Genomic DNA, 57671 nt, shown 5'->3' on the forward strand with positions numbered 1-57671 from the left:
TCTTTTCTAGGATTGGTTGTGGTGACTTAATTCTACCAAGAGAAGGTCTTCCTTTTTACATGGAAATTTTCATTTACACAAAATATTTTATACTCTCGTAACGTTGTAATCATAACTAAAGTTATCAAACTTTTTAGGATAAACATGTGCATAATCACTAGTCCAATAATGTGTAGAACCTTCATGTCTATAAGTACGCTGAGTTACCTTCCATTTATCATAACGTTTTCGATACATAATCGTCCATTCTTGGTTGCTTGGTGGTTCAACTGAGTAAGTAGCGGTTTTAGTATATGATGTACTAATGGAAAAACCTACTGAAGCATCGACTGCAGACTTGCTAACTTTTAATGTACCTGTATAAGAGTTAGAAACTCCTATTCTATCTGACCATGAAAGTCTTGATGGTCCCCACCCAGATGGACCTGCTATCCAACTTCCATATACATCACTTAATTGAGATTTTGAATAAATTCTCCATTCTGTAAACATATATGCATTTGGTGTTATGCCTCCAGTTCCTGTACCAATTGAAGGAATCAATATATTAGATTGTTGACTATCTTCAATAATTATTTCAGTTAGAACATAATCTGGGTCAACGATCTCCTCGAAAGTATCATCTTCAGCAGATACAATACTTTATTTTCAAAAGAAAAGCCTAAACATAATGTTAAAAGTGTTAAGAAAAGATAACTATTTAACTTATTCAAAAAATTTCCCCCTCAATATATAGCTAGACACCATATATTTACAGTTAAACATCAAGTATCTAAATTCCTTTTTTTACAAAAAATTCGTAAAAATTTACAATAGTATATATTAGTGATTATTCTATACTTTTGTTTAGACAAATAAAATATTCATATTTCCTTATTTTTCTATTATTCTGGTGATTTAGTGAAAAAAACAGATTTAAACAAAGAGAGTTTGAAAACTTTATCAGCTTTTTAGAAAATGAAGGGTATTTAGAACGTGTTTTAAGAGTAGGAGATTATTTTTCTATTAAACCAGCAGGGATAACTACAAAGGGAACGGAATAAATAAATTCTAATATAGATTACGAAAAGGACTATCCTAAATGACAGGGTCTTATCAAGTGGGTTCAAGTTGAAAAGGATTTATATTCTAATTCTTCAGATGAGGAATAAATGAACTGTGAAATACTAATTGTTTCAAAGCCTTAATAGATCACGTTTACACACCATCATAAAGATGGATGTACTTATGTGTTTTTAGTATGCAATAGGTATATATTCCCAATGTTATGCAGAAGCTGGGCGTGAAGGGGCGTTCACAGGCTGTTGTAGAGCTTCTAAGAATGGGAGAATTAGAGCTATAATAAAGAAGATGATCTCGTATAAGCGGGGAGGAAATTCCACTCCTTTGCCGCTTATATGGGTCATCTTCTTTTTAGTTTGTTTAATTGTTGACTTTAAAATAGGAAAGCTAAGTGAGAAAAAACTATAGAATGAGAAGAATGATAATAGAAGTTAGAAAATAAATACAAATAGATCATTAGACTTATTCTTAATGAGGACTGTTTTTATTTACCTTTGTCTTTTATTTGGCTGTCATTTTACCAATAAAAACCACGAGGAATTAGTCATCCCGTGGCTTTTTATTGTTTCCTTTTATAATTAATGCTTAAACGAGTTTCTAATTTGAAACTCCATTATCTTTTAAGAAAATTGTTTACATATTTTTGGGTGTTCCATGAATATACCCTGGAGCTTGTTCTAACTCGGGAGCTTGCCCTGTTCCAACAGGATTTTCTACATATTCAAATTGTCCCATGCCATCCATAGATGGACCTTTTGCCCATCTGCCAGCTTGACTTTCAGTACCTTCAGAACAGCTTATGAATTTATAAGCAACGTCAGATTTTTCGTACTGGCGATTAAAGGTACTTGGTACTACTTTGCCTTCTTTCTCTTCTAATTCTGCGATTGCGGCTAACCATTGGTTCTGATGCATGGTGTCACGTGCAATCAAGAAGGAAAGCATATCTCTTACACCTTTATCATCTGTCATTTCATATAGACGAACAACTTGGAGTCTTCCTTGTGATTCGGCATTTAGATTTGCTCTGAAGTCTGCAAGAAGATTTCCACTTGCAATGGTATAGCGAGCATTCCATGGATAGCCTGCGCTATCGTTTGGGCTAGCTCCTAAACCATTAACTATTGCATGCTGTGGATTCATTCCGCCCATAACGCTAGCAATTATTGGATCTTTGGCCGCCTGCTCTTGTTCCTCTACAGGAGCTTTGTCAAGTAATTGTGCAATCATGGTAGCTAGCATTTCAACATGAGCTATTTCTTCAGTACCTATATCTAAAAGCATATCTCGATATTTTTTTTCAGCTCTGCAATTCCAACCCTGAAATAAATATTGCATCATAACCGAAATTTCTCCAAATTGGCCACCTAACACTTCCTGAAGCTTTTTTGCATAAATAGGATCTGGTTTATCTGGTTTAGCTATGTATTGCAATTCTTTCACATGAAAAAACATCCTAACACCTCCAATTTTATCTTTAATATTATGAGGGAAATCATTCTTTTTATTCTGTTAGTTTTTTCCTGACAGGAATGGGAAAAGGGTAACACATTTACGATTTAATAATTGTAGATTATAATTGTAAATAAAGAAGATATGAAATTTGTCGGAAATTAATTATATTTGTATATTTATAAGTAGGAGTTGGAATCATGATGACTGAAGAGAAAAACGCAAAGGAATACTTAGAGAATATAGCTACAATCGAAAAGGATATGCGATACATATCTGGTATCATCAAACAAAAGGGGAGAGAAATATTAAGTAATTATACAATGACTCCTCCTCAATTTGTCGCCCTGCAATGGCTATTTGAAGAGGGAGATATGACAATAGGTGAATTGTCGAATAAAATGTTCCTTGCCTTTAGCACAACTACTGATTTAGTTGATCGCATGGAAAAAAATCAGTTAGTACAAAGGGTTAAGGATCCGAATGATCGCCGTGTGGTTCGTATTCATATGTTAGAAGAAGGGAAACGACTGATTGACGAAGTAATCAAAAAACGTCAAGGCTATCTTCAAGAGGTATTGAATGAGTATACAACAGAAGATATTGAAGAATTAAAGAAAAATTTCATGCGTTTACATCAAGTAATGCGAGAAAAATGAGGCGGTTTTTTTGGAAAGAGCAATAGGGGTTATAGATTCTGGAGTTGGTGGATTAACGGTCGCGAAGGAGATTATGCGTCAGCTTCCTTTTGAAAATATCGTATACTTAGGGGATACGGCAAGATGTCCATATGGGCCAAGAACGGGAGAAGAAGTGAAAAAATTCACTTGGGAAATGACTAGGTTCCTGTTGGGGAAAAATATTAAAATGCTTGTCATTGCATGTAATACGGCAACTGCTGTAGCATTGGAAGAAATTCGTGCAGAACTATCTATTCCTGTAATTGGCGTAATCATTCCAGGGGCACGAACAGCATTAAAGGTAACCAATAATAATTATATAGGTATGATTGGCACAATTGGAACTGTTCGAAGTCGAGCATATGAAAAAGCACTAAAGAAGATTAATAATCGAGTAAGAACAGTTAGTTTAGCATGCCCAAAATTTGTTCCTTTAGTGGAGAGCGGCGAATATGATGGTCCGGTAGCAAGGAAAATCGTGAAAGAAACACTTTGGCCTTTAAAAAGTAAAGAGATAGATACACTAATACTGGGCTGTACCCATTATCCGTTGTTGGCAAAAGTAATACGAGAAGAGATGGGGAATAAGGTAAAGGTGATTAGTTCAGGAGCAGAAACGGCACGTGAAGTTAGTACGATTTTAAACCATAATGACCAACTTGCTTCAGGAGAAAATATAGTAGAACATCATTTTTATACTACTGGTTCGAAAGATATTTTTGCGAGGATAGCTTCAAACTGGCTAAGTCAAAAAATAGATTCTGTTGAAACAATTAAATTGACATAATAAATCAAGACTGTCTTATAGGTACATCCACTGTCATTGTTTAGATATTTAAAGTGGATGAAAACCGGAAGATGGTCTTTTTTTTAAAAAAATCTCCTAAAGGCGGTCTAAAAATAATATAGGCTCGTATATATATTAGTACAAACTGTCTTAGGAGTGATGAAGATGTCTAAGAATAACAAATTGACCATAGTTTCAGCGGTTATCATATCATCTGTGTTGATCTCTGGTTGTAGCTTATTGGGAGATAAAGAAAACGTAGACCCACCTCAATCTACAACTTATGAGGATGATGCAGTTAAGGAAAATGCTGACCAAGAAACAACAGGTGAAGTTGCAGCAGAGGATACAATGCCTATTGAATTATATTTAATGGATAAATACGGTTATGTTGTCCCTCAAACATTAAACTTGCCAAAAACAAACTCGATTGCACAAGAAAGCCTTGAATATTTAGTTAAGGGTGGAAAGGTAACGGAAATGCTGCCAAATGATTTTCAGGCAGTTATTCCCCAAGATACAAAAATCAGTATAAATGTCGATGATGATAAAGTGGCTACTGTTGATTTTTCAAATGAGTTTAAAGAGTATGAGGCAAAGGATGAAGAGAAAATCTTACAATCTATCACATGGACATTGACACAGTTTGATTCCATTGATTCTGTAAAGCTATCTCTAAACGGTCATGCATTGACAGAAATGCCAGTAAATAAAACACCGATTCAAGGTGCTTTGACAAGAGCAGATGGCATAAATGTTAATACAGATGACGTGACAGATATAACAAATACAAAGCCATTGACTGTTTATTATATTGGCGGAGACTTAGATTCGTATTATTATGTTCCAGTAACAAAGCGTGTCAGCAATGGGGAAGAAAATAATGTAGCAGCAGCAGTAGGGGAGCTAATAGAAGGACCAGGTATGAGTGCGTCACCATCCTTAACGAGCTTATTACCTGAGGATGTTAAGTTATTAGACGATCCTGTAGTTGAGGATGGAAAGGTTACATTAAATTTCAATGAAAATATTTATTCAAGCGGACTAGATGGAGAAGAAAAGGTAGTCGCTGATGAGATATTAAATTCCTTAGTACTTTCTTTAACAGAACAAGAAGGCATTGAAAGTGTTGCTGTTACGGTTAATGGAGAGTCTGATTTAGTAAATGCAGAGGGTGAAAGCTTAACTAAACCAGTAACTCGTCCAGAAAATGTGAATACAGGTAGTTTTTAAGGTTAGTTTATGATGCGAAAGAAGCTTGGGTTCCTCCTAGGCTTCTTTTTATTTAGTGCAGAAAAATAATAAATTTATTACCTCATCATTACCATTTATATCTAATTATTGGAAAAAGCTTCACAAAACTGCCTTTTGAATTAAGGAAGAAAGGGTATATACTGTGTATATAGACACATTTTTTTTAGCGTAGTAAACTTAAGAATATAGTTTGTTTTATGTTAAAGTAAAGGAAATGACATTTTTGGTTAATTAAGGAGAATTATGATGAAAGAGATAATAATTGCAACAAAGAATACAGGTAAGGCGAAGGAATTTGTTCAAATGTTTTCGCCACTTGGCTATGAAGTAAAAACACTTTTAGACTTTCCAGATGTGCCGGATGTAGAGGAAACAGGAAGTACATTTGAAGAAAACGCTCTTCTCAAAGCAGAAACGATTTCTAAACTACTAAATCGTGTCGTTATTTCTGATGATTCTGGTCTTGTGGTAGATGCTTTAAATGGTAGACCAGGAGTATACTCTGCTCGATATGCTGGAGAACAAAAAAACGATCAAGACAATATGGATAAGGTTTTACGTGAATTAGAGGGAATTCCAACAGAAGAAAGAACAGCTCGCTTCTGCTGTACATTAGCGGTTGCTATTCCAAATGAAGCCTCTCTAACATTTACTGGCACCTGTGAAGGGGTTATATTGGAGGAAAGAAGAGGAGAATATGGATTTGGTTATGATCCGATCTTTTATGTAGTAGAGGAGAAAAAGGCGATGGCTGAATTGCCTCCAGAAGTAAAAAATAATATTAGTCACCGTGCAAATGCATTGAAAAAACTAAAAGAACAGTTACCTGCTGTTTTTAAGGAAGGGAACTAGGATGAAGGTTTTGATTGTTAGTGACAGTCATGGTTTGGTATCCGAATTAGGTGTTTTAAAGAAAAGACATGGAAAAGAAGTAGACTTATTTCTACATTGTGGCGATTCAGAATTAGCTGCAAGCGAAGATGTGATGGAGGGCTATATTACCGTTCAAGGTAACTGTGATTATGAGGACAAATATCCAACCGAAACAATTCAAGAAATCGCTGGAAAAAAGATTTTTTTAACGCATGGGCACCTATATGGTGTAAAGTCTTCTCTTAATAGCCTATTGTATAAAGCAAAGGAAGTACAGGCAGACATCGCTTGCTTTGGTCATTCTCATTATTTAGGGATGGAAGTAGTTGATGATGTTTTATTCATCAATCCTGGTAGTTTGCGTCTGCCTAGGGGAAGAATGGAACAAACATATGTGATTTTAACGATTGAGCGTGATCGGTTAGAGACTGAGGTCTATGATTTTCATAAAGGTTTACTTCCAGAATTAAAGAATGATTTTTCTCTTTAGTATGATTTTTCCTAATGAGGAGAAAAAAATTCCTCATTAGGAAAAAAACTTTAATTAACTATTGACTTTGTTTTTCTATAGTCATATAATAATTATTGTCCTCATTAGGACTAAAGCAAATACATAACATGTCCCAGTAGCTCAGCTGGATAGAGCAACGGCCTTCTAAGCCGTCGGTCGGGAGTTCGAATCTCTCCTGGGACGTATTTTTATAAACTTAAATTATTTTAAGTATATTTTAATAGATTATTTTCAACTTAGTAACACTTAAATTATAGGTATTATAAAGAAAGACTATGATTTTTTAAAAGGTTATGATACAATACTTTAGGTAGCTGTTTCGAAAATAATCAAATAAACCATGTCCCAGTAGCTCAGCTGGATAGAGCAACGGCCTTCTAAGCCGTCGGTCGGGAGTTCGAATCTCTCCTGGGACGCCATACTACATACCAAATGAAACGCAATTTTTCAACCTCTTATATCGTTTAGTGAAACGGTCAGTATAACGGTCATGTAAGAAATTACACCCATTATTGACTTGAATCATTTACGATATAGGGGGTTTTTTTGTATGACTAAAAGAAAAGGATTATTAGATGTTGAAGTGGATGTAAAAGGATTATTAGATGGATTAACTGTTACCAGTTCAACCGCCTCTAAAGCAAAAATAAAACAGACTGAGGTATTAAATGACTCGATGTGATTTCTAGTGCTTTAGAAACCATTACAAGGCAAATGAAGGTAAGCGGTAATAGAAGCCGAACTATAAGTGATTATGTCCTTCATATAGAGCATTTTCAAAGCGTAACAAATGTAGTCCATGTTTCAGATATTACTGCCGATACCATTTACAAATGGTTAGATACCATGGAAGTAAGTAATCAAACCAAACTCACTCGTTTGAAATGTCTAAAGGCTTTTCTCTCACGCTGTTTTGATAACGGTTGGATTGATATCAAGTTTTGGAAAACCATTAACATTAAAGTGGACCAAAAGGTTAAAGAAGGTGCTACAGAGCGTGATGTTAAAGTATTGCTCTCTTTACTAGACTTAAGCAATTTCATCCAGCTAAGGGATGCTGTAGCCGTTCTAGTGATGTTTAAAACAGGTATTAGAATTAATACATTGACTCAACTTGAAGAACGTCATATAGACTTCAATAACAATGTGCTAAATTTGGAAGGAAGCATTATGAAAAATCATCAACAAATTAAATTACCTTTTGATGACTTACTTAAAAAACTGTTAGAGGTTCTTATAAAGCAAAATGCGGTGATTAGAAGGGAATATGGCAAGAAGAATAGCTTGTTGTTTATTACCAAGTACGGTGATGTTATATCAACCTCACCAACACATAATAACATCCAGAAACGACTAAATAAGTATTCCAAGATGTGTGGTTTGAAGAACATCAATCCTCATGCCTTAAGAAGAGGTTTTGCAAAATCATTGCTTGATAAAGGGGCAAATGTTGCTGTGATATCTAAGGCATTGGGACATAGCGATATATCGGTCACAACTAAATACTTGTACTTAGATGTCGATGAAGTAGCAAATGACCTTCGTGCTTATTTGTAAGCAGTCCTCATTAAAAGGAAAGACAGAAGAGGGAGAGAACCATTTTAAAGCTTGAGCGATTCTTCCCTCTACTTGATTTTTTGTCATAAACCTGCTCCGCAAATGTATTGGAATAAACAATTTATATCTCATTTACATATCAAATGATACTTGCTCCATCTTAGAAACTGCCTTAGATTTCCTTTTCAGTACCTTGCGTTCCTGATTCAATAATGGGGTAAACAGGTTTTCATAATCCTTATCTCTAATAATCTCGATAAAAGGATGCTCTAGGGACATTTGATTTTCCAAACTAAAAATGTAGTTGAATACCTTCTCTACCTTCTCTCTAGCTTGAATATAAGATGAATCAACTGCATCATGTATTATTCTGTGAATGGTTTCTGTCTTTTTACTGTTAGGAACATCACCTAAGCCAATAGCACGTTCAAGGTTAGGGACTGAGCCAAAGATTCTAGTAGAATCCTCTTTTAATGCGTATATGTTATAACAGTTTGTTTGTTGAGCTTTCAGCGTTGAATGTGTAAATCTCTCGTGATTGTCTATATCATGCAAGATGTAATATCTGGTGTTAAATTGGTTAAGAATTTTCATGAGGGAGCAGATTGTTGCCTTGCCTCTTGCCCTAATGACGTGTATGTTTAAACCACGCTCTTTAATAAAGTGCTTAAATGCAACATATTCAGTGTCGCCTTCTACAACAATTATCTTATCAGCAAAGAAGAATTCGTTGACATACGAATCCGCATAATTCAAGAGCTTCATGTTTTTTATATCATCTTCGTCAAACTGGGAGCTGGATGATTGATAAAGCTCAATGGCTTCGGTTTTTCCAATTCTAAATACCTGAATAGTAGTATGGTTCTCAGAAAGGTCAATTAGCACAGGAGAGTGGGTAGAGATAATTAATGGCATCCTACTTCCAATAGCATAAAGCGACCTACTTAAAGCTCTAACAGCTTCTGGGTGTAAAAATGCTTCTGGCTCATCGATAAGTAGCATTTTTTGCGTGCTGTTTGTTCCCATCAATCCTTGTTCAATCATGTTTTGGATGATGTAAATTAAACTCATTCTTTGTATTCCTGTACCTTGTGTAGAGAGGGGCATATCACTGCTGTGCATGTTTCCTATTAGTACGCTAGAGCTAGTAGACTTGACTATATCAGATACTGAAAAGCCGTTGCTTTCTCCACCTTGAACTGAAAGCTGAAGAGAGCTATTTGAAAATACACTTTGTAAACTTTTTGATACGCTATCACTAACATTTGAGAGTGAAAAATCAGTCTTGCTTTTTAATTTCTTTAATAATCTAGGGATTGAGCTTTTTAACTCTAAGTATTCGCTCTTAATTGCTTGAAGTTCTTCTTCATCAAATTCTTCCATTTCCAACTTGCTTAATTCTGCTGTAATTATCTGCGAGTAAATTTCTTGAACCTGCTTGTCAATTTCTTCAGTAGTCATATAAGGTGTGATGTAATAAGGGCTATTTGCCAAAATTTCATCTAATGTTTCTTTCAGCTCATGAGTTCGTTTAATTTCAGTACCTTGCGTATCAAAGTATTTTCCATTATCATTCGAATACTTTTTCACAATGGTTACTGTTTCTCCAGTCTCGCTGTCGACAACAAACTCAGCTTCTAATTCAATGGTTTTGTTCTCGTCTTGGTTGGAGTAGCACTCAACTGGTATCTTCGCTTTAGCGGTAGTAGGAAGGTAAAACTGGTTAATTGCTTCTAGAAATGTTGACTTACCTGTATTGTTTCTACCTGTCAAAATAACAATGTTCTCACTGGAAAAATCAATGCTGAACTTTGTATTAAAGACTTTGTAGTTTAAAACACTGAACTTTTTCAGTCGCATGGAAACACCCCTAATATGTAAATGTATCTAAAACAATTGTCCTAATTATAACAATAAATTACATAAAAACCCATAATATTCTATAATTTTTGATTTATCAATGAATAATCTGGAGGATACTGGTTCGTAGAGCATTCGGTCACATAGCTGCTCTCTTTTTACATATATTGTTTAAGGATAATGTAATAATTACCATGAGGTAATTTGTGGAAGCATTTTGGAGACAAGTAGATAATATCCCTTGATATTCAAGCTTTCAATAGCTAATTGGTGGTTTTAGTGAGTTGTTTCAACACTAAACATCTAATCTGATACAATGCCAATGTAATCTTTTCACCATGAATGGGTGGGAAATCGCTCATCTAATTTCAATTGAATCTGTTTATTGCTCTTAGTGCCGAATTGATTGGGATTCCACAAATTACCTATAAAAAGTTCTTGGTTAGCACTTTTGCCAGATTCCTTAGCATTTTCCTAAAGGATTTGATGCAAATAGGCAAATTTGGGTTTGATATAATAGAAGTATCAACTGCAATAAAGATTGATATCCCAAGGTGAATGGGTGGTTAAGTAATTAGACAATAGTTACAGGATTTAGCTCAGAAGGTAAACTAAAATCTTGCTCAAACCATTGATATCGTAGGATTGAAATTGGATTAAGGTGTTATATTCATCGGTAGAGTTGAGTAGAAAGAACAATGGGCAATCGCTTCGCTCACTGCTACGCCTCCCTACGGTCGTTGTTTGGGACGCTCCCTGTGGTCACTTCGCCACCTAAAGGTGACGACCCTATCAATCTCAATCTGTAAAAAATTACCTGAAATGCTTGTAATATCAAGGGCAATTAAGGGTTTAAAAAATCGTGCAACTTTTAACATAATATTAATTCATATACCCTTATTTATATTACGACAAAAGATGCACGATTTTTACCAATCTAAATCAAAAGCAAAAACACTAACTAAACTATGAAAGGGGAGAATTAAATGTGGTGTATCATCTGATGCACCGCCTCTATTGAAAAGGAAGATGAAAAGTGGAAAAAATATTTACATTAGCGGAATTGGTTGAGGAATACGGGACAGAGGTTCAAAAGGAATCATTCGAGAATAATGGGAATCTTAATAGACGTTCATTTGATTCAATAATCAAACGTGTTGAGCAAGATTGGGAATCCGTCAAAGAAGAAGGCAGAGGCTCGAAACGGAAAATCAAATGCAGTGGAAAACTTGAAGATAAAGCTATGAAGAAAGACGGTCGTGTAAGAAGCGGTCGTCAACAAGTTGAACATAGAATTCCAATGGATGTAATTGTAGCCACTCACTTAGAATATGATATGACGCAACAAGCAAGTATGAGTCTAGGAAAATGGGCAGTTGAATTTGGATTAATTACTGAACTTGAATATGACCTATTACGTTCTAGACACAGTAGTAAGCTTCGTCAGAAACACATTGATAAGGCAATTCAAAGTGGAACCCTTGAAGAAGACCAAACGAAGCTATTAGATGAGTTTACACAGCACTGCCTTGAAATATATGGGCAATTGGTTAAGACCTTAGAGCATATGGAAAAATGCGGTATCATTTTATTCTATGAGAACTGGATGGCATATGGCAAAGATGGGAAGGTCAGTATCAATCCCGAAATTATGAAGAAGATTCTAAAGGCTAGACGAGAATTGATGAAGAAACATGAGGTTGTTGAATTCAACCTAACTGCACATCGAAATGCTAAAAAGGTTAAAAACTTCAATCGTGAATGGAAAGAGACATTAGCAGAAGTTAAGGACGAAAATGGTAATAAATTAGGAATCAAGTATTACTGGAAAGAATACGCAGTGATATTAAAGGCTTCAAGTAAAGCGGTACAGCGATATCTTGAAACATACTGTGTCGATTCCCTAGAAGTCTATGTCAATGATAAAGACCTATTCATAAACGAAAATGTAGCGGACTATGAACTAAAGCGTAAGGTTAATATCATGAAGAAGGCTGAGAAACGTCACAAGCAGAAGCTTCAGGAATACAAGGAGCAGAAAATTAGCTTTGCCACTGCAGAAGACGAAGAATGGATTAGATTCTTCTACACACAACAGGAACTTGAGGATATTGTAGCAGGATATGACTTAGGCGTTAAGAGGTTGCACCTTCAGAATCTGTATATGGAGCGGATGGGACAGCTATTCGAATTGTATAACATAAAAGGCTATAACAATAAAAAACACTTAGAAGGAGTCTCTTAATTGAGGCTCTTCTTTTTCGTATTGGTGCGGATGATTGAACAAGGTGTTGGGTTTAACAGATAGCTACACAACGATTAATAAAACTGTGATTTCATTAACTAAAAGAGGGTTAATATGGAAGAAGACATTTGTTCACTATCCAGCTGGTTCAACAGGATTGTAATGTTATTGTAACTTTTGTAATAATTAATGAAAAGATTATAATTTCCATTCCTTCTCTAACATAAATACAGACTTATTTAGCCGTTTTAATACGAGATGGTAGGTTAGTATTAAATGATATTAAAAATGAAATCTCAGTGAGTTTATGATGCTTAGAAGAGATGTGAACAATAATAATAGGGATTTATTTTATATACAAAATAACATTTTTTTAATATTACCTTAACAAAGTTTTGTGTGAAATTTTGTAAAATTATATAGAACACAATAAATTGTAAAGTAGGGGTAACTTTTGAAAGAAACTATTTATGACTTTGATGATTTATTAGAAATGTTAGATTCCTTACTGAGAGAGCCAACTCAGTTTTGGAATAACTTTTATTCTGACCGTGAAAAGGATGTTCCTTTTTTTACAAATTCCCCCGATGAGAATTTAGTTAGTTACTTTGAAAATGGACTATTTAAGCATGGGAAAGTCCTTGAATTAGGTTGTGGGGCAGGTCGAAACGCAATATATTTTGCTGAAAAAGGATTCTGTGTTAATGCTGTAGATTTATCTCAAGAGTCGCTTAAATGGGCAAAGGAAAGGGCAATTGAAAAGAATGTAAACGTAAACTTCATCAATAAAAATATCTTTGAATTAGACATTGAAGAAGCAACCTACGACATCGTTTATGATTCGGGGTGCTTTCACCATATTGCTCCTCACCGAAGAATGAGTTACATAAACTTAGTGAAGAAAGCATTAAAACCAAATGGCTACTTTGCAATCACTTGTTTTTTTCAAGGTGGGGAGTTAGGCGGTGCAGAAATATCGGATTGGGAAGTATATAGACTACGAAGTCTAAAAGGCGGATTAGGATATACTGAGGAAAAATTAAGGTCTATCTTTAGGGATATGAAAGAAATTGAAATAAGAAAAATGGTGGAAGTCCAACAGCCGAATGATATTTTTGGTGTACCCGACTTTTTGACTGCTCTATTTCAAAAATATTAACTTGCCTTTTTCTTATCAACAAGCAAGCTGCGTTTCTGTGATAAGCAGGAACGCTTTTTGTATTGGTGGTAGAGGATGTCAGAGGTTCATATACACGTCCTCAGACGCTCAGAATGGCTCAGTGTGGCAGTTTAAGAGTCTCGCATCCCTTCTCTTTCCCCTTTGGATTAAATTATGCTCGCAGATTGAATCTGAGGGCATTCTGTAAGCCTGCCGTGAGGATGGTGTGTGCAGGTGGATACAGAAACCACGCACATCCACAAGCAAGTATTCGATAAATTTCCGACACGACTCGAATAATGGATATATTTTAGTACAGTAAATTGATAAATCAGATAGTAATAAGTTAATGTTGTTCGAGACGAACAACGAAATGGATTATGAAACGCAAATCAATAAAACTCGCTGCACTCCTTGGTATAACGTGTTCAATTAATAAGACCTTTGTTTAGAGTTCTACGTATTGTTAATAATCCATTTCGGTGCAAATACTTGAAAGTTATTGCACCGTTTTATCGACATTGCTATAATAGGCTTCATAAGGTGCATTAACTTAGTGCAATAAATGAATGATGAATAGTGAGGATATAACATGAAATATGGATATGCAAGGGTATCAACACTAGCACAAGATTTAGAGGTTCAAATTCAAGCATTACAAGCAGAAGTTTGCGAGGTTATATATAAGGAGAAGTTCACAGGTACTAAAACAGATAGACCAGAGTTCAACAAGGTGCTTGAGGTATTACAAGAAGGTGATACTTTGGTGGTAACGAAATTAGACCGTCTTGCCCGAAACACAAAAGAAGGCATTGAAGTAATCGAGAATCTATTCAACAGAGGCATTAAAGTTCATGTCTTAAATGTTGGACTACTGGAGAATACAACAATGGGAAGATTCTTCTTGACCACTCTTCTAGCTGTGGCTGAAATGGAACGTAACTTAATTGTGGAACGAACTCAAGAGGGTAAAGTATTGGCAAAGCAACGTGATGATTTCAAAGAAGGTAGACCAAGAAAACACTCCAAGCAACAAGTTCTACATGCTTTAGAATTGCTTAAGACTCATACATACAAAGAAGTTGAAGCAATGACTGGCATAAAGAAGCGAACACTGATTAACAGAAAGAATGAACTAGAAGCAAAGCATTTATAGGAGACTCCCGAACCAAGGAGTCTCTTTTCTTTTGCATAAGTTATGGGGGCGGTATTTTCCACATTCTCATGGGATTCATGAGTGGGAGATGGGGGAGGCTACTGCATTCACACGTCACGTATTGTTTTACTTCCGATAAAGTATTAAAGTTCAAATTTTTGTAAATATTTGTGATATAATAGTAGATTGCTAAGGCAGATTCACTATGAATTATAGGGTGGCGATAACTTGAATCTTAATCATAAAATCAAAAAAAGAAAAAAGGCTATTGATACAATTAATGAACTTGTTGCCAACGCTTCACATCTGTTATTAATACATTATTCTTGTGAAAGCTTTTATAATGTTCCAAGCGGTTATACACCGAGGGTCACTTCAATAGCAGTAAGGTATTATAATACAGCACAAACAAAATCGTTTGCTATTCATAAGATAGCTGAAATGAAAAAAATAGCATTCGAGGACATTGAACAAAACTATGATGAAATTGAAAGAGAAATGTTAAAAGAGTTTTTTCAGTTTGTTAAGAAGCATAAATCCTATACTTGGATTCACTGGAATATGAGGGATTTTAATTTTGGATTTGAAGCTATTGAAAATAGATATAGGGTTTTAGGCGGAAGACCCGAAACAATAGACGATGATAAAAAGTATGATTTGGCTAGATTACTTATTGATATTTATGGTGTAGGTTATATCGGTCATCCAAGGTTAGAAAAACTAATTGAAAAAAATAAAATCTCAAATAGGGATTTTTTGGATGGGCAATCCGAAGCTGCAGCATTTGCTAATAAAGAATATGTAAAACTGCACATGTCAACTCTAAAGAAAGTTGATGTTTTTCATTCCATTTTAGATAAGGTAGCATCAGGAAATTTAAAAACAAATGCTAAATGGCATGAACCTTATGGATTATCTCCTCAAGGTGTTTATGAAGCCATTAAGGACCACTGGCTTTACGCTGTTGTTATGCTGATTGTAGGGGCAATTGTAGGGGCAGTTGTATCTAACATAATGAGTTGAGTAATATTGGGGGAATAATATGTTTGAAGAATTGTTTTATGACGTTGAGTCTTTAAAGAGATTATTAGTATCCAAAGCTACAGGGGGACAGGAAAATAACAGCGAGTATACGGAACTAAGACAAAAATTATTAAATAATGGATATACAAAAGCGTATTTGCCACATTTTTTAAGAACATGTCGTTCTTTAAACGATTTCTGGAACTATATTAAGGAAAAGTCAACTACTTACCAAGGAAGAAGGGACTATTTGCGTATTGAATTTGAAAAGGTGTTAATGATATTAGAGGACATGACGGAATCTGAGTTCCCTATTGATGAAGTTGTTTCGTTCTCTAAGGAAGATAAGTTAGATTTAGAGTATGTTCAACAAGCATGGCAAAAAGCGTTAGATAGACGTACAAATGACCCAGAGGGTGCTATCACTATAGCTAGAACTCTACTTGAAGCCACCTGTAAGCATATAATGGATGACGCTAATATCGAATATGATGATAAATCGGAATTACCTCAACTATATAAAGGAGTACAAAAAGTGTTAAATTTAGCACCTAGTGAACATACCGAGCAAATTTTCAAAGAAATACTTAGTGGGTGCGTATCTGTAGTCAAAGGGTTGGGTTCTATAAGAAACAAATTAAGTGATGCACACGGAAAAGGTCAAAGAGTTCCTACACCATCGGCTAGACACGCACATTTGGCAGTTAATTTAGCAGGAGCGATGGCTTCTTTCTTAGTATCTTCATGGGAAGAAAAAAGGAAAATAGTGGGATGAAGGAATGTCGGATTAATGAACTGAACATCGATTAATAGAAATAATGAAGTCAAACAGCAAGTTAAAGAGACTCCAAGAGGGGTCTTTTTCTATACGTTGATGATATGGGGGGAGTATTTTCCACAAATTACGGGGTTCGTTGTAAGGGGGATGAGGTAGGTAGCCTCACATCCACATCCCAGAATTCTAAAGATACCGATACCTTAATTATTATTACATTAGATGCTTGAATGATAGACCATGAGTAATTATAATGGAAGAAAGTCAATCGGTCTAAGTTCGAAAAGTGACCGTTATACTATAGGGAAGAAAATAGCGATAGTGTCCCAGTAGCTCAGCCGGATAGAGCATACGCCTTCTAAGCGTACGGTCGGGAGTTCGAATCTCTCCTGGGACGTCAAGGGTTCGGAAAGAGAAAGTTTGAACCATATGAAGATGCTTCAAATCCTTATTTTTAAGGGTTTGAAGCATCTTTTTTTTTTGGAAGAAAAGGAAACAAATAAAAAGATAAAGGTGCTTCTTATTCACAAATTTTACAAAAGGATATATGTGTTTGAAGTAAGTAAATCCAAAGTTAACGGGAAATTTACTATCTTCCATTGATAAACCAACTAATTCTCTGTTACCTCCTCTATTCAAGCCCATTAGTGTATCTTAAATGTAGATACTATTTTGCGGAGGGTTTTTAACGTATTGGGAGTTTTTCTTTGCTTTAGGTAATTGATTAAGCCTATTTTACAAGTGAAATTTAGCAAATGGAGTACGATTTAGGCGAACGACTACTTAAATTTAATTGACTAACTTTCGTAATGTAAGTAAAATATAAAAAAACTTATAAAAAGAAGGTGTATATTGATGAATTCTTATGATTTGAAAATAATTGAATGTTTAATGGCTAATTCAAGAATTAAATGGGCGGATTTGGCAAAGGAAGTTGGGTTGTCGGCGCTAGCAACTGCTGAACGTGTTAACCGATTAATTCAGCAAGGTGTAATTAAGAATTTTAGTGTCTTATTAGACTCTGAAAAAGTAGGGAGCGAATTAACTGCATTTGTTGCAGTATCATTGGAGCATCCGAAAAATAGAGGTCCTTTTTTAGAATTAGTAAATAAATTAGAAGAAGTTCAAGAATGTCATCATATTGCAGGAGAAGATGACTATTTACTTAAAATTAGAAGTAGAAATACAAAGGATTTAGATCGTGTGATTAGTCATGAGATAAAAGGTTTAAAAGGTATCATCAGAACAAAGACAACGATTGTCATGGATACAACAAAAGAAACTTTTCGAATGCCGTTACAAAAACATAAATTTTTAATAGAGGAAGGAGAGTAAGATGCTTATTGAATTTTATATAAAGGGATTACTAATTGGTTTATCAATTGCAGCACCAGTTGGACCAATTGGCGTTTTATGTATCCGAAGAACTTTAGCACATGGAAGAATAGTGGGGTTAGTTTCGGGATTAGGAGCAGCTGCTGCGGATGGAATTTATGGATTAATTGCGGGATTTGGTTTAACTGTCATTACTAATTTATTAATTGGTCATCAATTTTGGATTCAATTAATAGGTGGATTTTTTCTTTGTTATTTGGGAATAAAAACGTTGACTTCTAAGGCTAGTTTTACACAGACAGATACTCAAAAGAAAAATAGGATAAATGCGTTCGTATCAGTTTTATTTTTGACTTTAACAAATCCAATGACCATCCTGTCATTTATTGCCATTTTTGCAGGTTTAGGTATTTCAAACTCAGAAAATACTATCATTTCTTCTGTTATTTTAGTGATGGGGGTGTTCTGTGGTTCTACATTATGGTGGGTAATATTAAGTAGTAGTGTAGGATTATTTAGAAATCGAATTAGTGGCCAATCTTTAACGATTATTAATCGATTATCAGGATTAATCATTATTATTTTTGGTGGTATCACTTTATATGGATTAATGTAATGTATTATATATCTGCATTTCTAGAAGTAGTTAAAAAGTATTCCTCTGTCGTTACAAAAAGGGGGTGACAGAGAAGTAATACGACCAAAGAAAACTCCAAACAATCATAGTTTGATCGTTTGGAGTTATTATTAGTTATGGAAAAAAGGTGTTTTCGTAATATTACTCACATCCTGAAAATACGTCGTATTATGGGGCTTGCTCTTGAGTCGTCTGGCAAGATTTTGAACTTTTTTAACAGCCTCCGACGCTCACCTCTCCAAACCAATCGTTTATTTACTTTCAAATATGCTTTCCCATGAATCGAACTGGAGTCTACATGGATTCAGACTGCTTAGTTTTTTCAAAGTGGAAATAGGTTTATCTCACCATCTTTTTCTTATTCCACTTTCTTTCGTTCAACTGTGGTATGCATTGTTTGAGATGGCATGACTTCTACTTCATTATTATCGAAGTTTAGTTTATTTAGATTCTCTTGTTCTAATTCTCCCTCATTATCTAAGAGAACAATATATTTTCCTGCTTGTAATTCCTTTTCATATGGCTCAAGATCGGTGTCAGAAAAGAATGTCTTTAATCGATCTAAAAAGGATGTTGGCTCTACTTCTTCTATTCCAGTAGCAGTATCTACTTCTGTTTCTTGTTCAATTAATGCCGTTTGTTCGTTTCTTGTAATAACGGAAATATGATTGGGTGAATATCCTTTAGAGAGAAGTTCGTCTATAGCATTTACTGTTTCTTCAGGAGAATCATATATACCTACAACACTTTTTGTCATATACCTATTCCTCCTTTAAACAAATAGTTCTTGCATATTTTTTATATTCCCACTAGTCAGAGGGAATAAACAGTGGATTTTCTGTCTCAACAAAAATTCCTATTTTTGTGAATTAGCAAACTTTTTTCCCATAAAAAATAAAGAAATAGTTGTACCTTATATTAGAATAATGATAGAGAAATATCTCCTGTTAAATCCTCTATTTAATATTTTATTGGTTATCTTTTATCACAAGCAATGTAAGTATAGAGAGATTTCTATTTTAATATTCTGCTCTTTAATTTTCATTAAGACTCATCCTCATTCAAGGACAATCGCACGGGTTACGAAGGTTTGGATGATTTAACTAATACCTAACTAATGGAAGTTACACATTATTTCACCTACAAAGGTATAATTAGGAATAAAATAGCGAATAATGGAAGTAAGAAAAATAATGTTCAGAAAATCACTAGTAACACTTGAAAACGCTTACTGTTATCGTGTATAATAGGCTTAAGTAAAATAATCAAGAGATGAAACAATGTGAATAGATGAACATGACTAACATTATATAGAAGGAGACGTGCACCATGATTCTCAAAGAATTAGGAAGAAGTAGGCTAATTGTTATTAATTATTATAAGAATGGTTTTTTAGAAACATGTAAGGGACAAGTTCAGAAGCTAAATCTAATAGATCAAACCATTGATTTAAAAGATGATAAAGAAAATACGTATCAAATTCGTTTATCATGGATTCATGATATATGTGCGGTATCTTAGTTTGATTACCTAATTAATGCAATCGCTTTCTTTTTTTTGCGGTTGCATTTTTTTGTCTGAAATTAAATTATATGAAACAAAATGAAAAAACAATGTAAGATTTTATTACATATTAGTTTTAAGTAAAGAATTATTTTATTATAATGAACCATATTAAGGATTTTTTTAGAATATTTTCAGCGAAAAAAGAATTTTTTAAATTTTTTAATTCATTAAAAAAGTACATGCATTCTTTATACAACAATATTGTAAACGCTTTCTAAATGCGGTTTCGTTGTTTAAATAATCAAATAATTCTCAAAAATACTGTTGACTCTTGTTTAAATTCAGCGTAAGATAACCTCAACAAATGAAAAACACAAAATGTTACATGCTAATTTAGCATAGCAAATAGACACCATGACTAACTGAATTTGTTTGACATGATTAATAGATTAATTCGATGATGAGGATAAGTAGTTTTCTATTTTGGATTCCAAAGAGAGCCGGTGGTTGGTGTGAACCGGTGAACCAATAGGAAATGAACTCACCTCAGAGTGTTAGCTTGAAAGGTAATCCTAGTAGAGCTAACCGAGTGTTTCCACTCGTTACCAAAAGAGAACGAACCGTTCAATTAAGTGCATACGCTTTTCGAAAGTGTATGAATAAGGGTGGTACCGTGGAAAGGAATGCCTTTTCACCCCTTTGATTACTAAAAAACATTAGTAATCATTGGAGGTGGGAAGGCTTTTTTCATGGAAAGAGCCCTTCTATTGATACTAATTAATTAAGTAATAGGAAAGTAATTTAGGGAGGTTATACAAATGTTACAGGAGACTGCCTTTGAAAAGACAAAGGCCCAAGTGAAACCGTTAACTGGTGCTGATCTCTTATTACAGGCTTTGGAAAAGGAAAATGTTGAATTTATTTTCGGATATCCAGGTGGAGCTGTCTTACCAATATATGATAAGATTTATGACTCTAAAATCTTTCATGTTCTGCCAAGACACGAGCAAGGAGGAATCCATGCAGCTGAAGGGTATGCGAGAATCTCTGGAAAACCAGGAGTTGTAATTGCGACATCTGGTCCTGGAGCAACTAATATTGTAACAGGACTTGCTGATGCAATGATGGATTCTCTTCCGCTGGTTGTATTTACAGGTCAGGTTGCAACAAGTGTAATTGGAACAGATGCCTTTCAAGAAGCCGACATTTTAGGGATTACGACCCCAATAACAAAATATAATTGTCAGGTTCGAAATCTTGAAGATATACCGAGAATCATAAAAGAAGCGTTCTACATTGCAACAAGTGGAAGACCAGGTCCTGTGTTAATTGATTTTCCGAAAGATATTGCGGCTACCATTTCAAGTGTTCCTGATGAAAAGGAAGTAGACCTTCCTGGCTATCAACCAACAACACAACCGAATTATTTGCAGATTCGAAAATTAACAGAAGCTGTAAGTGCAGCAAAAAAACCAGTAATCTTAGCAGGTGCAGGTGTCAATTTTGCAAAAGCTAGTGCTGAATTACTTGAATATGCAGAACAACAACAAATACCAGTCGTCCATACACTTCTTGGATTAGGAGGCTTTCCAGCTGATAACAAGTTATTTGTTGGTATGGGAGGGATGCACGGTTGTTACGCTGCCAATATGGCATTATATGAATCAGACTTATTAATTAATGTTGGGGCAAGATTTGATGATCGTTTAACTGGAAACTTAGCACATTTCGCACCGAATGCTGTTAAAGCACATATTGATATCGACCCAGCAGAGATTGGCAAGATAATTCCAACGAAAATCCCGATTGTAGCAGATGCGAAAGAAGCTTTGAGCATGTTAATTAAGCAGAAAGGTCTACATTCAGAGCATAGAGATTGGTTAGAAAAGATTGAAAATTGGAAAAATGAATATCCTTACTACTATAAGGAGTCTAATCTTCTTAAACCACAGCAAGTATTGGAGCTGCTTTTTGAAAAGACAAAAGGAGAAGCAATTGTAACAACGGACGTTGGACAGCATCAAATGTGGGCTGCACAGTACTATCAATTTAAAGAGTCCAACCGTTGGGTAACTTCTGGGGGATTAGGAACAATGGGGTTCGGGCTACCATCAAGTATTGGTGCACAATTGGCCGATCCAAAAGCGACGGTTCTAGCAATTAGCGGCGATGGAGGCTTTCAAATGTGTAGCCAGGAGCTTGCATTAATTAGGGAATTAAATTTACCAATTAAGATTATTATTTTTAATAATCAGGCGTTAGGAATGGTAAGACAGTGGCAAGAATTTTTCTATGAGTCTCGTTTTTCCCATAGTAAGGAGTCTTTCCAGCCTTCCTTTGTCGCTTTAGCAGAAGCATATGGAATAAAAGGATACCAAATATCATCTGCTAAAGAAGCTGCAAGCATTCTGGACGAAGTGTTAGCGGTAAGAGAACCTGTATTATTAGATTTCCGTATTGATCCAAACGAGAATGTATATCCAATGATAGCACCAGGAAAAGGATTACATGAAATGGTAGGGATGAAGCCATGAAAAAAATAATTAGTTTGACTGTCTTGAATAAGTCAGGTGTATTAAATCGAATCACAAATCTTTTTTCGAAAAGAAACTATAACATTGAAAGTATATCTGTAGGGCATACAGAGCATGAAGGTGTTTCTCGAATTACATGTGTTGTACATGTAGAAAGTGATGGAATTATTGAACAAATAACAAAACAGTTAAATAAGCAGATTGATATATTGAAAGTGGTTGACATCACTGACCAAGCAATTGTTGCAAGAGAGCTAGCTTTAATAAAAGTACTTGCTACACCGCAGACAAGGCATGAATTATACTCAGTAATCGAACCATTTAGGGCTTCTGTAATCGATGTAAGTAAAGAAAGTCTCGTTATCCAAATTACAGGAGAATCAACCAAAATTGAAGCTTTTATTGAACTGCTTAGACCGTATGGAATTAAAGAATTGGCCAGAACTGGCACAACTGCATTCCCACGTGGATCTCAAAAGACAGCAACTCATAAAAGTAACTATTCTATCGTTTAAATCTAATATTAAATAAATCTAAATTTTACAGACGAAAGGGAGAAGAAAAATGGCAAAAATGTATTATAATGGAGACGCAAATTTAGGATACTTTGAGGGGAAAACAGTAGCGGTAATTGGATATGGATCACAAGGGCATGCACATGCTTTAAATATGAAGGATAGTGGAGTAAATGTTATTATCGGATTAAGAAAAGGAAATTCATGGAATAAAGCAGTGGAAGATGGATTTGACGTATTCCCGGTTGGAGAAGCAACAGCTAAGGCTGATATTGTCATGATTTTACTTCCAGATGAGTTGCAAACAAAAGTATACAATGAAGAAATTAAACCAAATTTAACAAATCAAGCTTTAATGTTTGCGCATGGATTTAACATTCATTTTAGTCAAATTGTTCCTCCAAGTGAGAGTGATGTATTATTGGTTGCTCCAAAAGGCCCAGGTCATCTTGTTAGAAGAACATTTGAACAAGAAGCAGGAGTTCCAGCATTATTTGCAATCTATCAAGATGTTACTGGTGAAGCGAGAGAACTTGCTCTTGCATATGCAAAAGCAATTGGAGCATTACGTGCCGGTGCATTAGAAACGACTTTTAAAGAAGAAACAGAAACGGATCTATTTGGTGAACAAGCGGTTCTTTGTGGAGGGTTGACAGCACTAGTAAAAGCAGGCTTTGAAACATTGGTAGAGGCAGGATATCAACCAGAATTAGCATACTTTGAGTGTTTGCATGAGTTGAAATTAATTGTTGACCTAATGTATGAAGATGGAATGGCTGGAATGAGATATTCCATTTCTGATACAGCACAATGGGGTGACTTTGTAACAGGGCCACGTATTGTAACAGAAGATGTGAAGAAAGAAATGAAAGCTGTACTTACAGATATTCAAGAAGGGAAATTTGCTAAAGGCTGGATTTTAGAAAATCAAGCAAATAGACCAGTATTTAATGCGATTAATGACAGAGAAAGTGAGCATTTAATTGAAAAGGTCGGAAAAGAATTGCGTGCAATGATGCCATTTGTTAAAAGCTCTAGGAAGAAAGAAGTGGTGGGTAGTGGCAAAAATTAAGATATTTGATACAACATTAAGAGATGGGGAGCAATCGCCAGGTGTTAATTTAAATTTGGCAGAGAAGTTGGTAATTGCTGAACAGTTAGAAAAGTTGAATGTAGATATCATAGAGGCAGGCTTTCCTGCTGCCTCTAAAGGTGATTTTCAATCTGTTCAACAAATTGCGCGAACGATAAAAAATAGTTCTGTTACTGGTCTAGCAAGGGCAGTAACATCGGATATAGATACTGCTTGGGAAGCTTTAAAAGATGGGGCAGAACCAAGAATCCATGTTTTTCTAGCAACAAGCCCCATTCATAGACAATATAAGTTGAAACTATCGAAAGAACAAGTTGTGGAGCGAGCGGTTTCAGCTGTTGCATATGCTGCTAAAAGATTTCCTGTCATACAATGGAGTGCAGAGGATGCTTGTCGCACGGAACTTCCATTTCTAGCAGAAATAATCGAAGAAGTAATTCAAGCTGGAGCACAAATAATAAATATACCAGACACTGTAGGGTATATTACGCCAAATGAATACGGAGAAGTTTTTCAATATTTAAAAAATAATGTTCCATCCATTGATAAAGTTTCTTTATCAACCCATTGTCACGATGATTTAGGGATGGCCACAGCTAACTCACTGGCAGCCATTGAAAATGGAGCAACACAAGTAGAATGCACTATTAATGGCATAGGTGAAAGAGCAGGCAATGCTTCGATGGAAGAAATTGTGGTAGCGCTTCATATCAGAAATGATCATTATCAGGAAAGAACAAGAATTAATCTGAAAGAGATTAGTAGATCAAGTAGCTTAGTTAGTGAATTAACAGGAATGGTAGTACCAGGGAATAAAGCAATTGTTGGTCGCAATGCATATGCGCATGAATCTGGTATTCATCAGGATGGGGTTCTTAAGGAGAAAACTACCTATGAAATTATTTCTCCAGAACTTGTTGGCTATGTGAACAATAACAATATGGTGTTAGGAAAGCATTCAGGCAGCCATGCATTTAAAACAAAGCTGCAAGAACTAGAGCTTCAGGTAAAGGAAGAGGATGTAAAGAATCTCTTTATTGCCTTTAAGGATTTGGCAGACCATAAAAAAGAAATCTCTGATGAAGACATTATTGCTATTGTGTTAGAGAACAAGCTTGCTAAGGAAGAGAAGTATTATGAATTAGTTGAGGTTAAGGTTCAACATAAAAATGATAATGAAGCAGATGCGGTCGTTAAGCTTTCTGGGCCGAAAAATGAATTAATCATTCAACATGGCACAGGATCAGGAAGTGTAGAAGCGCTGTATAACACACTTGAAATGTCTATTTCTGGTCAAGTAACGCTAAATGATTATCGAATACAATCATTAGGTGCAGGTAGAGATGCCTTAGCTCAAGTATTTGTAAGAGTGCAATATGACCAAAAAGAAAGTACAGGTAGAGGATTGGATCAAGATGTTTTAATAGCATCCGCTAAAGCATATATAAATGCTATTAATAGAGCTATTCTTGCAAAAGAACAATTTTTGGAAAAAGTGTAGGCTTTAAGGTCTGAAAACCAAGCCTTTGATATAGGGGAGCGAATGAAGATGAACAAAAGAATCGCTGTATTGCCAGGTGATGGAATTGGACCTGAAATAGTTGCTGGGGCAGTCAGAATTTTGCAAACAATTGAAACTTTATATGGCCATCAGTTCGAATTAACTTATGCAGATATAGGTGGATGTGCGACAGATAAAACAGGGACTCCATTACCTAATGAAACAATTACGATATGCAAAAATAGTGATGCCATTTTATTAGGGGCAGTTGGTGGTCCGAAATGGGATTCTCTTCCTGTTGAAAAACGTCCGGAGCAAGGACTATTAAAAATCAGAAAAGCATTGAACTTGTTTGCGAACCTGAGGCCGACAACCTGTTACGAAAGTTTAGCTGACTCGTCCCCTCTAAAGAAAGATATTATTGAAGGTGTGGACTTGATTGTTGTGCGTGAGTTAACAGGAGGCATCTATTTTGGGACACCAAGCGAACGTAGAGAAATAGGTGGGAAGCCAGGTGCTGTAGATACACTGCAATATAAAAATGAAGAGATAGAGCGTGTCATCGAGAAAGCATTTGAAGTCGCAAAAACAAGATCAAAAAAGATTACTTCTGTTGATAAGGCAAATGTTTTGGAGACTAGTAGAGTATGGAGAGAGATTGCAAATCAAGTAGCAGAGAAATATCCGGATGTTTTGCTTGAGCATATGCTTGTAGATAATGCAGCAATGCAGCTTATTAGAAATCCAAAGCAATTTGATGTCATCGTTACGGAAAATATGTTCGGCGATATTTTGAGTGATGAAGCATCTGTCTTAACAGGTTCATTAGGGATGCTTGCTTCAAGCAGTTTATCAGAAGAGGGGCCATATTTATATGAACCGATCCATGGCTCTGCACCAGATATTGCAGGAGAAAATATTGCCAATCCATTAGCGACGATATTATCGACAAGCATGATGCTACGATTATCATTTCAGCTAGATAAAGAAGCAACAGTAATAGAAGAGGCTGTAAATAATGTCTTGAATAAAGGATATAGAACAAGGGATATTCTTTCACCAAATTGTAAAATTGTTTCTACAAATGAAATGGTAGAAGCTGTTAACAAAGAAATTTTCGAGTTAGTAGCATCGACACATGCTATATAAAAAAGAGAAGATAGAGCGGCAGTAATTGGGATATAGGGGACTAATAATAGAAAGAAACATGTTTATGGGCTTGTCAAAAGAATAATTTGACAGCCCTTTAATCTACAAAAAGGAAATAAAAGAAATGGATTGGAGGGCAAAGTAATGGGGAAATCCATTATCGATAAAATTTGGGAAAAACATATAGTGCATAGAGAAGAAGGGAAGCCAGATTTATTGTATATTGATCTGCATCTTGTTCATGAAGTTACTTCTCCACAAGCATTTTCTGGATTAAGAATGAAAAATCGGAAAGTAAGAAGACCAGATCGTACATTTGCAACGATGGACCATAATGTTCCAACACTTAACCGTTATAAAATAGATGATGAAATCGCGTTAAACCAGATGACTACTCTCGAAAAAAACTGCTTAGAATTTAATATTCCTTTAGCAGGGCTAGATAGTCCTGAACAAGGGATTGTCCACGTAATAGGCCCAGAGCTTGGATTGACACAGCCAGGAAAAACAATCGTTTGTGGAGATAGTCATACATCGACCCATGGAGCTTTTGGAGCCCTTGCTTTTGGAATAGGCACAAGTGAAGTAGAGCATGTCCTTGCTACACAAACTTTATGGCAAACTAGACCAAAAACATTAAAAATAGAGGTCAACGGTAAGCTTGCTTATGGTGTCAATGCGAAAGATGTTATTCTTTATATACTTTCTAAATATGGAGTTAACTTTGGTACTGGCCATGTTATTGAATATACAGGGGATGTAATTCGTAATCTTTCAATGGAAGAAAGATTGACTATTTGTAATATGTCCATTGAAGGCGGAGCCCGTGCAGGGTTAATATGTCCAGATGAAACGACCTTCTCCTATTTAAAAGGAAGAAAACACGCACCAGAAAACTGGGATAAAGCAGTACAAGAATGGCGTAGCTTAGTTTCAGACGAAGATGCTACCTACGATAAAGTTATTACGATTGATGGTCATGATATTGCGCCAATGGTTAGTTGGGGTACAAACCCATCTATGACTGCAAAAGTAGATGGAAAAATTCCAGCAACAGAAAATTATCAAGACGAAACAGATCGTCGTGCCCTACATAGTGCGCTTTCGTATATGGGGTTAAAAGAAGGAATGGCCATTACCGATATTGCAATTCAGCATGTGTTTATAGGTTCCTGTACAAATTCCAGAATAGAAGATTTAAGACAAGCAGCGAGTGTTATTAAAGGCCAAAAGGTATATCCAGGAGTGAGGGCACTAGTTGTCCCAGGTTCTCAAAAAGTAAAGAAACAGGCAGAGGAAGAAGGACTGGATAAGCTATTTGTAGAAGCTGGTTTTGAATGGAGAGACGCAGGTTGCAGTATGTGTTTAAGTATGAATAATGATGTGGTTCCAAGTGGGGAACATTGTGCTTCGACCTCAAATAGAAATTTCGAAGGACGGCAAGGAGCCGGTGCCAGAACTCATTTAGTTAGTCCATCGATGGCTGCTGCTGCAGCATTATATGGACGATTTGTTGATATCCGAAAAATGAATGTAGAATTACAAGCTACAACGTAAAGGAGGAAGCAATTGTGAGTGGTTTTAAGAAGCTTTATGAAAAGGCAGTAGCAATGGATCGAGTAAATGTAGATACAGATCAGATTATTCCAAAGCAATTTTTAAAGCGCATCGAAAAGACGGGATTTGGAAAATTTGCTTTTTTTGATTGGCGCTATTTGAAAAATGGAGAACCAAATCCAGAATTTGAGTTGAACTATCCTGAAAATCAAGGAGCTTCTATATTAATCGCTAATAAAAACTTTGGTTGTGGATCATCCAGAGAGCATGCACCATGGGCTCTTCAGGATTTTGGGTTTTCTGTCGTTATTGCTCCATCCTTTGCAGATATTTTTTATCAAAATTGTTTGAAAAATGGAATGCTTCCTATTCAATTACCTACAGCAGAAGTGGAGTATCTTTTAAAGGAAGCCCAAAATCAACCTTATTTTCTTCATATTAATTTAGAAGAGGAAAAAGTAGAAGATGATCAGGGCTTTACTGCAACATTTACTATCCATCCATATTGGAAAAAAATGTTGACTAACGGCTGGGATGAAATTGAAATTACAATCCAGTACAGTGATAAAATAGCAGATTATGAAAAGTCTGTTACACAAAATTAGCAGTTGACTTCGCTTAGATAACCTTTAGAAAACAGGTGCTTTCCTGCCTTTCTAAAGGTTTTTTTCTTTTGAGCCTATTTTATAGTTAAAATGATTACTATTACTTCATTATGAAATCAAATTTAACATGTTCATTATTATCAAGAGTTAATGAAAAGTTCAGGTTGCATCTAAATAGAAAAAAAGCTACACTAGCAACAAAAAGAATGTATAGGCGGTTAAAAGGATGAAGAAACGGGAGCAGGAAAAAAAAGATAATGTTATTTTTTTTCCCGATTTAGATAAACGTTTATTACAAAAGGGCTTAGATGCCATTTCAGATAAGCAATATAAAGAAGCAATTGCTTATCTAGAGGAAGCAAAAGAGAGAAATCCTTTTCATAGTGAAATTAACATTGGGTTAATTCTGTCTTATTACGAGCTAGGTTTATTGGAACCGGCAAAATACTTAGCAAAAGAAATGCTGAAAGAGGGACAGGGTGACTATATACATGTGTTGGATTTATATATCATGATCCTTGTGCAGCTACATGAATATGAAGAAATTGTTTCAACGATTGAAGTATTGTTAGAAGATCATCAAATTCCTGCCAATAAAATCGAGCACTTTTCAAAAATGCTTACTTTTAGTAGAAAAATGGCAGAGTCTTCTCCACTAGCAGAAAAGGATAATTTAATGGAAGAAACTACGGGTGAAACGGAGAGATTAATGGAATTAGAAGATCCACAGGAACAAATGCTTCTTATTGCTAAAATGTCTAGTCAAAACATCCGAGCTTCTATTGAACAAGTAAAACAGTTTCTTCAGGAGGACGAAAAAAACCCGTTTTTAAAAACGATGTTAATTAATATTTTGCGAGAGCAGGATTATGACAAAGAAGTAGTGATTCATAAATTTACTCGAACCATAACCGTAAAGCCAACCAATTTAAAGGATATTAAAGAGCAAGATCAATATAAAAAGATAATGACATTTCTGATTGATTATGTTGAAAGTAATGATCCCGTTTTATTCGAAAATATTAAAATGCTAATGGATCGACAATTTTTTTTGCTTTATCCATTGGTACTTGAAGATTATAGTCCTGAAACATGGGCAGCATCCTATCATGCTGTCGTAAATGAGTATTTTGGCCAAGAGGATACACAAGAGATTCTCTCAATATATGAAGTAAATGAGGATAATTTTGAACAAGCTAAAGCCTTCATTTATCAACTAGAGGAAATTTCTTATCCTAATATTTAGGCAAGGATGTTGAAACAACTAGAACCTATGATATAATGTAATGGTTGCATTTAGAAAATGCGAATATGTTTATTTCTTACTAGATAACTTTCTGCCATTATTAGGTGTGAGCTTTTTCGTTTGAAATAGCTTTCAAACAGTAATAAAGAAGTTTATCTATACATTAAGTAGAAGTAATGAAAAAGTAGAATAGATTGTTGGAGGGAAATTATAGTATGTCAGCTAAATGGGAAGTTTTAGAAGGGAACCGTGGCGTTCTTACAATTGAATTAGATGCAGAAAAATTAAACGAAGGTTTAGATTTAGCATTTAAAAAAGTAGTTAAGCAAGTAAATATTCCTGGATTCCGTAAAGGTAGAATTCCACGTGGAATGTTCGAACAACGTTTTGGTGTTGAATCTTTATACCAAGATGCAATTGATATTCTTTTACCAGAAGCTTATGCAAATGCAATTGAAGAAACTGGAATTGAGCCAGTGGATCGTCCAGAAATCGATGTTGAACAAATCGAAAAAGGAAAAGCATTAATTTTCAAAGCAACTGTTACAGTGAAGCCTGAAGTAACATTAGGTGAGTACAAAGGGTTAGAAGTACCTGCTGTTGAAACAACTGTTACAGATGAAGAAGTTGAAGCTGAAATTAAAGCATTGCAAGAAAAACAAGCTGAGTTAGTAGTAAAAGAAGAAGGTACTGCTGAATTAGGCGATACAGTTGTTATGGACTTCGAAGGATTCCAAGATGGAGTTGCATTCGAAGGCGGAACTGCTGAGAACTTCTCATTAGAACTTGGTTCAGGTCAATTTATTCCTGGATTTGAAGAAAAATTAGTAGGAGTTGCTACTGGCGAAACGACAGAAGTAGAAGTTACATTCCCAGAAGAATACCATGCTGAAGATTTAGCTGGAAAGCCTGCTACATTTAAAGTAACTATTCATGAGATCAAAGGAAAAGAACTTCCTGAATTAGATGATGAATTTGCAAAAGACGTAGATGAAGAAGCTGAAACATTAGCTGAATTAAAAGAAAAAATTAAAACTCGTCTAGAAAATGATAAGAAACATCAAGCGGAACATACAGTACGTGATACGGTTGTAGAAAAAGCTTCTGAGAATGCAACAATGGATATCCCTTCTGCAATGATCGATACAGAAATTGATCGCATGATGAATGAATTCGAACAACGTCTTCAAATGCAAGGTATGAACCTTGAATTATACTTCCAATTCTCTGGACAAGATGAAGCTGCTTTAAAAGAGCAAATGCAAGAAGACGCTGGAAAACGTGTTCGTTCTAACTTAACTCTTGAAGCAATTGTTGCAGCAGAAAATATTGAAGTAACAGAAGAAGAAGTAAATGCTGAACTTGAAAATATGTCTCAAATGTACAATATGCCAGTAGATGCTATTAAACAAGCACTTGGCGGTGTAGAAAACTTACAAATGGACATTAAAATGAGAAAAGCAATCGATTTCCTTGTAGAAAACAGCAAAACTGTTGCATAATAGAAGTAAGAAAAAAAACTAAGGCGCGACTATTTCGTGCCTTAGTTTTATATTAGTGTTAAATAACATATAATATGGGTAACTATAATATAAGTTACTCTACCGTACAGGAATATACAGACAAATCAAGAGATAATATTTCCAGATTTAAAGAAGCGAAATCTGGTTATGCTTAAGAAAGTACATACATTTTACCGTTATTGGATGATTAGGGCTGATTACCCAAGCTGAATTATTTCCTGTACATTACCATCATGTGATACAATTCAATACATAACTGTTGAAAAAAGTAAGTTTTGTTTCAAACCAATAATATTCCGTAACGGTAAAAATATACAAAAAGAAGTATTAAGGGGTGAAGGCATGTTTAAATTTAATGACGAAAAAGGCCAGTTAAAGTGTTCATTCTGCGGAAAGACACAGGATCAAGTTCGTAAATTAGTTGCTGGTCCAGGTGTATACATTTGTGATGAATGTATAGAGCTATGTACAGAAATCGTGGAAGAAGAATTAGGTACAGAAGAAGAAGTAGAATTTAAAGATGTACCGAAACCAGCAGAAATTCGCGATATCCTTAATGAATATGTCATTGGACAGGATCAAGCGAAAAAGGCTCTTTCTGTTGCAGTGTATAATCATTACAAGCGCATTAATTCAAATAGTAAAATTGATGATGTGGAATTATCAAAAAGTAATATTGCGTTAATTGGGCCAACTGGTAGTGGTAAAACACTTCTTGCACAAACATTAGCAAGAATATTAAATGTACCATTTGCTATTGCAGATGCAACAAGTCTAACAGAAGCTGGATATGTTGGGGAAGATGTAGAAAATATTCTCTTGAAATTAATCCAATCTGCAGATTATGATGTAGAAAAAGCAGAAAAAGGTATTATTTATATTGATGAAATTGATAAAGTTGCACGAAAATCAGAAAATCCTTCCATTACAAGAGACGTCTCTGGTGAAGGTGTTCAACAAGCATTATTAAAAATTCTAGAAGGTACTGTAGCTAGTGTTCCGCCTCAAGGTGGCAGAAAGCACCCTCATCAAGAATTCATTCAAATTGACACAACGAATATCCTATTTATTTGTGGTGGTGCATTTGATGGTATCGAACCGATTATTAAAAGACGTTTAGGTCAGAAAGTAATTGGTTTTGGTTCAGATGGTAAAAAGGCAGAAGTGGAAGATAAAGATTTACTTGCGAAAGTATTACCAGAAGATTTATTACGCTTCGGGTTAATTCCAGAATTCATTGGCCGTCTTCCAGTTATTGCAAGTCTTGGACAATTAGACGAAGAGGCATTAATTGAGATTTTAACGAAACCAAAAAATGCTTTAGTAAAGCAATTTAAGAAAATGCTGGAATTAGATGATGTCGAATTAGAATTTGAACCAGAAGCTCTAAAGGAAATTGCTAAGAAGGCAATTGAAAGAAAAACAGGGGCACGTGGATTAAGATCTATTATTGAAGGTATTTTGTTAGATATAATGTTTGACTTACCTTCAAGAGACGACATTGTCAAATGTATTATTACAAAAGAAACAGTAACGGAAAATGCATCTCCAAAACTTGTTTTAGAAGATGGAACAGTAGTGGAGAAAGAAACAAAAACATCTGCATAACAACAGTTATAAAAGAGAATCATTTGGTGTAAACCACCATTGATTCTCTTTTTTTTTATGTGATTTTATTCCCCATCAACAACAATAGGAGAGAACCCCTTTTTTATCGCACTGGACAGTAGACTTTCACTCTTTGCTAATGAGAACGCAAGGAAGATAGTGAATATACTTGTCCATAAGGTACTCTTGTGTCAACTACTAAGAAGGAAAACCACCACTGTTGGAAGTTCCACTTTAAATTTCTACATACTCCACATATTTTTTCCATGAAAACTTGTTTATTCCAACAAAGGGAAGGAGATACTATTTTTTAAAGACAAGGCACTATTAGGTATGTGGTCTTTCATTGGTGTCTACGCTTATTGGAAATGAGCATTTCATCAATCTTTGTATAATTCATTAAGATAGTAAATCAATAATCCTTAATTGGTAAAAATGTCGGAATTGACATGCTATCTCACTTCTTATGTAAAGAGTAAAGGAACATACACGCATGCTTACCGAAGAACCTACTCAAAAGAGTGAATGAAAGATTTGCCCCTATCTGTAGATTTTTTAAGGGACATACATATGTGAGGTTCTAAAACAACATGATTATAGGAGGTATTATTTATGAATTGGGCGGAGATCGCTTTATTTGTACAATTATTCTTCGGGATTATCATCGGACTTTATTTCTGGAACTTATTAAAGAGTCAGAGAACACAAAAGGTTTCGATTGACCGTGAATCAAAAAAAGAAATGGATCAGCTAAGAAAGATGCGTGCCATATCCTTAACAGAGCCGCTTTCTGAAAAAGTACGTCCAACAAGCTTTGCTGATATTGTAGGACAGGAAGATGGCATTAAATCATTAAGAGCAGCACTCTGTGGTCCAAATCCACAGCATGTTATTATTTATGGACCTCCAGGGGTTGGTAAAACAGCGGCAGCAAGACTGGTATTAGAAGAAGCAAAGAAGAACCAGAAGTCACCCTTTAAGCCAAACTCTGTGTTTGTGGAATTAGATGCTACAACAGCTAGATTTGATGAGAGGGGTATTGCAGATCCGTTGATTGGATCAGTTCATGATCCGATTTATCAAGGGGCTGGAGCGATGGGACAAGCTGGTATCCCACAGCCGAAGCAAGGAGCAGTTACTAACGCTCATGGTGGAGTTTTATTTATTGATGAGATTGGAGAACTACATCCAACACAAATGAATAAGCTTTTAAAAGTGTTAGAAGACCGAAAAGTTTATTTAGAAAGTGCTTATTACAATGAAGAGAATACACAAATTCCTTCCCATATACATGATATATTTAAAAATGGATTGCCTGCAGATTTTCGATTAATTGGAGCAACAACTCGAACACCAAACGAAATTCCTCCAGCAATTCGTTCAAGATGTATGGAAGTATTCTTTAGAGAATTAACAAAAGAAGAAGTTATAAAAATTGGCAAAAAAGCTGCAGATAAAGTGAATATGTCCATAAGTGAGAAAGCTCTCGATACCCTTTCAGAGTATGCAAGAAACGGAAGAGAAGCAGTTAATATGGTACAGATTTCCGCTGGCCTTGCGATAGGTGAGGAGCGGAGCTTTATTAAGGATGATGAGGTAGAATGGGTTATTAATTCAAGTCAGCTTTCTCCTAGAATGGAAAGAAAAATTAATAAACATTCTACTATTGGAGCAGTTAACGGGCTTGCGGTTTATGGATCCAATATTGGAGCTTTATTAGAGATTGAGGTAACTGTTATTCCGGCAAAAGATGGGAAGGGAAGCATCAATATTACCGGTATTGTGGAAGAAGAGAGTATTGGAGGACAAGGTAAATCGATTCGAAGAAAAAGCATGGCAAAGGGTTCAATAGAAAATGTTATTACGGTTTTACGATCAATGGACGTTCCAGCAGACCAATTTGACATCCATGTCAATTTTCCAGGTGGTATACCGATTGATGGACCGTCAGCAGGTATTTCTATGGCAACTGGTATTTATTCTGCTATTTACAAGCAACCGGTAGATCGAAAAGTAGCAATGACAGGGGAAATTAGTATTCATGGAAAAGTAAAACCGATTGGAGGAGTAGTAGCGAAAGTGAAAGCAGCTAAAGCTGCAGGCGTTCAAAAAGTTATTATTCCACAAGAGAATATGCAGGCTATATTGGAGGAAATAAAGGACATTACCATTGTTCCGGTTCAATCACTTAATGAAGTTATCGAGCATGCATTACTTAAGGAAGAATGGAAGGAAGAAGCAATTCCAGCGTCTACAATTGCATGGACAAAGAAAGAAAGTATTTAATTCCTTATATTACATAAAAAATGCTTTCAGTAAAAGCATTTTCACTGTCGGCTAATTCAGTTAAGAGAGAGTTGGTCGGCAGTTTTTTGTGAAGCCGTATGTATGGGGGGAAGATAATAAAAGAAAACCTGTAGATATAACCTATATTTTAATAAATGAAAAGATTATTATATAATGAAAAAGAGGAGAATAGGTGTTGATATTTTTCTTTTTTGAATGGAAACCACCTAAATAAGCCACTTTATTAGAGAAGGCTTATTTTAAATGGATCTATGCATTATTTGGATAATGTCTTTTAAAAGTTATTTCTCCTCGTGAAATTCTATCTAAGTAAACAAAATACAGATTAAGAAGAGTAGAAAAGGGGAATCGAAAAATTAGTTCTATTTTTTCGGACTGTCTAATAACTCTAGTTAATAGACACATTTTCATAAATGAGATAGAATTGTACAAAGCATTAGAATGCAAGGGATGCCTATATCGATAGAAATAGTGCGATTAGGCGCTAAAAGTAAGGGATTTTTTAAGCTGGAGGTGCAACGTCATGGAGGAAAATAAAAAAACAATAGTCCCCCTCCTGCCGCTTCGGGGATTACTGGTTTATCCAACGATGGTACTTCATTTAGATGTAGGTCGTGATAAATCTGTTCAAGCTCTCGAAAAAGCAATGGTAGAAGACCATTTAATTTTTCTAACAATGCAAAAAGATATGGATATAGACGAACCCGAAGAAGAGGATTTATATAAAATTGGAACATTAACAAAAGTAAAACAAATGTTAAAGTTACCAAATGGAACAATAAGAGTCCTTGTTGAAGGGGTACAAAGAGCAGAGCTGGAAGAATTAATGGAGGAAGATGGATATTTTGCAGCAAGTCTGCACCTTTACGAAGAAGAAACTTCAAAAGATGTAGAAGATGAAGCATTAATGAGAACAATGCTGCAGTATTTTGAGCAATACATAAAAATTTCTAAAAAAATATCCCATGAAACATATGCAACAGTTTCTGATATGGAAGAGCCAGGTAGAATGGCTGATATTATTGCTTCTCATTTACCCATTAAATTAAAAGAAAAACAAGAGATTTTAGAAATGCTAAACAATAAGCAAAGAATGAATTATGTGATTGATATCATTCAAAACGAAAAAGAAGTTTTAAATTTAGAGAAGAAAATCGGTCAACGTGTAAAGAAATCCATGGAAAGAACACAAAAGGAATACTATTTACGGGAACAAATGAAGGCTATTCAAAAAGAGCTAGGCGATAAAGATGGAAAAAGTGGTGAAGTAAGCACACTGCTTGAAAAAATTGAGGAATCAGGAATGCCCGATCATGTAAAAGCAACTGCTTTAAAGGAATTAGATCGGTATGAAAAAATTCCTTCCACCTCTGCAGAAAGCTCTGTCATCCGCAATTATATCGATTGGCTATTAGCGTTACCGTGGACGAATGCAACAGAAGATGATTTGAATCTAATTAAAGCGGAAAAAATCTTGAATGACGACCATCATGGACTTGAAAAGGTAAAAGAAAGGGTATTAGAGTATTTAGCCGTACAAAAGCTTACAAACTCTTTAAAGGGCCCTATTCTTTGTCTAGCTGGACCTCCTGGAGTCGGGAAAACGAGTCTTGCGCGTTCTATAGCACGCTCTTTAAACCGTAATTTTGTTCGCATCTCTTTAGGTGGAGTGCGTGATGAATCGGAAATAAGAGGACATAGACGAACTTATGTTGGAGCAATGCCAGGAAGAATCATTCAAGGAATGAAAAAAGCAGAGACGATTAATCCAGTATTTTTATTAGATGAAATCGATAAAATGTCCAATGATTTCCGTGGAGATCCTTCCTCTGCTATGCTTGAGGTACTTGATCCTGAGCAAAACCATAATTTTAGCGATCATTATATTGAAGAAACATATGATTTATCGAAGGTTATGTTTATTGCTACAGCCAATAATTTAGCTACCATACCTGGGCCATTGCGTGATAGAATGGAAATTATCTCAATTGCTGGATATACAGAAATCGAGAAAATTCATATCGCGAAAGATCATCTATTGCCTAAACAAATTAAAGACCATGGATTATCTAAATCTCAGCTTCAAATTAGAGAAGATGGCATCCAAAAAATTGTCCGTTTATATACAAAAGAGGCAGGAGTCCGTACTTTAGAAAGACAACTTGCAACCATTTGCCGCAAAACGGCAAGAATGATTGTTACAGGTGAAAAGAAAAAAGTAGTGATAACTGCTAAAAATATTGAAGATTTCCTTGGAAAGCCTATTTTCCATTATGGTCAGGCAGAAGAAGTAGATCAAGTTGGTGTTGCAACTGGCCTTGCTTATACGACAGTTGGGGGAGATACTTTGCAAATTGAAGTATCTTTGGCTCCGGGAAAAGGTAAATTAGTTTTGACCGGAAAATTAGGTGATGTAATGAAGGAATCTGCTCAAGCTGCATTTAGCTATATTCGTTCTAAATCAGAAGAGCTAGGAATTGATGCGAATTTCCATGAGAAATATGATATTCATATCCATGTCCCAGAAGGTGCAGTACCAAAGGATGGACCATCTGCAGGGATTACAATGGTAACTGCTCTTGTTTCTGCTCTTTCTGGCAAACCTATCAAGAAAGAAGTAGGGATGACAGGAGAGGTAACGCTCAGAGGACGAGTTCTGCCAATTGGAGGATTAAAGGAAAAATCCCTTGGTGCTCACCGTGCCGGTTTAAAGACCATTATCATACCAAAAGATAATGCTAAGGATATCGACGATGTTCCTGAGAGTGTAAGAGAAGAACTAGACTTTATTTTAGTTTCACATGTAGATGAAGTATTAAAACACGCGTTGAACGGAAGTGTAAATCTTTGAAAGTTAATCAAGCAGAAATAGTAATTAGTGCCGTAAAACCCAATCAATATCCAGAAGGAAATCTACCAGAGTTTGCTTTAGCTGGAAGATCGAATGTGGGGAAATCATCCTTTATTAATCGTATGCTTGGACGAAAAGCGTTAGCTCGCATTTCGTCCAAACCGGGAAAAACACAAACATTGAATTTTTATTTAATCAATGAAATCCTGCACTTTGTTGATGTACCTGGTTATGGTTATGCAAAAGTTTCTAAGAAAGAAAGAGAAGCTTGGGGAAAAATGCTTGAAACGTATTTTACCTCAAGAGAGCAGTTAAAAGCAGTTGTTTTAATTACAGATCTTCGCCATCCGCCAACTGCTGATGATATTTTAATGTATGACTTCTTGAAGCATTATGGAATACCATGTGTCGTAATTGCTACAAAAGCAGATAAAATATCAAAATCACAATGGCAAAAACATTTAAAAGTAACAAAAGAAACATTAGGGCTTAGTGCAGATGATTACTTAATCCTATTCTCATCCGAAACGGGAGAAGGAAAAGATAAAGTTTGGTCTCTGCTAGAACATTTAGCAAATAAATAAAAAATCGACTCACATCAGCTAGCATAACTAGTTGAAAAGTGAGTCGATTTTTTATTTTAGTATAGATGTATAGATTTAACTTTCCTGGCTACAATCATGACCGTAGCCATTTTGTATTATGTATAACACTTTTATTTCCTCTTTTTCGATACTAAATAATATCCCCCAACGATGATGAATAGAATGGGTATCAAGTTATTTAAAGTATGTGGACTAATCTTTAAGAATGTTAACGAGCCGAGAATTTCTTGATAAAAAAGCAAAAGAACAGCTAACAAGAGAAATAGAAGACCATTTAACATTCCCTGCCCCATTTTCTGATTTTGAAGAATAAAGCCAAGAGCAATAATTAAAATAAATGTACCTGTGTGATCTGGCCAGATTGCAAGCTTATTCACTAAGTGAAAGTGTAAGCCAAAGCCAGTTAAAATCACACCTGGTAAAATGACAGCATAATCCTTCCCACTATAGCCTTGAAAAAGAAAGGCAATCCCAATAATAATTAATAGGGTTGGCCATGTATATAGATTGGGTAGAATGGTAATATTAAATTCTTTTAAGATAAAATAAAATCCAAAACCAATTAATACGATACCGGAGAACCATTTTTGTGTTTTCATTATTTCCTCCACTTCCAAAAAACTCAGCTTGAATACATAGAAGATTTTTGTTACTGTACAATGAGTAAAGTACTATATTTAACAAAAAAACTAAGATTACAACGATAATTTTATAAAAGAAGTATAAACTATTACTAGTAAATAACGTAAGTATAATTCTTTTACTGTTATTAATACTATATCTTACCATACGAATTCACAATTTGTTCACATTTATAGGGCAAAATGTTTCCCATTTTTGAAATGATTTTGTTATAATAACTACGTGTTAATAATTATTATAATCTAATTTATTTATATAAATGGTTTTTAAAATGTTCTTTATGATTAACAAGGTAAGAACAACTTTTTGGGGGTGTCATTAGGTAAAATGCATATAGTAGCTGTCGGACTAAATTATAAAACGGCCCCAGTAGAAATTCGTGAACGTTTAACATTTGATTCAGAGCAAATAGGGGAAGCTATGAATCAATTACAAAATAAAAAAAGTATACTAGAAAATATTATTATTTCAACATGTAATCGCACGGAAATATATGCAGTAGTTGATCAGCTTCACACTGGTCGGTATTATATAAAGCAATTTTTAGCAGAATGGTTTCAGTTGGAACAAGATGAGTTTGTTCCTTATTTATTTGTGTATGAACAAGATGGAGCTTTAAATCATTTATTCCAAGTTATTTGTGGTTTAAATTCAATGGTTGTCGGAGAAACACAGATTCTTGGTCAAATTCGCACAAGCTTCTTGACAGCACAATCCATTAAATCTACTGGTTCAGTGTTTAACCAGTTATTTAAACAGGCTATTACTTTTGCAAAGAAAGCACACACAGAGACAGAGATTGGTGCAAACGCTGTGTCTGTAAGCTATGCAGCAGTAGAATTGGCAAAAAAAATATTTGGTACCTTGCAAAATAAGAATGTTCTCATTTTAGGTGCAGGAAAGATGGGCGAGCTTGCTATTCAGAATTTGTATAGCAACGGTGCTAAAAATGTAACTGTGATAAATCGCACATTTGAAAAAGCGGAAACACTTGCAGATCGTTTTGAAGGGCAAGCAAAACCGATGAATGAGCTGCAATGTGCATTAATTGATGCAGATATTGTCATTAGTTCAACTGGGTCTAACACATTCGTTATCACAAAGGCATTGATGAATGCAGTTGAAAAAATCCGCAAAGGTAATCCGTTGTTTATGGTGGATATTGCGGTCCCACGTGACTTAGATCCTGAAATAACTGAATTAGAAAGTGTATTTCTTTATGATATTGACGATTTAGAAGGAATTGTAGAAGCAAACCTCCAAGAACGCCAAAAAGAAGCAGAAAAGATATTGATTATGATAGAAGCGGAAATTATTGAATTTAATCAATGGCTTCATTTATTAGGCGTCGTGCCAGTCATTTCTGCACTTCGGGAAAAGGCCCTAGCTATTCAAAGTGAAACAATGAAAAGCCTAGAAAGAAAGCTCCCTCATTTAAGTGAAAGAGAGAGAAAGATTTTAAATAAGCATACGAAAAGTATTGTGAATCAAATGTTAAAGGATCCGATTCTTCAAGCGAAGGAACTTGCGGCACTTCCAGATGCTGACCAATCGATGCAGCTATTTATGAAAATCTTCAATTTAGAAGCCGATACACAAAAAGAATCGAATAATGTCGTAAAGGAAGACGAGAAAGAAGCATTTTCTCCAATCACTCAGCCGTCCATTCAAGTGTGATAAATATAACGAATGAATGCTTTTTACTCTATTAAACGGAAAGTTTGCTTTTTAAATTGCTATCCTGTAAAAAAATCTCTGCGGATGGTCGTTTCACTTTTCTTTTCATCGGTTAAAATATAGTGGAGGATTAAGAAATAAGCCTATATTAAGTTATAGAAGACTTGGGGTATTAGTAGGATCTTTTATGTTTGAAGGGGAATGTCGATGCAGGATATTTTTATGACTAGACTTCATGAATTCATGATTATTCTTTATGCTTTATCTGTGCTATTGTATTTTTTTGATTTTCTGCATAATAACCAGAGAGCAAATCGAGTAGCTTTCTGGTTACTTTTATTTGTCTGGATTTTGCAATCGTCTTTTTTAAGTATTTATATAGTGGAGATGAATAGATTCCCAATCTTAACTATCATGGAAGGGCTTTACTTTTATTCATGGGTATTGGTAACCTTTTCTTTAGTAATTAATAAATGGTTGAAAATTGATTTTATCGTGTTTTTTACGAATGTCCTTGGATTTGTTATTATGGCAATACATACATTTGCTCCTGCACGTGATTCTGCTCTTACACATGCAGAGCAGGTTGTATCGGAGTTGCTGTTCATACATGTAACAGCGGCTATTTTAGCGTATGGGATGTTTACAATTTCATTTATTTTTTCTGTCCTCTATTGTATTCAATATGATTTACTAAAACAGAAAAAATGGGGAAAACGAGTAATGAGGATTGCAGATTTGGCCAAATTAGAACATATATCTTACCTATTAAGCGTCTTTGGTGTACCATTGTTATTAATTGGCTTAATTCTTGGTGTTCAATGGGCTATTATCCAAAGACCAGACTTTCTTTGGTATGATCCGAAAATTATCAGCTCGTTCATTGTGCTATTAGTCTATAGCAGTTTTTTGTATTTACGTGTTTCAAAAAAGTTAAGGGGGAAAAATGTTGCCCTCTTAAATATTGCCAGTTTTTTTATTATGCTTATTAACTTCTTTTTAGTAGGCAATTTTTCAACTTTTCATTATTAAATGGAAAGTACATAAAGGAATCAATGTTGGAGGTACTGTTAATGCGCAAAATAATTGTTGGATCAAGGAAAAGTAAGCTAGCCATTACTCAAACGAATTGGGTAATTAATCAGCTGAAAAAATTAGATTCTTCTTTTGACTTTGAAGTAAAAGAAGTTGTGACAAAGGGAGATGTTGTTCTTGATGTCACTTTATCTAAAGTTGGGGGAAAAGGGCTATTTGTTAAAGAAATAGAGCAAAGTATGCTTGATAAGGGAATTGATATTGCTGTACACAGTATGAAAGATATGCCTGCAATCCTTCCAAAAGGGCTAACAATTGGGTGTATTCCAGAGCGTGAGGATTATCGTGATGCTTTAATAAGTAAGAACCATATTCCTCTAAAGGAGCTAAGAGAAGGTGCAATCATTGGGACAAGCAGTTTGCGTAGAGGTGCACAATTACTTGCTGTTAGACCTGACCTTGAAATCAAATGGATTCGCGGAAATATCGATACTCGTCTTAGCAAGCTAGACACAGAAGAATATGATGCAATCATATTAGCCGCTGCTGGATTAGCAAGAATGGGATGGACAAGCGATGTAGTAACGGAGTTTTTAGAGCCGGAAGTATGTTTGCCTGCAGTGGGGCAAGGTGCACTTGCTATTGAATGTCGCGAAGATGATAAAGAAGTGCTAGAGCTTTTAAGCAAGTTGTCAAACCAGGAGACGACTCGCACTGTTTACGCGGAAAGAGCATTTTTGCAGCGCATGGAAGGCGGATGCCAAGTGCCAATAGCTGGCTTTGCACAAGTTAAGGATGATGAAGTGGCATTAACAGCATTAGTCATTTCACCTGATGGGAAACAAATTTATAAGGAAGAAGTTACAGGGAAAAACCCTGTAGAGGTAGGGGAACAAGCAGCTGCCATTTTAACAGAAAAAGGTGCAAAAGCATTAATTGATCGATTAAAAGAGGAGAATATAATAGATGGCTAAATCCCTTCTAGGAAAAAAAATTCTCGTTCCCCGCTCTAAAAAACAAGCAAGTGTATTATCAAAGCGGATTAACGATTTAGGTGGAATTCCAGTTGAAGTGCCACTTATCGCTTTTCGAGAAAAACCTCTTCCTGAAGAAGTGATTGTTTCATTAAAATGCCAAGTATATGATTGGCTTGTTTTTACAAGTCGTAACGGTGTAGAGGCATTTTTTAAAGAGATAAACAGAGTAGAATTAACAGTTGTCTCTAAAATTGCTGTCATTGGTGAAAAGACGACAGCAGCTGTTTCTGAACATGGATATCAAGCTGATTTCATTCCGTCACAATTTGTTGCAGAACAGTTTGCAAAAGAGTTCGTTACCATTACCGAAAAGAATCAGCGGATCTTAGTAGTAAAAGGAAATAAATCGAGAGAATTTCTAGCAGAAGCATTAAGGAAAGACGGTTTGCAAGTGGATGAAGCCATATTGTATGAAACGTATTTTCCGAAAGAGAGTGAAGAACTGCTTGTGGAAGAGGTAAAGAAGAATGATTTAGAGATATTGCTTTTTACCAGTTCTTCCACCGCACAACATTTTATGCAAGTGATAAAAAAATATCAGTTAATGAATAATTTGGAAAGTTGTATTGTTATTAGCATTGGACCGATTACGACAGAAACATTGGAATCCTATGGTTTACCTGTAACAATAACAGCGGATCCTTATACAACAGATAGCGTTCTAGAACATTTAGTGCAGTATTTAACAAATTAAGTTGGAGGCAAGAAAAAATGGTTGAATTCAAACGTCATCGCAGATTAAGACAATCTGCTAATATGAGAGCATTAGTTAGAGAGACATATGTACATATCGATGATTTAATTTATCCGATATTTATAACAGAAGAAGAAAATGTGAAGAGTGAGATTTCTTCAATGCCTGGCATTTATCAGTTTTCGATTGACCGTTTAAAAGAAGAAATGGATGAAGTACAGGCGCTTGGAATCAAATCTGTGTTATTATTCGGAATTCCAAAGGAAAAAGATGAATGTGGAACACAAGCCTTTCATGATCATGGTATTGTTCAAGAAGGAATTAAGTACATCAAAGCGAACTATCCTGAAATGATTGTTATTGCTGACACTTGCTTATGTGAATATACGAGCCATGGACATTGTGGCGTAATTGAAGCAGGAAGAGTATTAAATGATGAGTCTCTAGAATTGCTTGTGAAAGCAGCAATTAGCCAAGCTGCTGCTGGAGCAGATATTATTGCACCTTCTAATATGATGGATGGTTTTGTAGCAGCAATTCGAAAAGGGTTGGATGAAGCCGGATTTTTGGATATTCCTATTATGAGTTATGGTGTCAAATACGCATCAGCATTTTATGGGCCGTTCCGAGAAGCAGCTGATAGTACACCTCAATTTGGAGATCGTAAAGCATATCAGATGGATCCTGCTAATCGTCTTGAAGCATTTAGAGAAGCGGAAAGTGATGTTGCAGAAGGCGCAGATTTTCTTATTGTAAAGCCAGGTCTTCCATATCTTGATATTGTTCGAGACATGAAAAATGAATGGGATTTGCCAATTGTTACCTATAATGTTAGTGGTGAATATAGCATGGTTAAAGCGGCAGCACAAAATGGCTGGATTGACGAAGAAAGAATAATTATGGAAACGATGATTAGCATGAAACGTGCTGGGGCAGATTTAATTATTACTTATTTTGCTAAAGATGTAGCACGTATGCTAAAAGAACAATAAGGGAGGAAGTCATAATGCGTTCCTATCAAAAATCAGAAGCGGCATATAAAGAAGCAGTAGAATTAATGCCAGGTGGTGTAAATAGCCCCGTTCGTGCTTTTAAATCGGTTAAAAGAAATCCAGTATTCATGGATTCTGGGAAAGGCTCTAAAATTTATGATATTGATGGCAATGAATACATTGATTATGTATTATCATGGGGACCTCTTATTTTAGGGCATGCTGACGATCAAGTAGTAGAGGGAATTAAGAAGGTTGCTGAAAAAGGTACTAGCTTTGGGGCGCCAACTTTAATTGAAAACAAACTTGCTGCTCTTGTGAAAGAACGTGTTCCTAGCATCGAAATCGTTCGCATGGTGTCTTCTGGTACAGAAGCTACAATGAGTGCTATTCGTTTAGCTAGAGGCTATACCGGCAGAAATAAAATTCTTAAATTTGAAGGATGTTATCACGGACATGGGGATTCCTTGCTTATTAAAGCAGGTTCAGGTGTAGCAACACTAGGTTTACCAGATAGCCCTGGAGTTCCAGAAAGCATTGCTGCGAATACCATTACCGTTGCTTATAATGATTTAGAAAGTGTTAAATATGCATTCTCTACATATGGAGAAGATATTGCAGGCATTATTGCTGAGCCAGTTGCAGGAAATATGGGTGTTGTTCCACCGAAACCAGGCTTTTTACAAGGCTTGCGTGATGTTACAACAGAATATGGCGCTTTACTTATTTTTGATGAAGTAATGACAGGTTTCCGCGTGGATTATGGTTGTGCACAAGGTTATTTTGGCATTAAACCTGACATTACTTGTTTAGGTAAAGTAATTGGCGGAGGATTACCAGTTGGTGCATATGGCGGAAAAGCAGAAATTATGAATCAAATTGCCCCAAGCGGTCCTATTTATCAAGCAGGCACCTTATCGGGTAACCCACTTGCTATGACAGCAGGGTTTGAAACATTATCTCAATTAACGAAAGAAACGTATACAGAATTTATCCGAAAAGCAGATCGTTTGGAAGAAGGCTTAAAAGAAGCTGCTGCGAAATATGAAATTCCGTTTACAGTAAATCGCGCGGGATCTATGATTGGGTTCTTTTTTACCAATGAAGATGTAAAAGATTATGAAAGTGCTAAAACATCCAATCTTGATTACTTTGCTAGCTTTTATAATAGCATGTTAGAACAAGGCATCTTTCTACCACCGTCTCAATTTGAAGGGATGTTCTTGTCAACTGCATTAACGGATGATGATATTGAGCAAACCATTCATGCAGCTAAACATGCCTTTTCTACATTGAAAGCTTAAAAACGAGTTTGTTTTAGAAGATTATTGTTTTTAAAAAAAGAGTCTAGGACAAAATGGACGTGTAAAAACTAAGTCGTTCTATTGCGCTACAGACCCACGATGCGTCGGGGAGGCTTGCCGATTGCCCCATCCTATGGAAAGCGAAATGTATTTAGGTTGCGGGTGATAAGCAAAAACCGTCTATTTTAAAAAATTTAAAAACCCAAACAATTATACGAATGTTTTTAACATCTCCGTAAAATTGTTTGGGTTTATATTTGGTTGGAATACTTAAGTGCCCAGTTTCTTTCATTTTTTTTTATGTAGAAATTAATTAAGCAAAAGACATTTTCTTATTTACTCCGAATTATCTAGAACTGTCGATTTTTTGCCACTGTATGAAGGTGACTAATATGATATGATGCAACTAGTAATAAGCGATAAGAAGGGATGTTTCATGGATTCATTTGTAAAGATGCAGCACGTTAGTTTTACTTATGAAAATAATACAATCTTAAAAAAGCTAAATTTAACTCTAGAAAAGAGTAAATCATATGCATTAATCGGTAAGTCAGGCGTTGGAAAAAGTACACTTCTCCACCTTTTAGCAGGTTTCCTGATCCCAACTGAAGGAGAAGTGTTAATCGAAGGAAACCGAATTCAGCAACCTAGCAAGGATATTGGTTTTATGTTTCAGGACTTAGGTCTTTTTCCTTGGCTAAAAGTTCGCGATGCAGTTTCGATGCCGTTGAAATTAGATAAACGGAAAACGAAACAGGAAATCAAAGAAAGAGTAACAGCACTAATAAGAGAAGTTGGATTAAGTGGAATGGAGCATAAATATCCGGCAGAGTTAAGTGGTGGACAAAAGCAAAGGGTAGCATTAGCAAGAACATTAATTAATGAGCCTGAGTTGTTGTTAATGGATGAGCCGACTTCTACATTAGATGAACTGACAAAAGAACAAATTCAACAGCTAATATATGTGCAGATTAAAAAAAGACAAACGACATTACTTTTTGTAACTCATAATATAGAAGAAGCAGTACTTCTTGGTGAGTATATTCTATTGCTAAAAGATAATGGAGACATCGAGACTATTTATAATCCGCTATTCGGGGTAGAAAAAGCGAAAGAAAATTTGTCTTTTTATAAAGCTTGTATTGAAGTTCGAAGAAAATTAGCGGCGGTATAATAATGAAGAAAATCATTCGGAAAGTCTTTAGAAATCAACTAATCGTAGGCTTTATAAGTGTCACTCTATTTTGGTATATTGTCTATTTTTTAGTACAGTCACATACCATCCCATCACCCATTTTAACAGTTACTTATATATGGAACGAAAAATGGATGTTGCTTCTGCATGCAGGAGCGAGCTTACTGAGAATTACCATTGCTCTTTTTATTTCTTTGTTAATAGGAATTCCATTGGGGATTATTTTAGGCAAAAATAAGAAGATTAATACCTTTCTATCACCTTTTCTATATTATATATATCCAATACCCAAAGTAGCATTTTTACCTGTATTTATGATTTTGTATGGGCTGGGAAACCAATCTAAAATTACCCTAATTATTTGGATTATTGTTTTTCAAATCATTTTATCGGTTAGAGATGGTGTATTACAAATTCCAGCAAGTTATTATAAAGTGATGCACGGCTTTCGGTCACCAATTTACCAGCAATTAATCTACTTAATTTTCCCGAGCATACTTCCCTCCATATTTACAGGGATAAGAATTAGTATTGGCATTAGTTTAGCAACATTATTTTTTGCAGAAAACTATGCAACAACTTATGGAATTGGCTATTATATAATCAGTGCATGGACGAAAATGAATTATGAAGAAATGTTTGCAGGGATCGTCACCTTAGGATGTATCGGTTTATTGTTATTTATCATATTAGATAAATTGGAGTTAAAAGTTACCCCTTGGAATCATAAATAAAGAGGCTTGGACATAAGCATTTCAACCGAAAACAAAAATGAACGTTTATGTAATTAAATTGCATAAACGTTCGTTTTTTTTAGATAAAGGTTTAAAAACGAAGTGAAATGGAGCGTCCTCCCCGGCGCATCGTGCGTCTGTAGCGTAATGGAACGACTTAGTTTTTATACTTAGCTATATTTAAAAACATAGATAACCATCATGAGAAAGTAGCTTTATATAAAAGCTAAATTAAAGATTGCTCGTCTTTAAAGATTAGTTATTTAGTTTTGTCCCAGCCTCTTTTTTGTTTAATTCGGTAACAATGTGAAGTCTGTTAAATCTTCATAAGAATAGTTTTTCGTAATTTGCCCTTTATCTTTCGTCCACTGAACAATCGAATCAAAGGTATCTTTTGAAACTATACTTGCATAAGGAAAGCTATCTTTTGTTGATAAATAGTTGCTCATTGCATCTGGGAATTGATATTTAGTTAATATATCTCCATATTCTTCCGCCTTCGTATTATTCATATAGTCAATTGCTTGATTATACGCTTTATAAAAAGCTTTGATGTCCGCTGATTTGGTTGAAATCATTTCATCTGAAAAAAGAATCGTCCCTCCTTTAATTCCTGCATCTGTTGAGCTACCTAAAAGGTGAGCTCCCTGGCTAACTAGCATACTAGCCTGTGGTTCTGTAAATACAACTCCATCTACTTTGTCTGCCATCAGCGCTTCTGCACGACCAGAAAAAGAAGGGATTTCCACGATATTATAGGTGAAGTCTTCTTTAGCTGCGAAATCATCCATAATATATTCCAAGATAAAGTTCGGCACTAACGAAACATTTTTCCCATTTAAATCTTTCATCTCTGTAATTCCTGAATTAGGAGAGGAGAGGATTTTAAAATCTTCACTTATATCGGAAGTAATCTTCATATTAATTCCATTTTCCATAAATGCTGCCGCTGTCATCACATCAGCGATTGTACCATCTAGTTCATTCGCTTGAATTGCAACATTTCGATCTGTTGGCGAAGAAAAGGATTTTATGGATACGTCTATTCCTTCTTCGTCAAAGTATCCATTTTCCTCTGCTAAAATAATAGGTATCGCCGATTCTGCCGGCAATATTCCGATGGTTAGCTCTTCTCCAGATGTTTTTTCTGTGTTGCTGTTTTCGTTTTTATCTGTTTCGGTTGTAGCAGTCTTTCCACAAGCAGCAGAAAGTAAAACAAATACGATTAATAAGGATAGCGTCATTATTTTTTTCATCTTTTTTCTCCTAATTTGTAATGATTTTTTTGAATGTCTCTAAGTCCATTAAATAGGGAATAGCATTTCTTTTTAATAAAAGTGGATCATTTTTTCTATCATTGTGACCATTTTCACAAGTGAAGGCGAGTTTAAACGCTTTTTCTCTTAAAGTTAAAACATTGGATTCGTTAAATAGTCCAAATGGATAGGCGAATACATTTTTATGCTCGATTAGTGAATGGTTATTACATTCATCTAAGTCTTTAGCAAAGTCTTCTTTACTAGATGTCATTAATAAACTTTCTGTTTCACTTGTTCGGACATGCATACAATCAGTGTGGTTGGCATATTCAAAAACATCAGTCATTTCCTTTAAATCGTTTATGGATAAGCAGACAGATTTTTCTTTTTCAAATTGTCTTTTACTATCATGCAGCCACCCTGTTACAACAAAAGCTGTTGCATGAATTTGGTATTTTTTTAGAATTGGATACGCATATTCCTTTATGGATTGAAAGCAATCATCAAAAGTAAGTAATACAGATTTCTCCGGTAAAGAACCTCCTTCGTAATATGCTTTTACTTCATTTAGAGTTAAAGGGTGAAAACCATTGATAAATAAATACTCCATTTGCTGTTCAAATTTTTCAAGTGTTATGAAAAGTGGAGAAGGCAAGAAATCTTTATAATTTTGCTTTACATCGATTGGATGCTGTTCGGTTGCATGAAAATCTTCTTCTTTTCTTATTTCGTGATACATTAGCACGGGAAAAGCCATAATAGATCCTCCTTTTTAGATAAAAAATCTAAATTGGTCTAAATTTCCAATTTAAATAATTTTGATAACTTGTAAAATCTGCTTTTATTATATAAAACCTTTACTAAAAAAAGGGCTAGAAAAAGCAATTAGTTTTAACAATTTGGTGTATGAATTCTGAAAAATAAGATTAATCAAGTGGAAATAGTCTATTTTCCTCTATTGTTAAGACAAACAAATGAAAGAAATATTCATAAAGTGTTACAGACAATCATAAGTTTTTAAAGACAATAGTGATATATACGTGAAAGGAATGAGAGGAGGAGTCGCTTTGTCTCAAGAAAATTCGTCTATTTTGCGGTTTTCGTTGGAAGAGTCCGTCTGGTTTCAAAAAGGACAGGAAGTAGAGGATCTGCTTTCCATTTCACTTGATCCCAATATAACAATCCAAGAGAACGATCAGTATATTATCATTCAAGGCTCTTTAGAGTTAAGTGGTGAATACAAGCGCTTTAATGAAGGGGAACAAGAAGAAGAGGAGGCTTTTAAGGCTCCTAAATTAATTCATTCAATAATGGAAAGAGAGGAAGGAGTGTGTGAATTTTTACACCATTTTCCGGTGGATATTACCATGCCCCTTTCGAGAGTCACAAGTCTTGAAGATGTTGAAATTGAGATTGATACTTTTGATTATGTCTTCCCGGAAAGAAGCTGTTTGAATTTGACAGCAGATTTAACTATTTCAGGTCTTGCTTCTGAAGAAGAAGAGAGTGTTGATGAAGAGAATGTAGAAGAAGAACTAGAATTAGCTTGGCGAGGTTCAGCGGATGAGGATGACAATGGAAATGATTCAATAGAAGAACCTATTGAAATAGCTGTTAGTCCATTTCAAAATGTCAGTCCACTTTTAGAAGAACAGCGTGAAGAGAAGGTAGAAGACGATGATTTGTATTCCCCATTCGAACTTGAGGTTAGAAAGTCACCGGAAGAAGAGGATGATTGGGGTACGAATGAAAATGCTAAAGTACCTTATTTTTCTGAGGAAACTAGAGAAGAAGAGATTACCTCTTCAGAACCTGAGATGAAGGTTTCTTTATTCAGAAGTGAGGAAAATGTCTATTCTGCAGAAGATGTATTTAAAAAGCCACAACAAGAATCTTCATCTGAATCGAAGCAGGAAGAACTTTTACTGGAAGAAGAGAAATTAGAAGAATCATCATCTTCTCCTCATGAAGAACCAAAAAAGAAAAAAGGGCTATTTAGTAAAACAAAATCTCTAACCTTTACAGAATTTTTTGCTAGAAAAGAAGAAGAGAAGCATACAAAAGTGAAAGTTTGTATTGTTCAGCAAGGCGATACATTAGAAAAGTTAAGTAATCGTTATAATGTCAATATCCATACATTATTGAAAGAAAATAGAATGGAAGCAAATCAAGATGTTTATGAAGGGCAAGTTTTATATATACCAGGAAATTTCGTAGAGAAATAAGAACAATAAACTGGAGCAGGCAGGAGATTTTCCTGCTTGACTGTTTTCTTTTTGCTTTTTTCAATCGTTTTTTGAGGGGGAAAATCGATTAAAGGGTTAAAGAGCAAATAGATTATTTTAAGAGCTTGGTAGCATTCTATCTTGACACTTTGGCAAATGCCCGAATTATATAGCTAACCATCTATAGAAAATAAGAAAAGGATGGGAGTTTCACTTGATAAGAAAGTGTGGGCGGATATGAATGAAAAAAATATATTAAACAAATATTCACCTATCTTAAAATCATACGCAGTAGAACCGAATTTTGTTGAAGAGTTTGGCAAAGTTGCCAAAATATATAGCAATAAAGGTACTTTTGCGTTAAAACGAATTGATCCTCATAATGGGGCTGATTTTACACGTCATATAAGAATGCTTTATCAAAAAGGGTATAATCGAATTGTGCCAATATATCCAGCGGTGGATGGAAGATATGCGATTCTTTATGACAATCAATTGTATTATTTAATGCCTTGGCTGCCAAATGAAGAAAGAGAAACATATTTCAAGAAACATCAACAAATGTTTCGAGAGCTAGCAAGGCTCCATATTTTAAGTTCTAAAGAAGTAAAAATTGAAAAGGAAGATCGACAAGAGCATTTTGAGAATACACAATTAGAAATGGAGAAAGAACAAGAGTTTCTAGCTGGTTTTATTGAGCAATGTGAAAATAAAGAATATATGTCACCGTTTGAGTTAATGTTTTGTATGTATTATCATGACATTCGGCAGGCTTTGATTTATTCAGAGACTAAATTGAAAGAATGGTATGAGGAAACGAAAGAGGATGAAAAGGCAAGAGTCGCCATTATCCACGGGAAAATATCACCAGAACATTTTCTTTATGATGATAGAGGGTATGGCTATTTTACTAATTTTGAAAATGCTAGATATGGATCGGCAAGCCATGACCTGCTTCCGTTTCTGTCCCGTTCCTTGAGGACAGCACCTAAGCAAAATGAAGACTGTATTGAGTGGCTTTATACGTATTTCAATCATAATCCTTTAAAATATGATGAAATGCTGTTGTTTTTAAGTTATTTGGCTCATCCAGGACCAGTTCTTCGTATTTGTGAGAAATATATGAAGGCAGATAAGAAAGCGATCAATGAACGCAAATATGCACAAAAACTACTTAAACAATATTGGCTTTTAAAAAATACAGAATATGTTGTGATGCGAGTAGATGAAATAGAAAGACAAAAGAAAGCACAGCAAGAAGCGGCAGAACAAGCGGAACAAGCAGAGACTCAGGATTAAAATCTTGGGTTCTCTGCTTGTTCCTAAATTTGTAACGATCTTTTCCCAGGCACATATATTAAAGATAAACAAAAAATAGATAGGAATAAAATGAAAAAAAATCGGCAATCCTTATTGACGAGAATTAGTTTTTTTCGGTAGTATAGCATATATAAATAAATTATTAAGGCAATGACGGGGAGTAGTACAATGTACGTTGTTTCAAAGAGAGGAAATCATCTGCTGCGAGATTTCTATTCAACCCATTGGAAGGTAGCCCTCGAGCTTCTTTTGCGAACGGTGTGCTTATTAGTAAAAGACGGACAGTATCCGATATCATCTTTGAAAGAGCCAGCACTTTTTGTGTTGGAAAAAAGGTGGTACCGCGAACAAACTCCATTCGTCCTTTTCAGACGAGTGGAGTTTTTTTATTTGCTTTAAAAAGGACAAAGGAACAAGATTAGGAGGAAATTAGGATGGAAATGAAAGAAATCTCCATGCCGACAAAGTATGATCCAGCAAGTATTGAAAAGGGTCGCTATGATTGGTGGTTAGAAGGCAAGTTTTTTGAGGCAAAGCCAGATGAAGGGAAAAATCCTTATACAATCGTAATCCCGCCTCCAAATGTAACAGGTAAATTGCATTTAGGGCATGCATGGGATACAACATTACAAGATATTTTAACAAGAATGAAAAGAATGCAAGGCTATGATGTATTATGGTTACCTGGTATGGACCATGCAGGTATTGCAACACAAGCAAAGGTAGAAGAAAAGCTTCGTGCCCAAAAGATTAGCAGATATGATCTTGGCCGTGAAAAATTTGTAGAAGAAACATGGAAATGGAAAGAGGAATATGCAAGCCATATTCGTGCACAATGGTCTAAATTAGGATTAGGCTTAGATTATTCTAGAGAAAGATTTACGCTTGATGAAGGTCTTTCAAAAGCAGTTCGCGAGGTGTTTGTTTCTTTATACAAGAAAGGGCTTATCTACCGCGGCGAATATATTATTAACTGGGACCCAGCTACCAAAACAGCTCTTTCTGATATTGAAGTAATTTACAAGGATGTACAAGGTGCATTCTATCATATGAAATATCCTTTAGCAGATGGAACTGGTTATATTGAAGTAGCAACAACTCGCCCAGAAACGATGCTAGGCGATTCAGGTGTTGCTGTCCATCCGAAAGATGAAAGATACCAACATCTAATTGGCAAGAAAGTAATTTTGCCAATAGTAGGTAGAGAGATTCCGATTGTTGCAGATGATTATGTGGAAATGGATTTCGGTTCAGGTGCTGTTAAAATGACTCCTGCCCATGACCCAAATGATTTCGAAGTTGGTAATCGTCATAATCTAGAAAGAATTCTTGTAATGCATGAAGACGGCACAATGAATGAGCGTGCAGGAAAATATGAGGGAATGGATCGTTTCGAATGTCGTAAACAAATCGTAAAAGATTTACAGGAAATGGGCGTACTATTCAAAATTGAAGAGCATATGCATTCAGTTGGACACTCAGAGCGAAGCGGTGCTGTAGTAGAGCCATATCTATCTACTCAATGGTTTGTTAAAATGCAGCCATTGGCTGATGAAGCAATTGCATTACAAGGTAAAGAAGAAGAAAAAGTAAACTTTGTGCCAAATCGTTTTGAAAACACTTATATGCGCTGGATGGAAAATATTCGCGATTGGTGTATTTCTCGTCAGCTTTGGTGGGGGCATCGTATTCCTGCTTGGTATCATAAAGAAACAGGAGAAATCTATGTAAACCATGAAGCGCCGGCAGATATTGAAAATTGGACGCAGGATACAGATGTATTAGATACATGGTTCAGTTCAGCGTTATGGCCATTCTCTACATTAAATTGGCCAAATACAGAGGCAGAGGACTATAAGCGTTATTATCCTACTGCTGCATTAGTAACTGGATATGACATTATTTCCTTCTGGGTATCTCGTATGATTTTCCAAGGGATAGAATTTACTGGAGAGAGACCATTTAAAGATGTACTGATCCATGGACTTGTTCGTGATGAGCAAGGACGCAAGATGAGTAAATCTTTAGGAAATGGTGTAGATCCAATGGATGTTATTGCTAAGTACGGTGCAGACTCCTTACGCTATTTCTTATCAACAGGAAGCTCACCAGGTCAAGATTTGCGCTTCAGCATTGAAAAGGTTGAATCAACTTGGAACTTTGCAAATAAAATTTGGAATGCTTCCCGCTTTGCATTAATGAATATGGATGGTTTAGCTAATGATGAAATTGATTTATCAGGCGAAAAATCAGTGGCAGATAAGTGGATCTTAACGAGATTAAATGAAACAATTGAAACAGTAACACGTCTATCTGATCGCTATGAGTTTGGAGAAGTAGGAAGAGTTCTTTATAACTTTATCTGGGATGATTTCTGTGACTGGTATATTGAGATGGCGAAGCTTCCATTATATGGTGAAGATGAAGCGGCTAAATTGACAACTCGCTCGATTTTAGCGTATGTTCTTGATAATACAATGCGCTTATTACATCCATTTATGCCATTCATCACAGAAGAAATCTGGCAAAACCTTCCGCATGATGGCGAATCGATTACTATTGCGAAATGGCCAGAGGTAAATCCTGCGTTTACAGATGAGAAGGCTGCTAATGATATGAAATTGCTTGTGGAGATTATCCGTTCTGTTCGTAATAGCCGTGCGGAAGTTAATACACCAATGAGCAAGAAAATCAGTATTTTATTAAAAGCTAAAGATGAAGAGGTAGAAGCTACGCTCCTTGAAAATAAATCTTTTATTGAGCGTTTCTGTAATCCAGAAACATTAAGTATCGATACAGATATTGCTGTTCCGGATAAAGCGATGACAGCTGTAGTAACAGGTGTTGAAATCATTCTTCCTTTAGAAGGTTTAATTAATATGGAAGAAGAAATAGCTCGATTAAATAAAGAGCTAGAGAAATGGAATAAAGAAGTAGAACGTGTTCAAAAGAAATTAAGCAATGAAGGCTTCGTGAAAAAAGCGCCAGAAAAGGTGATTAACGAAGAAAGAGCAAAAGAGAAAGACTATTTAGAAAAGCGTGCAGCAGTAGAAGCACGTATAAATGAATTAAAAGGTTAATTTCATAGTTGAAAGAAGGGTGTCTCCACTATCCAAACCTTTGAGGCACCCTTCTTCTATGGATGAAGCAGTTACTTTTTAAGATGATACTAGATAAAGGTAAGTATAGATGTACCATAACAATCATTATTCATAAAAGAGGGTGTAGCAATGTTTCATAGTTATGAAGAAGCATTAAATTGGATTCATTCTCGTTTGCGTTTTGGAATAAAGCCTGGGTTAACTAGAATGGAAATGATGATGGAAAAGCTAAATCATCCAGAAAAACAGATAAAAACAGTTCATATAGGTGGAACAAATGGAAAAGGGTCTACCGTTACTTATTTAAGAAATATTCTTCAACAAGCAGGATTAACAGTTGGAACCTTTACATCTCCTTACATAGAACAATTCAATGAGAGAATCAGTGTGAATGGAAAACCAATTAGCGACGAAGAAATTCTCACATTAGCTAATAAATTGCATCCGATTGTGGAAGAAATGGACAAAATGGAAATTGGCGGTCCAACCGAATTTGAAATCATTACTGCAATGTCTTTCTACTATTTTGCTTATATGCATAAAATGGATATCGTTATATATGAGGTGGGATTAGGAGGTCGATTTGATTCAACCAATATCATCTCCCCACTACTTTCTATCATTACAAGTATCGGCTTAGACCATACAGCAATATTAGGGGACACTTATGATCAAATTGCATTTGAGAAAGCTGGAATTATAAAAAAGGGAACCCCTATTATTGCGGCTGTTAAACAAAAAGAGGCGCAAGCTGTCATTGTAAAACAGGCTAACAAGATGGAAGCACCAATTTACTTATTGGATAAAGATTTTACGATAGCTGGCTATCATTCGAAGTCTACAACGGAATCTTTTAACTTAATGTCTCCATTTTTTAAATGGGAGGATTTGCAAATAACAATGTTTGGGAAGCATCAAATAGAAAATGCATCATTGGCAGTAATAGGTGCCGAGCTTTTACGTGACCAATTTGTTTCAATTAATGATGAAAGTGTTAGAAAGGGCTTAATGCTGTCTCAATGGCCAGGGAGATTTGAGATTATTTCAGAAGAACCCCTAGTTGTATTAGATGGTGCACATAATGAAGAAGGAATCGAGGCATTAGTGGATGTATTAGTAAATCGCTATAAAGGGAAGAAGAAAAAAATTATTTTTGCAGCACTCTCTGATAAAAAAACAGATAAAATGATAACTAAACTTGATCAAGTTGCTTCAACGATTACCTTTGTAACATTTGACTTTCCAAGAGCTGCCGATTGTCGCACATTATATAAAGAAAGTAACCATCCATTCAGGTACCAAAACACTGACTGGAAAAAAGCAATTCTTGAACATATGGAAAACATTGAAAAGGATGAGATGCTCCTTATAACTGGGTCCTTGTATTTTATTTCAGAAGTTAAGACATTTTGGAAAAATTTCAAAAAATAACTATATCAAAAAAAATATCTAGATTATTAGGAAAGAAAAGGGTAGTATATATTTATCAG

47 protein-coding genes, 3 tRNA genes, 2 pseudogenes and 2 other annotated features are annotated in these 57671 nt (G+C 35.3%); of the genes and pseudogenes, 45 read left to right on the top strand and 7 right to left on the bottom strand.

Annotation, left to right across the window (positions count from 1 at the left end):
• Nucleotides 1-87 precede the first annotated feature (87 nt).
• Nucleotides 88-543: a hypothetical protein gene (locus tag ACWNMZ_RS11905; RefSeq protein WP_449598637.1), complete on the bottom strand. Its 456-nt coding sequence runs from the start codon at nucleotides 541-543 to the stop codon at nucleotides 88-90.
• A 709-nt stretch (nucleotides 544-1252) separates the two neighbouring features.
• Between ACWNMZ_RS11905 and ACWNMZ_RS11910 the strand changes: the two are divergent.
• Nucleotides 1253-1342: pseudogene (locus tag ACWNMZ_RS11910) on the top strand (DNA-binding response regulator); the annotation flags it as partial.
• A 353-nt stretch (nucleotides 1343-1695) separates the two neighbouring features.
• On the opposite strand, the gene ACWNMZ_RS11915 reads toward ACWNMZ_RS11910, so the two are convergent.
• Entirely contained in the window at nucleotides 1696-2517 is an 822-nt protein-coding gene (locus ACWNMZ_RS11915; protein ID WP_235247844.1) for a manganese catalase family protein, read from the bottom strand.
• 197 nt (nucleotides 2518-2714) lie between these two features.
• Here ACWNMZ_RS11915 and ACWNMZ_RS11920 point away from each other — a divergent pair, with 197 nt between their 5' ends.
• From ACWNMZ_RS11920 to ACWNMZ_RS11960, 9 genes and pseudogenes are all read left to right on the top strand, one after another.
• Nucleotides 2715-3173: a MarR family winged helix-turn-helix transcriptional regulator gene (locus ACWNMZ_RS11920; protein WP_235247837.1), complete on the top strand. Its 459-nt coding sequence runs from the start codon at nucleotides 2715-2717 to the stop codon at nucleotides 3171-3173.
• Nucleotides 3174-3183: 10 nt separating this feature from the next.
• Entirely contained in the window at nucleotides 3184-3981 is a 798-nt protein-coding gene (gene racE, locus ACWNMZ_RS11925; RefSeq protein ID WP_235247835.1) for a glutamate racemase, read from the top strand.
• Between the two features lie 165 nt (nucleotides 3982-4146).
• Nucleotides 4147-5214, top strand: coding sequence for a GerMN domain-containing protein (locus ACWNMZ_RS11930; protein ID WP_235247833.1), 1068 nt, complete (start codon nucleotides 4147-4149; stop codon nucleotides 5212-5214).
• Nucleotides 5215-5481: 267 nt separating this feature from the next.
• Nucleotides 5482-6087: an XTP/dITP diphosphatase gene (locus tag ACWNMZ_RS11935; protein ID WP_235247831.1), complete on the top strand. Its 606-nt coding sequence runs from the start codon at nucleotides 5482-5484 to the stop codon at nucleotides 6085-6087.
• A gap of 1 nt (nucleotide 6088) precedes the next feature.
• Nucleotides 6089-6598 (top strand): metallophosphoesterase family protein, encoded by a 510-nt coding sequence (locus tag ACWNMZ_RS11940; RefSeq protein ID WP_031534748.1) that lies wholly within the window; start codon nucleotides 6089-6091, stop codon nucleotides 6596-6598.
• A 130-nt stretch (nucleotides 6599-6728) separates the two neighbouring features.
• Nucleotides 6729-6802, top strand: a tRNA-Arg gene (locus ACWNMZ_RS11945).
• 159 nt (nucleotides 6803-6961) lie between these two features.
• Nucleotides 6962-7038 (top strand) — tRNA-Arg (locus ACWNMZ_RS11950).
• 131 nt (nucleotides 7039-7169) lie between these two features.
• Nucleotides 7170-7301, top strand: coding sequence for a hypothetical protein (locus ACWNMZ_RS11955; protein WP_449598638.1), 132 nt, complete (start codon nucleotides 7170-7172; stop codon nucleotides 7299-7301).
• Nucleotides 7301-8176 (top strand): annotated as a pseudogene (locus ACWNMZ_RS11960) (tyrosine-type recombinase/integrase); the annotation flags it as partial. The gene ACWNMZ_RS11955 and the pseudogene ACWNMZ_RS11960, both read left to right, overlap by 1 nt.
• Nucleotides 8177-8308: 132 nt before the next feature.
• Here the strand turns inward: ACWNMZ_RS11960 and ACWNMZ_RS11965 are convergent.
• Nucleotides 8309-10036, bottom strand: coding sequence for an ATP-dependent nuclease (locus tag ACWNMZ_RS11965; RefSeq protein WP_235247819.1), 1728 nt, complete (start codon nucleotides 10034-10036; stop codon nucleotides 8309-8311).
• 1036 nt (nucleotides 10037-11072) lie between these two features.
• Here ACWNMZ_RS11965 and ACWNMZ_RS11970 point away from each other — a divergent pair.
• From ACWNMZ_RS11970 to ACWNMZ_RS12010, 9 genes are all read left to right on the top strand, one after another.
• Nucleotides 11073-12281: a hypothetical protein gene (locus ACWNMZ_RS11970; protein ID WP_235247817.1), complete on the top strand. Its 1209-nt coding sequence runs from the start codon at nucleotides 11073-11075 to the stop codon at nucleotides 12279-12281.
• Between the two features lie 34 nt (nucleotides 12282-12315).
• Nucleotides 12316-12444 (top strand): hypothetical protein, encoded by a 129-nt coding sequence (locus ACWNMZ_RS11975; RefSeq protein WP_268817786.1) that lies wholly within the window; start codon nucleotides 12316-12318, stop codon nucleotides 12442-12444.
• A 291-nt stretch (nucleotides 12445-12735) separates the two neighbouring features.
• Nucleotides 12736-13440, top strand: a complete 705-nt coding sequence (locus ACWNMZ_RS11980) for a class I SAM-dependent methyltransferase (RefSeq protein WP_235247815.1) — start codon at nucleotides 12736-12738, stop codon at nucleotides 13438-13440.
• A 592-nt stretch (nucleotides 13441-14032) separates the two neighbouring features.
• Nucleotides 14033-14596 carry a recombinase family protein gene (locus ACWNMZ_RS11985; RefSeq protein ID WP_172918743.1) on the top strand — a complete coding sequence of 188 codons (564 nt, stop codon included), beginning with the start codon at nucleotides 14033-14035 and terminating at the stop codon, nucleotides 14594-14596.
• Nucleotides 14597-14824: 228 nt separating this feature from the next.
• Nucleotides 14825-15619 (top strand): hypothetical protein, encoded by a 795-nt coding sequence (locus ACWNMZ_RS11990; RefSeq protein WP_235247813.1) that lies wholly within the window; start codon nucleotides 14825-14827, stop codon nucleotides 15617-15619.
• 19 nt (nucleotides 15620-15638) lie between these two features.
• Nucleotides 15639-16394, top strand: coding sequence for an abortive infection family protein (locus ACWNMZ_RS11995; protein WP_235247805.1), 756 nt, complete (start codon nucleotides 15639-15641; stop codon nucleotides 16392-16394).
• 323 nt (nucleotides 16395-16717) lie between these two features.
• Nucleotides 16718-16791: transfer RNA gene (locus ACWNMZ_RS12000), tRNA-Arg, on the top strand.
• A 458-nt stretch (nucleotides 16792-17249) separates the two neighbouring features.
• Complete coding sequence (locus ACWNMZ_RS12005) at nucleotides 17250-17729, top strand: Lrp/AsnC family transcriptional regulator (RefSeq protein WP_449598639.1); 480 nt, start codon at nucleotides 17250-17252, stop codon at nucleotides 17727-17729.
• 1 nt (nucleotide 17730) lies between these two features.
• Nucleotides 17731-18345, top strand: coding sequence for a LysE family translocator (locus tag ACWNMZ_RS12010; RefSeq protein ID WP_235247795.1), 615 nt, complete (start codon nucleotides 17731-17733; stop codon nucleotides 18343-18345).
• 379 nt (nucleotides 18346-18724) lie between these two features.
• On the opposite strand, the gene ACWNMZ_RS12015 is transcribed toward ACWNMZ_RS12010, so the two are convergent.
• On the bottom strand, nucleotides 18725-19123 hold the full coding sequence (locus tag ACWNMZ_RS12015; RefSeq protein ID WP_031534724.1) for a general stress protein: 399 nt from the start codon (nucleotides 19121-19123) through the stop codon (nucleotides 18725-18727).
• Between the two features lie 572 nt (nucleotides 19124-19695).
• Here ACWNMZ_RS12015 and ACWNMZ_RS12020 point away from each other — a divergent pair.
• The 14 genes from ACWNMZ_RS12020 (at nucleotide 19696) to yihA (ending at nucleotide 38945) form a co-directional block, all read left to right on the top strand.
• A complete protein-coding gene (locus ACWNMZ_RS12020; RefSeq protein WP_031534722.1) occupies nucleotides 19696-19887 on the top strand; it encodes a YolD-like family protein in 192 nt (63 codons plus the stop codon).
• A 433-nt stretch (nucleotides 19888-20320) separates the two neighbouring features.
• Nucleotides 20321-20574, top strand: a binding site (T-box leader).
• 116 nt (nucleotides 20575-20690) lie between these two features.
• On the top strand, nucleotides 20691-22406 hold the full coding sequence (gene ilvB / locus ACWNMZ_RS12025) for an acetolactate synthase large subunit (protein ID WP_031534720.1): 1716 nt from the start codon (nucleotides 20691-20693) through the stop codon (nucleotides 22404-22406).
• Nucleotides 22403-22921, top strand: coding sequence for an acetolactate synthase small subunit (ilvN, locus tag ACWNMZ_RS12030; RefSeq protein ID WP_031534718.1), 519 nt, complete (start codon nucleotides 22403-22405; stop codon nucleotides 22919-22921). The genes ilvB and ilvN overlap by 4 nt, the downstream gene beginning before the upstream one ends.
• A 49-nt stretch (nucleotides 22922-22970) precedes the next feature.
• Nucleotides 22971-23993, top strand: a complete 1023-nt coding sequence (gene ilvC, locus ACWNMZ_RS12035; protein WP_031534716.1) for a ketol-acid reductoisomerase — start codon at nucleotides 22971-22973, stop codon at nucleotides 23991-23993.
• Nucleotides 23980-25515 (top strand): 2-isopropylmalate synthase, encoded by a 1536-nt coding sequence (locus ACWNMZ_RS12040; RefSeq protein WP_031534714.1) that lies wholly within the window; start codon nucleotides 23980-23982, stop codon nucleotides 25513-25515. The genes ilvC and ACWNMZ_RS12040 overlap by 14 nt, the downstream gene beginning before the upstream one ends.
• Nucleotides 25516-25563: 48 nt before the next feature.
• Nucleotides 25564-26664, top strand: a complete 1101-nt coding sequence (leuB, locus tag ACWNMZ_RS12045; protein ID WP_031534712.1) for a 3-isopropylmalate dehydrogenase — start codon at nucleotides 25564-25566, stop codon at nucleotides 26662-26664.
• A gap of 144 nt (nucleotides 26665-26808) precedes the next feature.
• A complete protein-coding gene (gene leuC / locus ACWNMZ_RS12050; RefSeq protein ID WP_031534711.1) occupies nucleotides 26809-28221 on the top strand; it encodes a 3-isopropylmalate dehydratase large subunit in 1413 nt (470 codons plus the stop codon).
• 14 nt (nucleotides 28222-28235) lie between these two features.
• A complete protein-coding gene (gene leuD / locus ACWNMZ_RS12055; RefSeq protein WP_031534703.1) occupies nucleotides 28236-28826 on the top strand; it encodes a 3-isopropylmalate dehydratase small subunit in 591 nt (196 codons plus the stop codon).
• 226 nt (nucleotides 28827-29052) lie between these two features.
• Nucleotides 29053-30072: a tetratricopeptide repeat protein gene (locus ACWNMZ_RS12060; protein WP_031537046.1), complete on the top strand. Its 1020-nt coding sequence runs from the start codon at nucleotides 29053-29055 to the stop codon at nucleotides 30070-30072.
• 215 nt (nucleotides 30073-30287) lie between these two features.
• Nucleotides 30288-31574 carry a trigger factor gene (gene tig, locus ACWNMZ_RS12065; protein WP_031537047.1) on the top strand — a complete coding sequence of 429 codons (1287 nt, stop codon included), beginning with the start codon at nucleotides 30288-30290 and terminating at the stop codon, nucleotides 31572-31574.
• Between the two features lie 363 nt (nucleotides 31575-31937).
• Nucleotides 31938-33203 carry an ATP-dependent protease ATP-binding subunit ClpX gene (gene clpX / locus ACWNMZ_RS12070; protein ID WP_031537048.1) on the top strand — a complete coding sequence of 422 codons (1266 nt, stop codon included), beginning with the start codon at nucleotides 31938-31940 and terminating at the stop codon, nucleotides 33201-33203.
• A 612-nt stretch (nucleotides 33204-33815) separates the two neighbouring features.
• A complete protein-coding gene (gene lonB, locus ACWNMZ_RS12075) occupies nucleotides 33816-35489 on the top strand; it encodes an ATP-dependent protease LonB (protein WP_031537050.1) in 1674 nt (557 codons plus the stop codon).
• Nucleotides 35490-36033: 544 nt separating this feature from the next.
• The gene (gene lon, locus ACWNMZ_RS12080) at nucleotides 36034-38361 is read left to right on the top strand and encodes an endopeptidase La (RefSeq protein ID WP_031537051.1); all 2328 of its coding nucleotides are present in this window, start codon (nucleotides 36034-36036) and stop codon (nucleotides 38359-38361) included.
• Nucleotides 38358-38945 carry a ribosome biogenesis GTP-binding protein YihA/YsxC gene (gene yihA / locus ACWNMZ_RS12085; protein WP_031537052.1) on the top strand — a complete coding sequence of 196 codons (588 nt, stop codon included), beginning with the start codon at nucleotides 38358-38360 and terminating at the stop codon, nucleotides 38943-38945. The genes lon and yihA overlap by 4 nt, the downstream gene beginning before the upstream one ends.
• Nucleotides 38946-39076: 131 nt before the next feature.
• Here yihA and ACWNMZ_RS12090 read toward each other — a convergent pair whose 3' ends face one another.
• The gene (locus ACWNMZ_RS12090) at nucleotides 39077-39565 is read right to left on the bottom strand and encodes a LiaI-LiaF-like domain-containing protein (protein ID WP_031537053.1); all 489 of its coding nucleotides are present in this window, start codon (nucleotides 39563-39565) and stop codon (nucleotides 39077-39079) included.
• Nucleotides 39566-39935: 370 nt separating this feature from the next.
• On the opposite strand from ACWNMZ_RS12090, the gene hemA reads away from it, so the two are divergent.
• The 8 genes from hemA to ACWNMZ_RS12130 all read left to right on the top strand — a co-directional run bounded on the left by hemA (nucleotide 39936) and on the right by ACWNMZ_RS12130 (nucleotide 48276).
• The gene (gene hemA, locus ACWNMZ_RS12095) at nucleotides 39936-41285 is read left to right on the top strand and encodes a glutamyl-tRNA reductase (protein ID WP_284561828.1); all 1350 of its coding nucleotides are present in this window, start codon (nucleotides 39936-39938) and stop codon (nucleotides 41283-41285) included.
• A 207-nt stretch (nucleotides 41286-41492) separates the two neighbouring features.
• The gene (locus tag ACWNMZ_RS12100; RefSeq protein WP_031537056.1) at nucleotides 41493-42317 is read left to right on the top strand and encodes a cytochrome C assembly family protein; all 825 of its coding nucleotides are present in this window, start codon (nucleotides 41493-41495) and stop codon (nucleotides 42315-42317) included.
• Nucleotides 42318-42358: 41 nt separating this feature from the next.
• The gene (gene hemC / locus ACWNMZ_RS12105) at nucleotides 42359-43294 is read left to right on the top strand and encodes a hydroxymethylbilane synthase (protein ID WP_284561827.1); all 936 of its coding nucleotides are present in this window, start codon (nucleotides 42359-42361) and stop codon (nucleotides 43292-43294) included.
• Nucleotides 43287-44051 (top strand): uroporphyrinogen-III synthase, encoded by a 765-nt coding sequence (locus ACWNMZ_RS12110; RefSeq protein WP_284561826.1) that lies wholly within the window; start codon nucleotides 43287-43289, stop codon nucleotides 44049-44051. The genes hemC and ACWNMZ_RS12110 overlap by 8 nt, the downstream gene beginning before the upstream one ends.
• 17 nt (nucleotides 44052-44068) lie before the next feature.
• A complete protein-coding gene (gene hemB / locus ACWNMZ_RS12115; RefSeq protein ID WP_031537062.1) occupies nucleotides 44069-45043 on the top strand; it encodes a porphobilinogen synthase in 975 nt (324 codons plus the stop codon).
• Between the two features lie 14 nt (nucleotides 45044-45057).
• Nucleotides 45058-46347 (top strand): glutamate-1-semialdehyde 2,1-aminomutase, encoded by a 1290-nt coding sequence (gene hemL, locus ACWNMZ_RS12120; RefSeq protein WP_031537063.1) that lies wholly within the window; start codon nucleotides 45058-45060, stop codon nucleotides 46345-46347.
• Between the two features lie 436 nt (nucleotides 46348-46783).
• Entirely contained in the window at nucleotides 46784-47521 is a 738-nt protein-coding gene (locus ACWNMZ_RS12125) for an ABC transporter ATP-binding protein (protein ID WP_235247781.1), read from the top strand.
• A gap of 2 nt (nucleotides 47522-47523) precedes the next feature.
• Nucleotides 47524-48276: an ABC transporter permease gene (locus tag ACWNMZ_RS12130; protein WP_048717100.1), complete on the top strand. Its 753-nt coding sequence runs from the start codon at nucleotides 47524-47526 to the stop codon at nucleotides 48274-48276.
• A gap of 290 nt (nucleotides 48277-48566) precedes the next feature.
• On the opposite strand, the gene ACWNMZ_RS12135 is transcribed toward ACWNMZ_RS12130, so the two are convergent.
• Together ACWNMZ_RS12135 and ACWNMZ_RS12140 are read right to left on the bottom strand one after the other, a co-directional pair.
• Nucleotides 48567-49532 (bottom strand): ABC transporter substrate-binding protein, encoded by a 966-nt coding sequence (locus ACWNMZ_RS12135; RefSeq protein WP_031537068.1) that lies wholly within the window; start codon nucleotides 49530-49532, stop codon nucleotides 48567-48569.
• Between the two features lie 10 nt (nucleotides 49533-49542).
• Nucleotides 49543-50292, bottom strand: a complete 750-nt coding sequence (locus tag ACWNMZ_RS12140) for a polysaccharide deacetylase family protein (protein WP_284561825.1) — start codon at nucleotides 50290-50292, stop codon at nucleotides 49543-49545.
• A 310-nt stretch (nucleotides 50293-50602) separates the two neighbouring features.
• Between ACWNMZ_RS12140 and spoVID the strand changes: the two genes are divergently transcribed.
• From spoVID to ACWNMZ_RS12160, 4 genes are all read left to right on the top strand, one after another.
• Nucleotides 50603-51760 (top strand): stage VI sporulation protein D, encoded by a 1158-nt coding sequence (gene spoVID / locus ACWNMZ_RS12145; protein ID WP_284561824.1) that lies wholly within the window; start codon nucleotides 50603-50605, stop codon nucleotides 51758-51760.
• Nucleotides 51761-51997: 237 nt separating this feature from the next.
• Complete coding sequence (gene ysxE, locus ACWNMZ_RS12150; protein ID WP_235247764.1) at nucleotides 51998-53059, top strand: spore coat protein YsxE; 1062 nt, start codon at nucleotides 51998-52000, stop codon at nucleotides 53057-53059.
• Nucleotides 53060-53221: 162 nt separating this feature from the next.
• Nucleotides 53222-53449 (top strand) — a binding site (T-box leader).
• Nucleotides 53450-53514: 65 nt separating this feature from the next.
• Nucleotides 53515-56160 (top strand): valine--tRNA ligase, encoded by a 2646-nt coding sequence (locus ACWNMZ_RS12155; RefSeq protein WP_284561823.1) that lies wholly within the window; start codon nucleotides 53515-53517, stop codon nucleotides 56158-56160.
• A 150-nt stretch (nucleotides 56161-56310) separates the two neighbouring features.
• Complete coding sequence (locus ACWNMZ_RS12160; protein WP_284561822.1) at nucleotides 56311-57612, top strand: bifunctional folylpolyglutamate synthase/dihydrofolate synthase; 1302 nt, start codon at nucleotides 56311-56313, stop codon at nucleotides 57610-57612.
• Nucleotides 57613-57671: the final 59 nt, after the last annotated feature.

The sequence above is a fragment of the Niallia sp. Marseille-Q9988 genome, assembly GCF_976954375.1.

Bases quoted from the DNA above. Each gene is read 5' to 3' on its own strand.
- clpX (WP_031537048.1), top strand. From the start codon at position 31,938: ATGTTTAAATTTAATGACGAAAAAGGCCAGTTAAAGTGTTCATTCTGC.
- ACWNMZ_RS12140 (WP_284561825.1), bottom strand. From the start codon at position 50,292: ATGGCTTTTCCCGTGCTAATGTATCACGAAATAAGAAAAGAAGAAGAT.
- hemA (WP_284561828.1), top strand. From the start codon at position 39,936: ATGCATATAGTAGCTGTCGGACTAAATTATAAAACGGCCCCAGTAGAA.
- hemL (WP_031537063.1), top strand. From the start codon at position 45,058: ATGCGTTCCTATCAAAAATCAGAAGCGGCATATAAAGAAGCAGTAGAA.
- lonB (WP_031537050.1), top strand. From the start codon at position 33,816: ATGAATTGGGCGGAGATCGCTTTATTTGTACAATTATTCTTCGGGATT.
- leuC (WP_031534711.1), top strand. From the start codon at position 26,809: ATGGGGAAATCCATTATCGATAAAATTTGGGAAAAACATATAGTGCAT.
- hemB (WP_031537062.1), top strand. From the start codon at position 44,069: ATGGTTGAATTCAAACGTCATCGCAGATTAAGACAATCTGCTAATATG.
- ACWNMZ_RS11915 (WP_235247844.1), bottom strand. From the start codon at position 2,517: ATGTTTTTTCATGTGAAAGAATTGCAATACATAGCTAAACCAGATAAA.
- ilvN (WP_031534718.1), top strand. From the start codon at position 22,403: ATGAAAAAAATAATTAGTTTGACTGTCTTGAATAAGTCAGGTGTATTA.
- ACWNMZ_RS12160 (WP_284561822.1), top strand. From the start codon at position 56,311: ATGTTTCATAGTTATGAAGAAGCATTAAATTGGATTCATTCTCGTTTG.
- ACWNMZ_RS12005 (WP_449598639.1), top strand. From the start codon at position 17,250: ATGAATTCTTATGATTTGAAAATAATTGAATGTTTAATGGCTAATTCA.
- ACWNMZ_RS12090 (WP_031537053.1), bottom strand. From the start codon at position 39,565: ATGAAAACACAAAAATGGTTCTCCGGTATCGTATTAATTGGTTTTGGA.
- ACWNMZ_RS12015 (WP_031534724.1), bottom strand. From the start codon at position 19,123: ATGACAAAAAGTGTTGTAGGTATATATGATTCTCCTGAAGAAACAGTA.
- hemC (WP_284561827.1), top strand. From the start codon at position 42,359: ATGCGCAAAATAATTGTTGGATCAAGGAAAAGTAAGCTAGCCATTACT.
- ACWNMZ_RS12020 (WP_031534722.1), top strand. From the start codon at position 19,696: ATGATTCTCAAAGAATTAGGAAGAAGTAGGCTAATTGTTATTAATTAT.
- tig (WP_031537047.1), top strand. From the start codon at position 30,288: ATGTCAGCTAAATGGGAAGTTTTAGAAGGGAACCGTGGCGTTCTTACA.
- ACWNMZ_RS11920 (WP_235247837.1), top strand. From the start codon at position 2,715: ATGATGACTGAAGAGAAAAACGCAAAGGAATACTTAGAGAATATAGCT.
- ACWNMZ_RS12010 (WP_235247795.1), top strand. From the start codon at position 17,731: ATGCTTATTGAATTTTATATAAAGGGATTACTAATTGGTTTATCAATT.
- ysxE (WP_235247764.1), top strand. From the start codon at position 51,998: ATGAATGAAAAAAATATATTAAACAAATATTCACCTATCTTAAAATCA.
- ACWNMZ_RS12130 (WP_048717100.1), top strand. From the start codon at position 47,524: ATGAAGAAAATCATTCGGAAAGTCTTTAGAAATCAACTAATCGTAGGC.
- ACWNMZ_RS11965 (WP_235247819.1), bottom strand. From the start codon at position 10,036: ATGCGACTGAAAAAGTTCAGTGTTTTAAACTACAAAGTCTTTAATACA.
- ACWNMZ_RS11955 (WP_449598638.1), top strand. From the start codon at position 7,170: ATGACTAAAAGAAAAGGATTATTAGATGTTGAAGTGGATGTAAAAGGA.
- leuB (WP_031534712.1), top strand. From the start codon at position 25,564: ATGAACAAAAGAATCGCTGTATTGCCAGGTGATGGAATTGGACCTGAA.
- ACWNMZ_RS11995 (WP_235247805.1), top strand. From the start codon at position 15,639: ATGTTTGAAGAATTGTTTTATGACGTTGAGTCTTTAAAGAGATTATTA.
- ACWNMZ_RS12100 (WP_031537056.1), top strand. From the start codon at position 41,493: ATGCAGGATATTTTTATGACTAGACTTCATGAATTCATGATTATTCTT.
- ilvB (WP_031534720.1), top strand. From the start codon at position 20,691: ATGTTACAGGAGACTGCCTTTGAAAAGACAAAGGCCCAAGTGAAACCG.
- ACWNMZ_RS11940 (WP_031534748.1), top strand. From the start codon at position 6,089: ATGAAGGTTTTGATTGTTAGTGACAGTCATGGTTTGGTATCCGAATTA.
- ACWNMZ_RS12125 (WP_235247781.1), top strand. From the start codon at position 46,784: ATGGATTCATTTGTAAAGATGCAGCACGTTAGTTTTACTTATGAAAAT.
- ilvC (WP_031534716.1), top strand. From the start codon at position 22,971: ATGGCAAAAATGTATTATAATGGAGACGCAAATTTAGGATACTTTGAG.
- ACWNMZ_RS11935 (WP_235247831.1), top strand. From the start codon at position 5,482: ATGAAAGAGATAATAATTGCAACAAAGAATACAGGTAAGGCGAAGGAA.
- ACWNMZ_RS12060 (WP_031537046.1), top strand. From the start codon at position 29,053: ATGAAGAAACGGGAGCAGGAAAAAAAAGATAATGTTATTTTTTTTCCC.
- lon (WP_031537051.1), top strand. From the start codon at position 36,034: ATGGAGGAAAATAAAAAAACAATAGTCCCCCTCCTGCCGCTTCGGGGA.
- ACWNMZ_RS11985 (WP_172918743.1), top strand. From the start codon at position 14,033: ATGAAATATGGATATGCAAGGGTATCAACACTAGCACAAGATTTAGAG.
- ACWNMZ_RS12110 (WP_284561826.1), top strand. From the start codon at position 43,287: ATGGCTAAATCCCTTCTAGGAAAAAAAATTCTCGTTCCCCGCTCTAAA.
- ACWNMZ_RS11930 (WP_235247833.1), top strand. From the start codon at position 4,147: ATGTCTAAGAATAACAAATTGACCATAGTTTCAGCGGTTATCATATCA.
- ACWNMZ_RS12135 (WP_031537068.1), bottom strand. From the start codon at position 49,532: ATGAAAAAAATAATGACGCTATCCTTATTAATCGTATTTGTTTTACTT.
- ACWNMZ_RS12155 (WP_284561823.1), top strand. From the start codon at position 53,515: ATGGAAATGAAAGAAATCTCCATGCCGACAAAGTATGATCCAGCAAGT.